Here is a 56155-nt window from a genome sequence, read left to right as displayed (position 1 = left end):
CGTCGAAGCCGCCCTCCTCGTACAGCTCGTGCGGGGCGCCCTTGCCGTCGTCCTCGACGAGCAGCCCGAGTCCGTCGTCGAAGTAGACCAGGCGCACGCTCGCGCCCGCGTTGGGGCCACCGTGCTTGCGCGTGTTGGTCAGCGCCTCCTGCACGATGCGGTACGCGGTGAGCTCGAGGCCGCTGGGCAGTTGACGCGGAGTGCCCTCGACCTTGAAGTCGACGGGCAGACCGGAGCCGCGGCACTCCTCGACGAGGTCCTCGATCTGCTGGACGTCGGGCTGCGGGACGTACTCGCCGGCCTCCTGGTGCTCTCCGGTGCGCAGCACGCCGAGCAGCCGGCGCATCTCCGCGAGCGCCTGGCGGCCGGTGGAGGAGATGGTCTCCAGGGCGTTCTTCGCCTGGTCGGGAGCGGCGTCCAGGACGTAGGCGGCGCCGTCGGCCTGCACCACCATCACGGAGACGTTGTGCGCGACGACGTCGTGCAGTTCGCGCGCGATCCGGGCCCGCTCGGCGGCGACCGCGACCTTGGCCTGCGCCTCGCGCTCCTTCTCCAGCCGGGCGGCCCGCTCCTCCAGCTGCGCGAAGTAGGCGCGGCGGGTGCGGATGGAGTCGCCGAGCACCCAGGCGAGGGCGAAGGGCACCGCCTGGAAGACCGTTATGGCGATGTTGTTCGCTATCCCGGTGCCTTCCATGGGCCAGCGCAGGCAGGCGACGGGCGCGGCGCACAGCCCCATGGCCAGCGCGGTCCGGGAGGCCCAGCGGGCGCCGGTGGCGGCCACGGTGTAGACGATCACCAGGAGGGCGAAGTCGGCCGGCATGGTCGGCACGTCCAGCACCAGCTGTCCCAGGCCCAGTGCGCCGGCCAGCAGCAGCATCTTCTCCGGCATCAGCCGGCGCAGCGCGATCACCACGCACAGCAGCAGGACGAAGGGAACGATCAGCGCCGTCGTGTCCGTCCCCCGGGCCTCCTGCTGCGGGGCCACGGACATGACGGAGATTCCGAGCAGGACAAGGGCCCAGAAACAGTCGACCCCGGTCGGGTGTCTGCGGAGGAAATCGTAGAGGCGCTGCACGTAACCCAGCGTAGGGAAGGGGGATAGGTGCAGGGGTCAACCGGAGGGCCGATCCGTATCGCCCGCGCATACTCCGCAAGGTGGAGGCTTGGTTCTCCTGTGCCCCTAGCCTGGGCCTGTGACACGAGGGACAGCAGGGACCAGAGGGGCTTCAGAGGCGAGCGGGGTCTGGCGGGGCTGGAGGGAAGCCTGCCAGGAAGCTCTCTACGGACCGGCCGGGTTCTATCGCGGCTCCGGTGCGGGGCCGGCCGCACACTTTCGCACGTCAGTGCACGCGTCGGCGCTGTTCGCCGGGGCCGTGGCGCGGCTGTTGTGCCGGGTCGACGAGGCGCTGGGGCGGCCCGCGGCACTGGACTTCGTCGACATGGCGGCCGGGCGGGGCGAACTGGCCGCCGGAGTGCTGGCCGCGCTGCCCGCCGACGTGGCCGCCCGCACGCGCGCGTACGCCGTCGAGGTCGCCGGCCGCCCGGAGGGACTGGACCACCGGATCGAGTGGCTCACCGAGCCGCCGCACGGGGTGACCGGGCTGCTGTTCGCCAACGAGTGGCTGGACAACGTGCCGCTGGAGGTGGCGGAGGTGGACGCCGCGGGCGTGGCACGGCGGGTGCTCGTCCGGGACGACGGGACCGAGCGGCTCGGGGAGCCGGTGGACGGAGCGGAGGCCGAGTGGCTGGCGCGGTGGTGGCCGCTGCCCGGCGAGGAGGGGCTGCGGGCCGAGATCGGGCTCCCCCGGGACACCGCGTGGGCGTCCGCCGTGGCGGCCCTGGACAGGGGTCTCGCCGTGGCCGCCGACTACGCGCACACCGTGGACGCCCGCCCGCCGTTCGGCACGCTCACCGGCTTCCGGGAGGGGCGGGAGACGCCCCCGGTGCCGGACGGGTCGTGCGACCTCACCGCGCATGTCGCGCTGGACGCGTGCGCGGCGGCCCACAGCGCGAGGTGCGCTCCGGAGCGCACGCCCCCGGGTGCGCTTATGCGCCCCCAGCGGGAGGCTCTGCGCGCCCTCGGTGTCACAGGCGCACGCCCCCCGCTCGCGCTGGCCGCCACCGACCCGGCGGCGTACGTACGCGCGCTGGCGGGCGCCTCGGAGGCCGCCGAGCTGATCGCGCCGGGCGGGCTCGGCGGGCTGGGCGACTTCGTGTGGCTGCTCCAGCCGGTGGGGACCGTCGACGCCGCCGCGCTACTTGTCGATGTCCCCGACCACGAAGAACAGTGACCCCAGGATCGCCACCATGTCCGCGACCAGCGTCCCGGGCAGCAGCTCCGCCAGCGCCTGGATGTTGTTGTACGACGCCGAGCGCAGCTTCAGCCGGTACGGGGTCTTCTCGCCCTTGCTGACCAGGTAGTAGCCGTTGATGCCGAGCGGGTTCTCGGTCCACGCGTACGTGTGGCCCTCGGGTGCCTTCAGCACCTTCGGGAGCCGCTGGTTGATCGGTCCGGGCGGCAGCTCGGCCAGACGGTCCAGACAGGCGTCGGCGAGGTCGAGGGCGTTGTGCGTCTGCTCCAGGAGGCACTCGAAGCGGGCGAGGCAGTCGCCGTCGGTGCGGGTGACGACCTTCAGGGTGTCCTGGAGTTCGCCGTAGGCGAGGTACGGCTCGTCGCGGCGCAGGTCGAAGTCGACGCCAGAGGCACGGGCGATCGGACCGCTGACCCCGTAGGCGTGCACGGCCTCGGGGCTCAGGGCGCCCACCCCGCGCGTGCGCCCGCGGAAGATCTCGTTGCCGAGCACCAGGTCGTCGAAGACGTCCATGCGCGAGCGCACGGCGGCGACGGCACCGCGCGCGCGGGTGGCCCAGCCGGCCGGCACGTCCTCCTTGAGGCCGCCGACGCGGTTGAACATGTAGTGCATACGTCCGCCGGAGACCTCCTCCATGACGTTCTGGAGGACCTCCCGTTCCCGGAAGGCGTAGAAGACCGGGGTGATGCCGCCCAGCTCCAGCGGGTACGACCCCAGGAACATCAAATGGTTCAGCACCCGGTTCAGCTCCGCGAGCAGCGTCCGCGTCCACACCGCGCGCGTGGGGACCTCCATGCCGAGCATCCGCTCCACGGCGAGGACCACACCCAGCTCGTTGGAGAACGCCGACAGCCAGTCGTGGCGGTTGGCGAGCACGATGATCTGACGGTAGTCCCGGGCCTCGAACAGCTTCTCCGCGCCGCGGTGCATGTAGCCGATCACGGGCTCCGCGCTCACGATGCGCTCGCCGTCCAGGACGATCCGCAGCCGCAGTACGCCGTGCGTGGACGGATGCTGGGGCCCGATGTTGAGCACCATGTCGGTGCTCTCCGCGGCGCCGCCGATGCCGACCGTGGTCTCCGTCGTAGGAGTCATGTACACAGTCTCCCCTACGTACGCTGGCCTCATGGAGACGGGGAGCCCTGACGACACGGGCACGGCGGGCGCGGCGGAGGCGGCTCAGCCGTCGCGGGACGAACCGGTGTGGACGGGGCTGCCGCCCGGTCTGCTGCGGATGCGACGGTTGTTGCTGGTGGTGTGGGTGGGCCTGCTCACGCTCGCCGCGGGCGTGCTGCCGGGGCTGTTCCTGGGGCCCTTCTGGGCCGCCCTGGCGCTGTTGCCGCTGGCCCTCATGGCGTGGGGCTGGGGGATGCTGGAGCGCAACTGGCGCTCCTGGCGGTACGCCGAGCGCGCCGACGACCTGCTGATCAGCCGGGGCGTGCTGTGGCGGGAGGCGACCGTCGTCCCGTACGGACGGATGCAACTGGTCGAGGTGACCTCCGGGCCGGTCGAGCGCCACTTCGGCCTGGCCAGCGTGCAGCTGCACACGGCCGCCGCCGCGACCGACGCGACCATCCCGGGCCTCGACCCGTCCGAGGCGGAACGTCTCCGCGACCGGCTCACCGAGCTGGGCGAGGCCCGATCGGCGGGGCTGTGACGACGCCCGGGGCGGAGAACGGGCCGCCGCCGGAACACGGCCCTCAGCGGGCCGTTGAGGGCGCGACCGGAGCCGGGGACTACGTGCCCGTGGCCGAGGCCGAGGACGGTGTGGCTGGGACGGGTGGCGGCGTGGCTGGCACGGGGAGCGGCGCCGCCCGGCCCGGAGACGGCGCTACCCGGCCCGGAGACGGCGCCGCCCGGCCCGGGCCCGGTGTCGTCGAGCGGCGACTGCACCCCGTAACGCCGTTGCGGCGTGCCTGGGCCCCGGTCGCCGTGCTGGTCGGTTGGGCCGTGCACGACCCCGACCAGGCGCAGCGCCAGCTGTCGCGGCTGACCACGACCACGCTGCTGGTCGGGCTCGCCGTACTGATCCCGGCCGCCGCCCTGTACGGCTTCCTGACCTGGTGGTTCACGCACTTCGCGGTGACCGACACGGAACTGCGCATCCGTACCGGACTGCTGTTCCGGCGCACCGCGCACATCCGGCTCGAACGGATCCAGGCCGTCGACGTCACCCAGCCGCTGCTCGCCCGCGTCGCGGGGGTCGCCAAGCTCAAACTCGACGTCATAGGAACCGGGAAGAAGGACGAGCTGGCCTTCCTGGGCGCGGACGAGGCACGTGCGCTGCGGGCCGAGCTGCTCGCGCGCGCGGCCGGCCTCGCGCCCGAGACGGCGGCCGAGGTCGGCGAGGCACCCTCCCGGCAGCTGCTGCGCGTGCCGCCCGGCGTACTCGCCGTCTCGCTGCTGCTGACCGGCGCGACCTGGGGCACGCTGATCGCCGCCGTCGTCGTACCGACGCTGCTGTGGCTGGCCACCCACAACCTGTGGACGGTGCTGGCGACCGCGCTGCCCCTGCTGGGCGCCGCGGGCGCGAGCGGCGCGGGCCGGTTCGTCGGGGAGTACGACTGGACGGTGGCCGAGTCCCCGGACGGGCTGCGCCTCGACCACGGGCTGCTGGACCGCGCGCACGAGACGGTGCCGCCGGGCCGGGTGCAGACGGTGCGGATCGTGGAGCCGCTGCTGTGGCGGCGATGGGGGTCCCCCCGCTCGAGCGGAGCCGAGAGTGGGGGAGGCTGGGTGCGGGTGGAGCTGGACGTGGCGGGGTCGTCGAACTCCGTGCTGCTGCCGGTCGCCCCGCGTGAGATCGCCGAGTCGGTCGTCGCGCGCGTGCTGCCCGGAGTGACGGTGCCGACGGCCGCGGCGCTGTCCCGCCCGCCACGACGGGCCGCGCGCTGCCGGCCGCTGTGGTGGCGCGGCTACGGTCTCGCCGTCACCGACACGGTCTTCGCCGCCCGGTACGGGCTGCTCCGCCGCAACCTGGCGCTGGTGCCGCACGCCAAGGTGCAGAGCGTCCGCCGCACGCAGGGCCCTTGGCAGCGGGCGCTGCGGCTGGCCGACGTACGGGTGGACACGGGGGCGAACAAGACCGTGACCGCGCGGCTGCGCGACGCCGACGAGGCGGCCGAGCTGCTCCGGGCGCAGGCGGAACGGTCCCGGACCGGACGGCGCGACGCACTGCCGGACCGGTGGATGGCCTGAGGCCCTGCCGGCCGCCGACGCCTGCCGCCACGTAGCGGCAGGCGTCAGGACACCGCGCTGCGCAGGCCCTGCACGTCGATCTGCTCCGTCTCGTCGTGGGCCGTCAGGTCGATCACCTGGCCCACTTTCCGGGGCTCCTCGCCGGCCGGCTCGAAGGCGGCCTCCGCCTCGGCCTTGTGCACCGCGAGGGCCTCCTGGCCGACCACGTCGGCGAGGTCCTCGTTCTGCACGGCCTCCAGGGCGTCGGGCGAAGACGTCCCGTCCTCCGCGTTCTTCGTGCCGAAGAAGTCGAAGGCGCCCTCGACCACCGGACGCCGCGCCGAAGCCGTCGGTACGACGGCCACCGCGGTCGGCACCGTGAAGTGGCCGGTGGCCTGCCGGGTGGGCTGGTCGGGGCGGCCGGACTGTTCGGACTGGCTGGACTGTTCGGACTGGCTGGACTGTTCGGACTGGTCCGGCTGCGAGGGCCGCTCGCCGGACTGCTCGGTCCGGTCGGTGCCGTCGCTCCGATCAGTCCCGCCCGACTGCTCGGACTGGGTCGTCGGAGAGGCGGCGGCGGTGCGCTCGTGTCCATCGGCCGCCTCGGGCTGCCCCTGCTCCTGTCCCTGCGCCTCGTCCTCCCGCGCGGCCTCGGGCGCCCCAGCGCTTTCACCGCCGCCGTCGCCACCACCGTCGCCGTCGCCGCCGTCTCCGTCGCCGCCCCCGTCGGAGTCGCCGGAATTGTCGGATCCGTCCGAGTCGCCGGAGTTGTCGGGACCGTCCGAGTCACTGCCGTCCGGGCCGGCGGGCGCGCCCTCGTCGAACCGCGCCAGTGCCGCGTTCGCCCGCAGGAACAGCCGGGAGCCCGCGGGAGAGAAGACGGCGGGAGCCGCCTCGGCACTCTCCGCGCTCTCAGTGGTCCCCTCGGCAGTGGCCGAAGGGCCCTCCGCCCGGGTCTCCTCCGCCGGTGCCGGTCGCGCCGCCGGCAGCGCGGGCGCCTGCGGCACGGCCTCGATCTCCAGCAGGCGGCGGCCCTCCAGCGCGCTGGCACGCTCGGTCTCCGCCGTGGCGTAGCGCCGCAACAGGGCGGCGTGCTCGTTGCGCAGTCCCGCCAGCTCCGTGCGCTTCGCCCGCAGCCGGTGCTCCAGCTTCACGCGCAGCTCGCGCGACTCCTCGAGGTCGGACTCCAGTTCGGCGACCCGCTCCTCGTAACGCCACTCGTCGCTCGCACGCGCGCGCGTGAGGTCGGCGACGCGCCTGCCGGCCTGCGTGTCCCAGTGACGCATGACGACCGCGCCGACGACGGCCGTCAACGCGGCGGCGGCAGCCAGGGAGCGCAGGATCATCGCTTCGCTGAACACCCAGGGGCCGAGGGCGCAGACGACGGAGACGCCTGCGATCGCCGACGGAGGAAGCAGCCTGTGCAGGGGCGGGGAATGGCGGTGACGTCCACGTGGCATGGCCAGAAACTTACCGCGCGTAGGCGAATCTTGGCGCCCCGCCCCGCGAAAACACATCCGTCTCCGATGTGTTCACACGGCATCAGGAATCCACATACCCGTCGTCACGGGAATTACTTCAAGATCATTTCGGCGGTCACCCGCCTTCCCTCGCCGATCCGTTCGCCGATCCACCCGCCGGACCGCCTTCCGAACCGCCTGCGCGGCCATCCGCCCGGCCATCCGCCCGGCCTCCCGCCTGGCCGCCCCTCGCACCTTCGAGCCGTTCACCCAGCCACCGCAACGTCGCGGGAATCTCGCGGCGCCAGGTATTGAAGTTGTGCCCGCCGCTTTCCAGGATGATCGACGAGATGCGCGTCGGCTTCCTGTCCTTCACACGCTCAATGAACTTCAACGTGTCCTTGTAGTTCGTCTCACCGGACTTGCTGCTGGTGACGAGCAACGAAGTGTCGGGCGCGGGCATGTTCTCGAGATACCACCACAGGTCGGCCCTGTTCTTCCGTTCCTCGTCGCCCTGGAAGAGGTCGCCCGTGGTGGGGTCGCTGGGCGCGTCGTAGTACGCGGAGAGGCCGGCTCCGGCGGCGTACACGTCGGGGTGGTGCAGGGCGAGCTTCAGGGCGCAGTAACCGCCGGTCGAGTTGCCGACGATGCCCCAGCTTCCCGGCCCCCGGTGCACGCGGTAATGAGCGCTCACGGCCTGCGGGAGGTCCTTCGCGAAGAACGTCTCCGTCTGCGGGCCGCCCGGCACGTCCACGCACTCCGTGTCGCGCGGCGGCGCCACCGTGGGCCTCAGCATCACCAGGATCATCGGCCGCATCCGGCCGGCCCTGGCCAGGTCGAGCGCCGTGCGCGGATAGCGGAGCTTGTCCACCAGCGCCTCGGCCGTCCCCGGGTAACCGGTCAGGACGACGGCCGCGGGGAACGTACGGCCGCGGTGCCGCTCCTGGAAGTACTCCGGCGGCAGGTAGACGTACGCGGGCGTCGCGATGCGCGTCGTACGGCCGACGATCCGTATCTCCTGGACCCGGCCGGTGGCCTCCGGTCGCGTCCCGCCCGCCTGGGTGACCCGCCGGTCGCCGACGACCCGGAGGACGCCGTCGGCGTCGTCGGCCGGGTCGTCGGCCGAGTGGTCGACGACCACGCCCTGGCCGTTCTCCCGGCCGAACAGGTCGGCCCAGCTGCCGTAGAACCCGAAGGACTGGTTGGCGACCAGTCCCACCGCGGCGAAGACCGCCAACTGGGTGGCGAACAGCAGGCCCACCCGTCCGAGGACGGCCCGCCAGGTCCGCCGGGCCAGCCGTGGCCACAGCCACACCGTGCCGGCGAACAGCAGCACACCGGACAGGACCGCCAGTGCCAGCACCTTGTCACTCGTGAGACCCATGCGTCGCTACCTGCCTGCGCTTTCCACGCGTCCGTTCGGGCCATCCGCCCGGACCACCCCTTCGCGCCCCCGCGGGCTTTCCGATCGAGGGAGTGAACCTCTCCCGCCAACACACCGTCCTAGAGGGCGCAATGTCGCCGGATGCCCGAAACGGGCCCGGATCCACGGTCTCTCGCAGAACTACGGGTGCGATGTCTGTCAGGACAGATGAGGAAATGTCGGGTCGGGTTCCGGCGAAGCCCACCAGCGGACGTCGAGTACCACGCGGCCCTCGTCCGGAGGCCGTACCCCTCCTCGTCGGCCGCGCCTGCGCGCTCGTCGGCCTGCTGGACATCGCCGCCGGCGTCTTCCCCCGGTTCCGGCACAGCCGTATGCACGCCCTCGCCGAGGTACTGCCCGGCGCGTTCGGCCCGTTCGCCGCGGCGCTCTCGCTCAGCGCCGGGGTGCTGTTGCTGCTGCTCGCCCACGGGCTGAAGCGCCGCAAGCGGCGGGCGTGGCGGGCGGCGGTGGCGCTGCTGCCGTTGGGTGCCGTCGCGCAGTTCACCTACCGGCACTCGCTCGCCGGGGTGCTGATCTCGCTCGCGCTGCTCCTGCCCCTGCTGCGGCACCGGGACCAGTTCGCGGCCCTGCCCGACCCGCGCAGCCGGTGGCGTGCGCTCGCCAACGTCGTACTGATGGGCGCCGGTTCCCTCGCCCTCGGGCTGGTCGTCGTCAACGCCCACCCACGCCACATGGTCGGCGAGCCGAGCCTGGCCGACCGCCTCACCCATGTCCTGTACGGCCTGTTCGGAGTCGAGGGCCCGGTCGACTACCGGGGCACCACCTCCTGGACGGTGGCCTTCTCCCTCGGCGCCCTCGGCCTGCTCACCGCCGTCACCACCATCTACCTGGCCTTCCGCCCCGAACATCCCGCCGCGCGTCTCACCGAGGACGACGAGGCCCGGCTGCGCGCCCTGCTGGCCAAGCAGGGCGGCCGGGACTCCCTCGGGCACTTCGCGCTGCGCCGCGACAAGGCCGTCGTCTTCTCCCCCAGCGGCAAGGCCGCGGTCACCTACCGCGTCGTCTCCGGCGTCATGCTCGCCAGCGGCGACCCGATCGGCGACGTCGAGGCCTGGCCGGGCGCCATCGAACGCTTCATGGACGAGGCCCGCGCCCACTCCTGGACGCCCGCCGTCATGGGCTGCTCGGAGACCGGTGGCGAGGTGTGGACCCGCGAGACCGGGCTCGACGCCCTCGAACTGGGCGACGAGGCGGTGGTGGACGTCGCGGATTTCTCCCTGGCCGGCCGCTCGATGCGCAATGTGCGTCAGATGGTCAAGCGCATCGAGCGCGCCGGTTACGAGACCCGGGTACGGCGCGTGGCTGACCTCTCCGGCGCCGAACTGGACCGCGTCCGCCGCGCCGCCGACGCCTGGCGCGGCACGGACACCGAGCGCGGCTTCTCCATGGCGCTGGGCCGCATCGGTGATCCCGCCGACGGGGACTGCCTGATCGCCACCGCGCACCGGGCGGACGAGCGACCGGGTGAGTACGGCGATCTGAAGGCGATCCTGCACTTCGTCCCGTGGGGCACCGACGGCGTGTCCCTGGACCTGATGCGCCGCGACCGCTCGGCCGACCCCGGCATGAACGAGCTGCTGATCGTGGCCGCGCTCCAGGCCGCGCCGAAGCTGGGCATCGCGCGCGTCTCGCTGAACTTCGCCATGTTCCGCGCGGCGCTCGCGCGCGGCGAGAAGATCGGCGCGGGCCCGGTGCTGCGGGCCTGGCGCGGACTGCTGGTGTTCCTCTCCCGGTGGTTCCAGATCGAGTCCCTGTACAAGTTCAACGCCAAGTTCCGCCCCCGCTGGGAACCGCGCTTCGTCGTCTACCGAGCCTCCGCCGACCTGCCCCGCATCGGTTTCGCCGCCATGCAGGCCGAGGGCTTCGTCACCCTCGCGCTGCCGCTGCCGCGGTTCCTGCGACGCCGGGCGCCCGTACGCCGGCCCTGCGCGCACCGGGTGGCCGAGCGGGGGGTGCGGGCGGCGTGACCGCGGCGCCGCGCGGCCACGGCGTCGACGAGCTCTCCGCGTGGGTGGCAGCGGGGACGGGTGCCGCGGCCCGGCGGCGGCGCGGACGCCCCCAGGCCGCCGCGGGCACCCCGCCCCCTGGGCCTAGGCTGAACACATGAGCAAGCAGACCGGCCGCCGCCACCTCGCGGGATTGACCGTATGGGACCGTTGCGCGGTCATGGGGGTCGTCAACGTCACCCCCGACTCCTTCTCCGACGGCGGCCGCTTCTTCGACACCACGGCCGCCATCAAGCACGGCCTCGACCTGGTCGCCCAGGGCGCCGACCTGGTGGACGTCGGTGGCGAGTCCACCCGTCCCGGCGCGACCCGCGTCGACGAGGACGAGGAGCTCAGGCGGGTGGTCCCGGTCGTGCGCGGTCTGGCCTCCGAAGGCGTCACCATCTCCGTCGACACGATGCGCGCCTCGGTCGCCGAGCAGGCCCTCGCGGCCGGCGCCGCCCTGGTCAACGACGTCAGCGGCGGCCTCGCCGACCCCCGGATGATCCCGGTCGTCGCCGACGCCGACGCCCCCTTCGTCGTCATGCACTGGCGCGGCCTCCTGGCGGGCGGCAACGTCAGGGGCACCTACGACGACGTCGTCGCCGAGGTCATGGACGAGCTCCACGCGCGCGTGGAGGCGGTTGTCGAGGGCGGCGTCGCGCCCGACCGCGTGGTCGTCGACCCCGGTCTCGGCTTCTCCAAGGACGCCGAGCACGACCTCGTCCTCCTGGCCCACCTCGACCGCCTGCTCGGCCTCGGCCACCCGCTGCTCGTCGCCGCCTCCCGCAAGCGGTTCCTCGGCCGGGTACTCGCCGGGCCGGGCGCCGCCCCGCCCCCCGCGCGCGAGCGCGACGCGGCCACCGCCGCCGTCTCCGCGCTCGCGGCGCACGCCGGCGCGTGGGCCGTACGCGTGCACGAGGTACGCGCCACGGCCGACGCCGTACGGGTCGCGCGCGCCGTCGAGGGAGCACGCACAACGGACCAGGGCACGGGCACCGGACAGGGCACGGGCACGGGCACGGGCACCAGCCAGGACACCGGCACCGGCACCGGCACGGAAGGCCCCCGGTGAACGCCCCCCACATCGACGTCGAACAGGTCGAGGCCGCCAACACCGCCTTCTACGAGGCACTGGAGCAGGGCGACTTCGAGACGGTGTCCGAGTTCTGGCTCACCCCGTCCGACCTGGGCGTCGACGAGTCGTACCACGACCCGGCGGACGCCGGCGTGGTCTCCTGCGTGCATCCCGGCTGGCCGGTGCTCACCGGCCGCGGCGAGGTCCTCCGCTCCTACGCGCTGATCATGGCGAACACCGACTACATCCAGTTCTTCCTCACCGACGTGCACGTCTCCGTGACCGGCGACACCGCCCTGGTGACCTGCACCGAGAACATCCTCAGCGGCGGCCCCGCCCCCGAGGGCGGCGACGAGCTGGGCCCCCTCGTCGGCCAGCTCGTGGTCGCCACCAACGCGTTCCGGCGCACGCCCTCCGGCTGGAAGCTGTGGTCGCACCACGCCTCCCCCGTGCTGGCCGAGACCGACGACGAGGACGGCGAGGACACCCCTCCCTGACCCCACAGGACCCTGAAGTGGTTGGAATCACGGACCGGCGGGTATGGGCGGCTACCAACCCGTGATCCACCAGGGCCGCCAGAGCGAACACAGGATGAATCCTCCTGGCGTACGCCCGCCCCCACACCCCCCGTGGCCCGGCGCTGTCGGTGCTCGCGGGTAGATTCGACTGAAGCCGGTGTACCGCCCGCACGCGGTACGGACCGGCCGAGACCGACGACTGCAGGAGTGATTCGCGTGGATCGTGTCGCGCTGCGCGGCCTGAAGGCCCGAGGGCATCACGGTGTGTTCCCCAAGGAACGCGAGGACGGCCAGACCTTCCTCGTGGACATCGTCCTGGGCCTGGACACCCGACCGGCCGCGGCCGACGACGACCTGGCGAAGACCGTGCACTACGGCATCGTGGCCGAGGAGGTCGTGGCCGTGGTCGAGGGCGAGCCCGTCAACCTGGTCGAGACGCTCGCCGAGCGCATCGCCCAGGTCTGTCTGAAACACGAAGGGGTCGAGGAGGTCGAGGTCTGCGTCCACAAGCCGGACGCGCCGATCACCGTCCCCTTCGACGACGTGACCGTCACCATCATCCGGAGCCGTGTATGAGCGCCCCCTTCACCAAAGGTCCGAGCGACCCGACCGTACAACCGGTGCCCGCCTCCGTCATCGAGCAGGTCGACGCGGCCGACACCACGCTGTCCAACCCCAAGCGCGCGGTGATCGCCCTCGGCGCCAACCTCGGCAACCGCCTGGAGACCCTCCAGGGCGCCATCGACGCCCTGGAGGACACCCCGGGCGTGCGCGTCAAAGGGGTCTCGCCGGTGTACGAGACGGAGCCGTGGGGCGTCGACCCCGACAGCCAGCCCTCGTACTTCAACGCGGTCGTGATCCTCAAGACCACCCTGCCCCCGTCCTCCCTGCTGGAGCGGGCGCACGCCGTCGAGGAGGCCTTCCACCGCGTCCGCGACGAGCGCTGGGGCCCGCGCACCCTCGACGTCGACATCGTCGCCTACGCCGAGGTCGTCTCCGACGACCCGCAGCTCACCCTCCCCCACCCGCGCGCCCACGAACGCGCCTTCGTGCTCGCCCCCTGGCACGACGTGGACCCCGGTGCCCAGCTGCCGGGACACGGTCCGGTGGCCGACCTCCTGGCCTCCGTCACCCGGGAGGGCATCGCGCCCCGCGCCGACCTGGAACTCCGGCTGCCCGAGTAGTCGTTAAGGTCGACAAGGTCAGGACGACCACGCAGGGGAACCGAAGGGACACCGGGACACCGTGGAAGAGTTGCGCATCAGGGTGCTGGCCGGCGTGTTCGTCGTCGCGGGGATCCTGTCCTGGGCGGGCGCCCGCCTGTGGAACTCGATCGGGAGCCTCCCCAGCGTCCCCCTGGCCGCCCCCGTCGTGCTCGCCCTGATCGCCGTGATCCTGCTGGCCACGGCGCTCTCGCTCCGCACCCGCCTGAAGGCCCAGCGGGAGCGCGTCCAGGGCGCCAAGGGCGTCGACCCGATGATGGCGGCCCGCGCGGTCGTCTTCGGCCAGGCCAGCGCGCTGGTGGCCGCCCTCGTCGCCGGGATGTACGGCGGCATGGGCGTCTTCCTCCTGGAGTACCTCGACGTCCCGGCCCGCCGCGACCAGGCGTTCTACGCCGGTTTCTCGGTCGTGGCGGGCATCGCCGTCATAGCGGCCGCGATCTTCCTGGAGCGCGTCTGCAAGCTCCCGGAGGACGACGACGAGGACACCCCGGGCGCTGCCCCAGCGGTCTGACCCGTCACCGCCGTCACCGCCCCGGCGCCCACCGCGCCACCGGACCAGGGCGACACCGGATCAGGGCGACACCGGACCAGGGCGACACCGGACCGGGACGACACCGGATCAGGGCTCCACCTGTCGGCAGGGCTCCACCCGTAGGCACAGTGACGCCCGCCGACACCGCGCCCCTCGGACTCCACCCGGCGTCAGCGCGCCATGATCAGGCTCATCGCCTCGTTGCGCGTGGCGACATCGCGCAGCTGGCCGCGCACCGCCGAGGTGATGGTCTTCGCGCCGGGCTTGCGGATGCCGCGCATCGACATGCACATGTGCTCGCACTCCACGACGACGATCACGCCGCGCGGCTCGAGGATCTCCATCAGGGAGTCCGCGACCTGCGTGGTGAGACGTTCCTGCACCTGCGGACGGCGGGCGTAGACGTCCACGAGCCGGGCCAGCTTGGACAGGCCGGTGATCTTGCCACTGGTGGACGGGATGTAGCCGACGTGCGCCACGCCGCGGAACGGCACCAGGTGGTGCTCACAGGTCGAGAACACCTCGATGTCCTTCACCAGGACCATCTCGTCGTGCCCGAGGTCGAACGTCGTCGTCAGCACATCCCCGGGCTCCTGCCACAGACCCGCGAATATCTCCTTGTACGCCCGCGCCACCCGCCCGGGCGTCTCCCTCAGACCCTCGCGGTCCGGGTCCTCGCCGACCGCGATGAGCAGCTCGCGTACGGCGTTCTCGGCCCGCTTCTCGTCGAACTCGCCGATCTGGCCCTCGCCGTCCAGCGTCACGGGGTCGGTCATCTGCTGCCTCGTTCCTGTCCTGTCCTGCGGTCGGCATACATTCCGGGCCTGGTGGGGCCGCCGGGAGTGGCTGGGTCAGCTCTCCGGGCGGTCCTCCGGGGCTCGTTCCGGAGCCGGGGCCGGAGCCGGCTCCGGCGTGGTGCTCTTGGCGGTGGAGATCGCCGCCGGCGCGCCGTTCGCTCCGTTCGTCAGGGCGAGCTCCTTCGGGGAGAGCACCGGCGGACGGGTCGAGGGCGTACGGCGGGAGGAGCCGGTCCAGGCGGGCCGGGCCGGACGCTTGACGATCTGGGCGAAGACCTCGGCGATCTCCTCCTTGCCGAGCGTCTCCTTCTCCAGCAGGGCGAGGACGAGGTTGTCGAGGACGTCGCGGTTCTCGACCAGGATCTCCCAGGCCTCGTTGTGCGCCGTCTCGATGAGCTTCTTGACCTCTTCGTCGACCAGCGCGGCGACCTCTTCCGAGTAGTCGCGCTGGTGAGCCATCTCGCGCCCGAGGAACGGCTCGCTGTTGTCGCCGCCGAACTTGATCGCACCGAGCCGCTCGGTCATGCCGTACTGAGTGACCATCGCGCGGGCCACGCTGGTGGCCTTCTCGATGTCGTTGGCGGCACCGGTCGTCGGGTCGTGGAAGACCAGTTCCTCGGCCGCGCGGCCGCCCAGCATGTAAGCGAGCTGGTCGAGCATCTCGTTGCGCGTGGTCGAGTACTTGTCCTCGTCCGGGAGCACCATCGTGTAACCGAGGGCCCGGCCTCTGGACAGGATCGTGATCTTGTGGACCGGGTCGGAGTTCGGTGAGGCCGCCGCGACCAGGGCGTGTCCGCCCTCGTGGTACGCGGTGATCTTCTTCTCCTTGTCCGACATGATCCGGGTCCGCTTCTGCGGGCCCGCGACCACACGGTCGATCGCCTCGTCCAGCATGTGGTTGTCGACCAGCTTCTGGTTGCTGCGGGCCGTCAGCAGGGCGGCCTCGTTCAGCACGTTGGCCAGGTCGGCACCGGTCATGCCGGGGGTGCGGCGGGCGACGGCCGACAGGTCGACGTCGGGTGCGACCGGCTTGCCCTTCTGGTGGACCTTGAGGATCTCCAGACGGCCCTGCATGTCCGGACGGTCGACGGCGATCTGCCGGTCGAAGCGGCCGGGGCGCAGCAGCGCCGGGTCGAGGATGTCCGGACGGTTCGTCGCGGCGATCAGGATCACGCCGCCCTTCACGTCGAAGCCGTCCATCTCGACGAGCAGCTGGTTCAGGGTCTGCTCGCGCTCGTCGTGGCCGCCGCCGAGGCCGGCGCCGCGATGGCGGCCGACCGCGTCGATCTCGTCGACGAAGACGATGGCCGGCGCGTTCGCCTTGGCCTGCTCGAACAGGTCACGGACCCGGGAGGCACCGACACCGACGAACATCTCGACGAAGTCGGAACCGGAGATCGAGTAGAACGGCACGCCCGCCTCGCCCGCGACGGCACGCGCGAGCAGGGTCTTGCCGGTGCCGGGCGGGCCGTACAGCAGCACACCCTTGGGGATCTTGGCGCCGACGGCCTGGAACTTGGCCGGCTCCTGCAGGAACTCCTTGATCTCGTGGAGCTCCTCGACGGCCTCGTCCGAACCGGCGACGTCCGAGAACGTCGTCTTCGGGGTGTCCTTGGTGATGAGCTTCGCCTTGGACTTGCCGAAGTTCATGACGCGGGAGCCGCCGCCCTGCATCTGGTTCATCAGGAACAGGAAGATGACCACGATGAGGACGAAGGGGAGCAGGGTGATCAGGAGCCCGACGAACGGGTTCTGCTTCGACGGCGACACCGTGTAGCCGTCGGGGATCTGCTTGTCCTGGTACTTGTTCTGCAGTGTGCTGGCGAGGGTCACGCCCTGGTCGCCGATGTAGCTCGCCTGGATCTTCGAGCTGCCCTTGACCTTCTCGCCGTCCTTGAGCTGAACCTTGATGTTCTGCTCGTCGCCGGTGGTCAGCTTGGCCGACTCGACCCTGTTGTCGTTGATCGCCTGGACGACCTGGCCGGTGTCCACCGTCTTGTAGCCGCCGGACGAGCCGACGACCTGCATCAACACGACCACGGCAAGGACGGCCAGCACGATCCACATGATTGGCCCACGGAAGTATCGCTTCACGTCCATCCACACGGAGCGGTGGCGCCCCGTCCCTCCTGCCATAGTGAGTTTGATAAGACAGTTCTTCTGACGGTACCCCAGCCCGGCGGCCCTCAGCCGCACGGGACGGCCGGCGTCCCGTCTGCATGCTCAACGGCGCGGGGGCCCCAGGGGTTCCCGGCCGCCCCCGAAACGCCGTGGAGCAGGCTACGAGGCCGTGTCAGCCGCCGTAGACGTGGGGCGCGAGCGTACCGACGAACGGCAGGTTGCGGTACTTCTCGGCGTAGTCGAGGCCGTAGCCGACGACGAACTCGTTGGGGATGTCGAAACCGACCCACTCCACGTCGATGGCGACCTTCGCGGCGTCGGGCTTGCGCAGCAGCGTGCACACCTTGAGGGAGGCGGGCTCGCGCGAGCCGAGGTTGGAGATCAGCCAGGACAGGGTCAGGCCGGAGTCGATGATGTCCTCGACGATCAGGACGTGCCTGCCCTTGATGTCGGTGTCGAGGTCCTTGAGGATCCGCACCACGCCGGAGGACTGGGTGCCCGCGCCGTACGAGGACACCGCCATCCAGTCCATCGTGACGGGGGTGGACAGCGTGCGCGCCAGGTCGGCCATGACCATCACGGCGCCCTTGAGGACGCCGACGATGAGCAGGTCCTTGCCCGCGTACTCCGCGTCGATCTTCGCGGCCAGCTCGGCCAGCTTCGCGTCGATCTCTTCCTTGGTGATGAGTACCTTCTCGAGGTCGGCACCCATGTCGTTCGCGTCCACCCGCATCACTTTCGGTCGTCCCACCGGCCACTCCGGAGTGCCCCGGCGATCCGTACGCGGATCGGTGGGTGGGTCCGGATTCAGCCTTGCCGAATCACCAGTCTGCCACCCTGCCGCTGAGCGACGACTCTGCCGGGGAGGTTGATGGCCCCCTGACCGCGCCAGCCGGTGATCAGCCGGTCGACTTCCTCGATGTGGCGGGCGAACAGCGCACCGGCCGGAGCGCCCGCGTCGATGGCGGCGCGGCGCAGGATCCGGCGGCGTACGGCGGGCGGGAGGGCGTAGAGCTTGGCGCACTCCAGTACGCCCGTGGCGTCGCGGACGCCGGCCTCGGCCTGGCGGGCCCAGGTGTCGAGGGCGTCGGCGTCGTCCCGGGAGAGTTGGGCCGTACGGGCGAGGGCCTCGACGACGCCCTTGCCGAGCGCCTTCTCCAGGGCGGGCAGACCCTCGTGGCGCAGCCGGGAACGCGTGTACGCCGGGTCGGCGTTGTGCGGATCGTCCCAGACGGGCAGGGACTGGACCATGCAGGCCTTGCGGGCGGTCTGCCGGTCGACCTGGAGGAAGGGGCGGCGGTAACGGCCGCCGGCCCCCGAGACCGCGGCCATGCCCGACAGGGAACGGATGCCGGAGCCGCGGGCGAGGCCCAGCAGGACGGTCTCGGCCTGGTCGTCACGGGTGTGGCCGAGCAGGACGGCGGCGGCGCCGTGGCGGGCGGCGGCGGCGTCCAGGGCGGCGTAGCGGGCGTCGCGGGCGGCGGCCTCGGGCCCTCCCCCGCGGCCGACGGTGACGGCGGTGGCCTCGACGGGGTCCAGGCCGAGCTCGCGCAGGCGCAGGACGACCTCTTCGGCGCGCAGGTCGGAGCCGTTCTGCAGGCCGTGGTCGACGGTGACGCCGCCGGCGCGGATGCCGAGCCGGGGAGCCTCGAAGGCGAGGGCGGAGGCGAGCGCCATGGAGTCCGCGCCGCCGGAGCAGGCCACGAGCACGAGCGGGGACGCCGGAAGCCCGGCAGCTCGGTCGGCGGCACGGTCGGGCGCGCGATCGGCGGCACGGTCGGGCGCGCGATCGGCGGCCGTCGCGGCGGGAACGCCGGCCGTGGTGTTCGGTTCGGTGAGGATGTCGTGGAGGACGCGGCGGACCGCCAGGCGTATCGCCGCGACCGCAGGATGGGGACCCATGTCCGGTGCCCTTCATGAAGTTGTCGGGGGGTGAGCCCGAGATTCGGTCACGCAGAGTACGTAGATGGTGACAGAAACGGGCCGTTCCCTGAGCATCGCACGCCTGCCGAGGCCTCACGGTCCCTCGGACGGGTGATTGGAGGGGCGTTCGACTGCCGTCGGCCGGATTCGTTTCACGCCCTGCCCGCGGAGCTCACGACTCCGGTTTGCGGTGCACCCGTGCGATCCAGTCCGCCGGTTTGGCGATCTCCGACTTGGTGGGGAGGGTGTTGGGCGAGGTCCAGACCCGGTTGAAGCCGTCCATGCCGCACTCGTCGACGACGGCCCGTACGAAGCGTTCGCCGTCCCGGTACTGGCGGAGCTTGGCGTCCAGGCCGAGCAGCTTGCGCAGTGCCAGGTCGAGGCGGGAAGCGCCCTTGGCGCGGCGCTGCTGGAACTTCTCGCGGATCTCCCCGACGCTCGGCACGATCGCCGGGCCGACCCCGTCCATCACGAAGTCGGCGTGGCCCTCCAGCAGGGACATCACGGCGGTGAGACGGCCGAGGACCTCCCGCTGGGCCGGCGTCTGCACCAGCTCGACCAGGGACCGGCCGCCGTCGTCCTCCTCCGCCTCGGGCCGGCCGCCGGCCAGCGTCTGGGCGGCCTCGCGGACTCGCTCCAGCACGGTCATGGGGTCGACGTCGGTCTCCGCGAGGAACGACTGGATCTCGCCCTCCAGGTGGTCGCGCAGCCAGGGCACCGCGGTGAACTGCGTGCGGTGCGTCTCCTCGTGCAGACACACCCACAGCCGGAAGTCGTGGGGGTCGACGTCGAGTTCGCGCTCCACGTGCACGATGTTCGGCGCGACCAGCAGCAGCCGGCCGCCGCCGTTCGCACCGGCGGGGAGTTCCCGGGTGGCCGGGGCGAAGGTCTCGTACTGGCCGAGGACGCGGGAGGACATGAACGACAGCAGCATGCCCAGCTCCACGCCGGTGACCTTGCCGCCGACGGCGCCGAGGACCGCGTTGCCCGCGCCGTTGCCGCGCCGCTCCTGCATCTTCTCCAGCAGGGGGCCCAGGATCTCCCGGAACCCGGCGACGTTCGCCCGGACCCAGCCGGGGCGGTCGACGACGAGGACGGGGGTGTCGTGGACCTCCTCGGTGGCCATACGAGTGAAGCCCCGGACGTGTTCCTCCGAGGCTTTGGCATGGCGGCGCAGTTCCGCGACGATGGCCCTGGCCTCGTCGCGGCTCACTTCGGGGCCCGGCCGTACGAGCCGGGTCGCGGTCGCCACCGCGAGATTCCAGTCGACCATGCCGGAAGATGCGCCGATGCTCGTCATGCGTCAACGGTACGTGAGCGCTGCCGCTGGGGGCAGGCTGTGGCGGGCGGTGGGGTGGACTGCGCCGTGTGGGTGACCGGTGTCGGTGCTGGGCGGGGGCGGGTGCGCGGCCGGGCCTCGCGGGGGGCCTCCGACGGTAGGGGAGCGCTCGGCCCAGGCGCCGCGGGGCGCCTCCGACGAGGGGAGCCCTCAGCGGTGGCGCCCGCACGACTGCCCGTGGCTACGACGCCAGGGTCGTAGCCAACCGGTCCAAGGCCGTCTGGGCCGCCCACGCGTCCGTGGTGTCGCCGGCCAGGAAGGCGAAGGCCAGGAGGCGGCCGTCGGCGGAGACCGTGGTGCCGGCGAGGGTGTTGACGCCCGTCAGGGTGCCGGTCTTGGCGCGTACGAGGCCGGCCGCGCCGTCCGTGTAGCGGCTGGACAGCGTGCCGGTGAAGCCGGCGACGGGGAGGCCCGTGAGAACCGGACGGAGCTCGGGACGAGCCGGGTCGGCCGCCTCGGCCAGCATCGCGGTGAGCAGGTCGGCGGTGATCCGGTCGGTGCGGTCCAGGCCGCTGCCGTCGTGGAACCGCGAGCCGCGCACGGGCAGGCCGAGCTGGGCCAGGCGGGCCGGGATGGCGGCGGAGACCCCGTCGAAGTCGGCGGGTTCGCCGGCCGCCAGAGCGGTGTGGCGGGCCAGGGCCTCGGCGAGGTCGTTGTCGCTGTTGGTCATCATGCGCTCGACCAGGGCCGACAGCGGGGGCGAGGAGACCGTGGCGAGGGTGTCGGCGCGGTCGGTCGCCTTGGACGGGCCGGGAGCCGACGCGGTGACGCCGTGCTTCTCCAGGAAGCCGGCGAAGCTGCGGGCGGCGTCGGCGGCCGGGTCGGGCACGCGCGGGACGGGGCCGCTGGTGGAGTCGTCCGTGCGGGCCTCGTCGGCCATCAGGGCGGTGATGGAGGCGAGGTTCTCGTTCACCCCTATCGGGTGCGCCTCCGCACCCGCGTAGAGCGTCGTGTCGTACGACAGCGTCACCTTGCGCACGTCCCGCTTCTTCAGAGCGGTGGCGGTCTTCTCGGCGAGGACGCTCAGACTGGCGAGGCCCCGGGCGTCCTCGCGGGCGGTGAGGGTGGGGTCGCCGCCGCCGACCAGGACGAGTTCGCCGGTGCCGGCCTCCAGGGCGGTGCGGGTGGTGAGGCGGTGGTCGGGACCGAGGGCGGTGAGGGCGGCGACGCCGGTGGCGATCTTGGTGGTGGAGGCGGGGGTGAGCGGGGCGTCGGCGCGGAGGCCGTAGAGGCGCTTGCCGGTGGTGAGGTCGACGACGGCCGCCGCGGGGCGGGTGCCGAGCGCCGGGTCGCCCATCAGGGGCCCGAGGACGTCGGAGAGGTCCGTGCCGTCCGGGGCCGCCTCGGCTCCGCCCGGCACCTCGCCGGCGGCGCCGCCGAGGCCGGCCAGGACGGAGGCGGCGCTCGGCGCGGGGCGGGGCGACCCGGACGCCGTACCAGAGCCCGCGGATCCGCGACCGTGATCTACGCCACCCGTGTGCTCCAGTGCGACGGCCCGGTCCCGCTCGGCCGTACGCTGACCCGTGGAGTCCCAGGGGCCGGCGGCGGTCACCACACCGGCGGCCAGTGCCAGCCCGGCGGTGGCGGCACCGGCGGTGTACTGCCAGGTCTTCGGCCTCGTCACTCGCGCGAGCTGCGGCGCCGTGGCCCGCGCGAACCTCGCGAGGTGCGGTTCGGCGGCCCGCGCGGCGCGTGCGAGACGCGGTCGTACGGCGCCCGCGGCCCGCACCACGTGCGGTCTCGCGGCCCGCCAAGGCCTCAGCTCCGGCACTACCACCAGCCCCTTTCGCGATCACCCACCTGCGTGAGGGACACTTAACCACCAGAACTATGTGCTGATCATGGAGGAGCGTCCGGTGGAGTTCGACGTCACGATCGAGATCCCGAAGGGTTCGCGGAACAAGTACGAGGTGGACCACGAGACCGGTCGTATCCGCCTGGACCGCCGCCTGTTCACCTCGACCGCCTACCCGACCGACTACGGCTTCGTCGAGAGCACCCTCGGCGAGGACGGTGACCCGCTGGACGCGCTGGTCATCCTGGACGAGCCGACCTTCCCGGGCTGCCTCATCCGCTGCCGCGCGATCGGCATGTTCCGGATGACGGACGAGGCCGGCGGCGACGACAAGCTGCTGTGCGTGCCGTCGACCGACCCGCGTGTGGAGCACCTGCGTGACATCCACCACGTGTCGGAGTTCGACCGCCTGGAGATCCAGCACTTCTTCGAGGTCTACAAGGACCTGGAGCCCGGCAAGTCCGTCGAGGGCGCCGACTGGGTCGGCCGCACCGACGCCGAGGCCGAGATCGAGCGGTCCTACAAGCGCTTCAAGGACCAGGGCGGCCACTGATCACTGATCAGGAACCCCACCCGTAACGGGCCGCACGCGTGAGGCGTGCGGCCCGTTCACGTTTGGGTACGCATACTGAGGGCTACAGGCAGGAGGGTGTTCGGACCAGGGAGCGTTGCGCAGGTGACGGAGGCGGAGGACCGCAAGCCGCAGTCGGACGAGGCCCACAGTGCCTTCCGGCCGCCCGGCTCAGTGGGGACGTCGATCGACGGCGAGTCGTCGACGACGTCCGAGTTCGAGATCCCGCAGGGGCTGGCCGTCCCGCGGCCCGCCGGCACGGAGGCCGAGACGACCTCGGAGTTCTCGCTGCCCGAAGGGCTGGACGTGACCCCGGCCGCGCCCGCGGAGGGCGAGGGGTCGGCGTTCACCCTGCCGAGCACGTACCACGCCTGGACCGCGGCCTCGTTCACCCCGGCGAGCGGCTTCCCCGCGGTGAAGCTCACGGACGTGCCCTGGCAGGACCGGATGCGCGCGATGCTGCGCATGCCGGTGGCCGAGCGGCCCGCGCCCGAGACGGCGCAGCGGCACGACGACGAGACCGGCCCCGCCGTGCCGCGCGTGCTCGACCTGACCCTGCGTATCGGGGAGCTGCTGCTGGCCGGCGGTGAGGGCGCCGAGGACGTGGAGGCGGCGATGTTCGCCGTGTGCCGCTCCTACGGCCTGGACCGCTGCGAGCCGAACGTCACCTTCACCCTGCTGTCGATCTCCCATCAGCCGTCCCTGGTCGAGGACCCGGTCACGGCGTCGCGGACGGTACGCCGCCGGGGCACCGACTACACGCGGCTCGCGGCCGTCTTCCACCTGGTGGACGACCTCAGCGACCCGGACACGAACATCTCCCTGGAGGAGGCCTACCGGCGCCTCGCCGAGATGCGCCGCAACCGGCACCCGTACCCCACCTGGGTGCTGACCACGGCGAGCGGGCTGCTCGCGGGCGCGGCGTCGGTGCTGGTGGGCGGTGGGCTGACCGTGTTCGTCGCGGCCATGCTCGGTTCGATGCTCGGTGACCGGCTGGCCTGGCTGTGCGCCGGGCGCGGGCTGCCGGAGTTCTACCAGTTCGCGGTGGCCGCGATGCCGCCGGCCGCGATGGGGATCATGCTGACGCTGGTCCACGTCGACGTGAAGGCGTCCGCGGTGATCACCGGTGGCCTGTTCGCGCTGCTGCCGGGGCGGGCTCTGGTGGCGGGGGTGCAGGACGGGCTGACCGGTTTCTACATCACCGCGTCCGCGCGCCTGCTCGAGGTCATGTACTTCTTCGTCAGCATCGTCGCCGGGGTGCTGATCGTGCTGTACTTCGGCGTCCAGCTGGGCGCCGAGCTCAATCCGGACGACGCGCTGGGCACGGGCGACGAGCCCCTCGTCCAGATCGGCGCGGCGATGCTGCTGTCGCTGGCCTTCGCGATCCTGCTCCAGCAGGAACGTTCAACCGTGCTCGCGGTGACCCTGAACGGCGGCGTCGCCTGGGTCGTGTACGGCGCGATGCACATCGCCGGCGGCATCTCGCCGGTGGCGTCCACGGCCGCCGCGGCGGGGCTGGTGGGTCTGTTCGGACAGCTCATGTCCCGGTACCGGTTCGCGTCGGCGCTGCCGTACACGACCGCGGCGATCGGCCCGCTGCTGCCCGGTTCCGCGACGTACTTCGGGCTGCTGGCGATCGCGCAGAGCGAGGTCGACAAGGGGCTGGTGTCCCTGTCGACGGCCGTGGCGCTCGCCATGGCCATCGCCATCGGGGTGAACCTCGGTGGGGAGATCTCGCGGCTGTTCCTGAGGGTGCCGGGCGCGGCGAGTGCCGCCGGCAGGCGGGCGGCCAAGCGGACCCGCGGCTTCTAGCCGGCCTCGACGCGGGGCGCCCGAGGGGGCGGGCGGGCGGCGCGGTACGACGGCGAGTGCGGGAGCGTCGCGGTGTCGTGGCTGATCACCGCCCACGTGGCGGGGCCGCACGTCGGTACGGCCCCGCGAACGCGGGTGGGTTCAGCGGCCCTGGTTGTACGGGTGCTGGTCGCCGTACTGCTGGGGCTGGTCGCCGTACGGCTGCTGACCGTAGTTCTGCGGGTACTGCTGGGTGTACGGCCGCTGCTGGGCGGGCGGCGGAGGCTGCTGGCCGTAGGCCTGGTTGCCGTAGCCCTGGCCGTACGACTGCTGGGGCTGGTGCGGCGGCTGCTGGTGCTGCGGCTGCGGCTGCTGGGCCGCCGGGTACGGGTCCACGCGGCGGAGCTGGGTCGTGGCGTCGTCCATGACCGGGTACTGCTGCTGGAACGGCGAGGGCGACGGCGACGGCATCGACTGCGGTTCGGTCGGCCCGGCCACGGCGGCGCGCTTCTTCTTGCCCCGCTCACGCAGGTACTCGATGGCGATCGGGACGACCGAGAGCACGACGATCAGGACGAGGATCGGCTCGACGTTGGTCCGGATGAACTCGATCTGACCGAGCCAGTAGCCCGCGAGGGTGACACCCGAGCCCCAGGCCACGCCACCGATGATGTTGTACGTGAGGAAGGTGCGGTACCGCATGCGGCCGGCGCCCGCCACGATGGGGGCGAAGGTGCGCACGATCGGCACGAAGCGGGCCAGGACGATCGCCTTGGGCCCGTACTTCTCCATGAACTCGTGGGCCTTGTCCAGGTTCTCCCGTTTGAAGAGCTTGGAGTTGGGACGGCTGAAGAGCTTGGGACCGAGGAACTTGCCGATCATGTAGCCCACTTGGTCGCCGATGACGGCGGCCAGCACGATCAGGGTGCACACCAGCCACAGCGGCTGCGTGATGTAACTGCCCTCGGCCACGAAGAGACCCGCCGTGAACAGCAGCGAGTCACCGGGCAGGAAGGCGAAGAGTCCGGACTCGGCGAAGACGATGAGCAGGATGCCCGGTAGAGCGAAGGTCTCGATCAGATAGTCCGGGCTGAGCCACTCGGGGCCGAGCGCAAGCGTGGTCACGGGATTGTGGCTCCTGCTGCTGGGGAGAAGGGCTGGACCTGGCTGCCCAAACGTACAACGCGGCCGTGGCGGTCCAGGTTCCACGGGGGTCCTCGGGGTGCACTGTGCCCATCCCCGGGGAAACCTGAGAACCATGGGTATTGAAGAATACGGCGGCGGCCAGGGCCCGCAGCCCGAAGTGCTCGTGGTGACCACGAACGACCTGCCGGGCCACCGCGTGCAGGAGGTGCTGGGCGAGGTCTTCGGGCTGACCGTGCGCTCCCGGCACCTGGGGAGCCAGATCGGTGCCGGGCTGAAGTCACTGGTCGGCGGTGAGCTGCGCGGTCTCACCAAGACGCTGGTCGAGACCCGTAACCAGGCCATGGACCGGCTCGTCGAGCAGGCACGCGCACGGGGTGCCAACGCGGTGCTGGCGTTCCGCTTCGACGTGACCGAGGCGGCGGACGTGGGCACCGAGGTGTGCGCGTACGGGACGGCGGTGGTCGTGGCCCGGGAGTGAGCCGGAGTGGTCCGGGCCACGACCACCGGGGTCAGGAGGTGTGCCGGGCGGCGTTGGCGAGGATCGCGTCACGCAGGTAGACGGCGAAGCCCGGCCGGGCCGCGTCGAGGTTCTGCTTGAAACGCTCGTCCGACACGTACATCTCGCCCAGGCAGGTGTGCATCTCGTACCCGCAGTCGTAGTGGTTGCGGACGATCCCCTGCCGGTGGTCCTCGGCGGCGTCCATGGCCGCCTCGGAGCCGGCGGGCTCACCCGCCTCCATCAGGGCGACGAAGCGCCGGGTGAGTTCGTCGGTCTCGTTCTGGATGCGCTGCCAGTCCTCTTTGGTGTACGAGGCGGTCTTCTGCTGGGACTGGCGGTACGCGTCGGTGTCGCCCCAGCGTTCGCGCACCTCCTCCTGGTGCTCGTCGGGGTCGAAGTCGCCGAAGACCTCGAACTTCTCCTCGGGCGTGAGGTTGATGCCCATGCTGTGTGCCTCCATGGCGTGCTCAACGGCCGCCGCCATCTTCTCCAGTTTCTCGATCCGGGCGGTCAGCAGCTCGTGCTGGCGGCGCAGGTGCGCGCGCGGGTCCGCGGCCGGATCGTCGAGCAGGGCGGCGACCTCGTCGAGCGGGAAGCCGAGCTCCCGGTAGAACAGGATCTGCTGCAGCCGGTCGAGGTCGGCGTCGCTGTAGCGCCGGTGGCCCGCGTGGCTGCGCTCGCTGGGTACGAGCAGGCCGATGTCGTCGTAGTGGTGCAGGGTGCGCACCGTCACTCCGGCGAAGCCGGCGACCTGTCCCACGGAGTAGCTCACTTCCGCTCCTTTCTCTGACGCCCTCCACGCTGCCGCCTCACGTGACGTGAGGTGCAAGTCCGGTGCGGTCCCGGATGCCGGACCGTGAACGCCCCCACCCGTCGCGGCGCCCTGTGTCACCCCTGTCCCCCGTGGGAGCTACTCGGAGCTGTCCACTCAGGGGTGATTCGCAGACGTCGGCGTTCTCGTAGCGTTCTTGGCAGGTCGCGGTAGGCACGCTGCCGATGCCATACGGAGGTCATCATGAGTATGACGCGCACCGCGTCCCCCCAGCCCACACGCCAAAAGGCCGGCCGCTTCTTCCAGTCCCCCCTCGGCTGGATGCTGACCGGGATAGTGGGTGTGGGCCTGGCGTCCAGCCTGGTCGCGGCGGGTGGAGTGGTCGCCATCGTGGGTGCGGTCGTGGCGGTTGTCATCTACTGGGCGGTCATGCGCCACCTTGCCCGGCGGGACGTACCGGAGATCGCCAGGTCGGGGGCCGTGACCCAGACGTTGTTCGGTGTCGCGATCGGCTTCGCTCTCATCACCGTGTCGATACTCACGCTCCTCACCGAGTTCTCCTTCGACGAACGGCCCGGTGACGGCCTGTCGATCGTGGCGAGCATGGCCGCGGTACAGGTCGGCGCCGCCGTGACCGAGGAACTGCTCTTCCGCGGCCTCGCCCTCCAGGCACTGGAGAAGCTGTGCGGCAGCTGGGCGGCTCTGGCGATCACCGCGGCCCTGTTCGGCGGACTGCACGCGGCCAACCCGGGCGCCACGCTGTGGAGTTCGGCCGCGATCGCCATCGAGGCCGGCATCCTCCTCGGTGCCGCGTTCTTGTGGACGCGCAACATCTGGTTCGTCGTGGGCCTGCACTTCGCCTGGAACACCGGCTTGGGCCTGATCGGCATCCCCGTCTCCGGCCATGCCTCGGAGGGCCTGATGGTCACCACCCCGACCGGCCCCGACCTGGTGACCGGCGGAGACTTCGGCCTCGAGGCGTCGATCGTGCCCGTCATCATCAGCGTGCTGATCGCGATCCCCATGCTCATCGCCGCCCACCGGCGCGGCAACCTGATACCCATGCGCCGCAGCCACCGCTGAACATCCGACGCCCGATGCCCGCCGACCACGAGATCTCGCCCCCGTTCGCCGTACGAGCGGTGGCGAGAACCCCGACGCCGCTCCGCGCCGGCCACAGCGCGACGTCATGCGGTGAACCCTCCCGTCAAGCGGAGGGAAGGCGGCGGGCAGGGACTTCGAAGACGAGTTCACGACCGTCCTCCTCGTCCCACTGCTCTCCGACCTCGACGAAGCCGAAGCCCGCGATCGTGGCCAGGGACGCCACGTTGTCGGGGCTGATCGTCGCCCGTACGGTCGTGACCGCGCTGTCGGCCGCTGCCCGGCGGAGCAACTCGATCAGCACCGACCGGGCGTATCCCTGGCGACGGAAGTCGGGAGCGATGGAGTAGCCGATCTCGACCATGCCGGCCTCGTCGGGCGGTCCGTGGAACCCGGCATGTCCGACGACGAGGCCCTCGTCGCCGACGACCGCCTGTCGCACCATCCACCGCGCCTGGCCGGGATCGGCGGCCATCTGGTCGAGCCGGAACCGCCACAGCCACCGTGCTCTGTCGGTCAGGAAGTACTCGGTCAGCGAAACCCCGGCCACCCTGCCGGCTTCGGACAGGTCGCCATCGAGCAGAGCGGACATCGCCCCGCCGGACAGCTCGACACAACGTACGCGCTTCGGACTCCGGGTGGAGGGTCCCCGGTGATCAGCTACATCTGTCATCCGCGGATGCTCGCCGACTCACCCGAAGGTGTCCAACGAATTCGGAGCGGCCCCACAGCCACCCCACGACGTCTTCCACCACCACGGCTTCACCCGGTGACCTCCCCGGTCACAGCACCTGGCCAGTGAGAATCCGACTCACCGGGGGCGGCGCCCGCCTCGTACGGGTTCTCCGGCCCGCCCGCCGGCACGCCGACGCTCAGCGGCTGAGCCGACCGAACCTCGCCACCGCCAGGGGGAAGAACACCATGAGCAGGGCCAGCGGCCATCCGACCGCCGCCCACACGTGGCCGGACTCGCCGCCGGGGCCGCCGAACAGGTCGCGTACGGCCGTGGCGGTCTGGGACATCGGGTTCCACTGGACGATCGTGCCCAGCCAGCCCGGCATGGCCTCCGGTGCGGCGAAGGCGTTGGAGAAGAAGCCGACCGGCCAGACCAGGATCTGCACCGCCTGCACCAGCTCCGGCTTCCCCGCCACCAGCGCCAGGTGGATGCCCACCCACAGCATCGCGAAGCGGAAGAGCAGGAGCAGGCCCACCGCGCCCAGGAAGGCACCGGCGCCGCCATGGGCGCGCCAGCCGAGGGCGTACCCGACGGCGATCAGCAGCGTGAGACCCACCGCCGACTGGATCATGTCAGCGGCGGAACGACCCACCAGTACCGCGCCGTTGGCCATCGGCAGGGACCGGAAACGGTCGATGACGCCCTTGTTGAGGTCCTGGGTGACGGCGATCATGGTGCCTTCCAGGCCGAAGGCCATGGTGAGGGCCAGCATCCCGGGGATCAGATAGTCGACGTAGTCGCCGCTCACGCCCCGGCCGCCGCCGACCAGGTAGCCGAACATGAGCAGCAGCATGACGGGGAAGACCAGGTTGACGACCACCCTGACCGGCTGCCGGGCCCAGCGGTCCAGCTCGCGGCGGGTCATGGTCCAGGAGTCGGTCAGCGCGTACATCGCGGTGTTCGTGGCGGGGCTCCTGACGGTACGGGGTGCGGTGTTCGTGGCGGTACCCGGTGCGGTGTTCGTGGCGGTACGGGGTTCCGTGTTCGTGGCAGTACGGGCTTCCGTGTTCGTGGCGGTACCGGATTCGGTGTTCGTGCTCACGCGGCCTCCTCGGTGCGGTCGGTGAGGTGCAGGAACACCTCGTCCAGGGTCGGGCGGCGCAGGGCCACGTCCTCCGCCTCCAGGCCGGCCTCCTCCAGCGCCCGTACGACGCCGGAGAGTGCCGCCATGCGGTCGGTGACCGGTGCGCTGAGCAGTCGGCGGTGGGCGTCGACGCGGACGCCGGTGAGTGGCAGCAGGGCGGCCGCGGTGCCCAGTTGACCGGCGTCGCGCAGGACGACGTCGACGCGGTCGCCGCCGGTGGCGGCCTTCAGTTCGTTCGCCGTGCCGTCGGCGACCACCCGGCCGGCGTCGACGACCGAGATGCGGTCGGCGAGCTGGTCGGCCTCCTCCAGGTACTGGGTGGTGAGCAGGACCGTCGTACCGCCGTCGACCAGGGAACGGACGGAGTCCCACACCTCGGCGCGACCCCGGGGGTCCAGGCCGGTGGTCGGTTCGTCCAGGAAGAGCACCTCCGGCTCGGTGATCAGGGACGCGGCCAGGTCCAGGCGGCGCCGCATCCCGCCGCTGTAGGCGCTGACCGGCTTGCGTCCGGTTTCCGTGAGGTCGAAGCGCGCCAGGAGTTCGTCAGCACGCGCGCGTGCCCGCCGGGCGCCCAGGTGGTGGAGGCGGCCGAACATCTCCAGGTTCTGCCGGCCGCCCAGTTCCTCGTCGAGCGCCGCGTGCTGGCCGAGCAGGCCGATGCGCAGCCGTACGGCGTACGCGTCGGTGGCGACGTCGTGTCCGGCCACCTCGGCCCGGCCGGAGTCCGGGCGCAGCAGGGTCGACAGGATCCGGACCAACGTCGTCTTGCCCGCGCCGTTCGGACCCAGCACGCCGTGCACGGTGCCGCGCGCGACCGTCAGGTCGAGCCCGTCCAGCGCGCTCTTGCCGCCGTACTTCTTGCGTGCTCCTTCGACGATGATCGCCGCGTCGGTCACTTGGCCCCCTAGTTAGTCAAAGTTGACTACTCGTTCCACTCGGGACCGTATCCTCCTCGCACGCATTAATCAAACTTGATTAGCTGATCGGGTTCGATGAGTCGCCGCGCACACTGAGCGGCCGGGCGTGCTGAGCTGCCGGACCCGGCCGGTCGGCAGGCCCGGGATCAGCCGCGGTCCCCCGGATGCGGCTCCTCCGTCGCGTACGGGTTCCGCTCGCCCTCCGCCAGGACGCCGACGAACGGCTCGCCCTCACCCGCGAAGGTGTAGGCGCCGCCACGGATGCGCTCGATGAGCGCGCGGGTCCACTCGGCGCCGGTGTCGGCCGAGTGGACCCAGAGGTTCATGATCTCGCCGATGTGACCGAGCTGCCCGGGTCCGTCCTCGGGCGTGTAGTACTCGGTGACGGACCTGCGCCACTCCCGGATGGCCCGGACCCGCTCCTCCAGGAGGGCGAGCACCTCCTCGCGTTCCAGGTCGACCATCAGACCGAGGCCCGCGGAGAGCACGTCCGGTTTCTGGTCGTAGGCCGTGAGGGACGCGCGCAGGCTGCTGAAGTACTCCTCGGTGCCCGTCTCCGTGATCTCGTACTCCGTGCGCGGCGGGCCGCCGGCGGTCGACGGGGCGATCTCGTGCGCGTGCAGCAGCCCCTGCTTGGCCATCTGCTTCAGGGCGTGGTAGATCGAGCCGGGCTTGGCGTTGGACCACTCGTGCGCGCCCCAGTACTCCAGGTCGTTGCGCACCTGGTAGCCGTGGGCCCGCCCGTGCTGACGGACCGCGCCGAGCACCAGGAGACGGATCACTGACATGGGTCCAGACTAGGCCGGAGTGTCCTGTTCCCTGGCCACCAGGTCCCAGGCCGAGGCGCCGTCCAGCGACTCGCGGATGATGTCGGCGTGGCCGGCGTGCCGGGCCGTCTCGCGGATCAGGTGCAGACAGAGCCAGCGCATCGAGACTCGCTCGTCCGGCGGGAACCAGGGGTCGTTCGGCAGCGGGAAGGTGTCGTCGAGGCTGGGCACCGAGCGGACGAACGCCTCCGTCTCGGCGGCGACCTTCTCCCAGTACGCCAGCTGGGAGGCGACCGTCTCGTCGCCGACCAGGGCGAAGCACTCGTGCCAGTTCGACTCGTCCCGCGCGACCGCCGGCGCCTCCTGCCTGGCGCGGGCGACCCAGCCCTGCTCGACCTCGGCGACGTGCTTGAGCAGTCCGGCCAGGGACAGCTCGCTGGCGCTGGGCCGGGACGACGCCTGCTCGTCCGTCAGGCCCAGCACGGCCCGGCGGATGCCGCCGCGCTGCTCCGCCAGGAAGGACAGCAGCGCTCCGCGCTCGTCGCCCTGCTCTTCGGATCGCACGTGGGTGACCATGGCCGGCCGCCTTTCGTCGAGGCCGGGGGCGTTTCCCCCTGACACCGACCAAGCTACGGACCCTTGCGGTCAACCTCTGTCCGCAAGGGTCCGTCCGGAGAAACCGAGGAAAAAGCCTCAGGGGGCGGTTCAGAAGGGGAAGGCGCTCCGGCCGTGCTGCACCGAGATCCACTTCTGTGTGGTGAAGGCGTCCAGCATGGTGTCGCCGTTGAGGCGGCCGATACCGGAGTGCTTCTCGCCGCCGAAGGGCACGATCGGCTCGTCGTGCACGGTCCCGTCGTTCACGTGGAACATCCCGGTGTCGATCTGCTTGGCGAAGTCGACGCCGCGCTCGATGTTCCCGGTGTGCACGGCGCCGCTCAGGCCGTACGGGGTGTCGTTGACGAGGCGTACGGCCTCCTCCTCGCCGTCGAACGGGACGAGGAAGGCGACCGGGCCGAAGACCTCCTGCCGCAGCAGGGCGGAGTCGGCGGGCAGGCCGGTCAGGACCGACGGCTCGACCAGGTTGTCCGTGGTCGTGCCGCGCACCAGCGCGGTCGCGCCCTCGGCGAGCGCCTGCTCGACGACGCCCGAGATCGCGTCCGCCTGGGAGGAGTTGATCACCGGGCCGATGACGGTCGACGGGTCGCGCGGGTCGCCGGCCTTGAGGGTCTTCACCTTGGCGACGAACTTCTCGGTGAACTCGTCGGCCACCGAGCGGTCGACCAGCACACGGTTGGCGGCCATGCAGACCTGGCCCTGGTGAACGTACCGGCTGAAGACGGCGGCGTCGACCGCGTAGTCGACGTCGGCGTCGTCGAGGACCACCAGGGCGCTGTTGCCGCCGAGTTCGAGGACCGAGCGCTTGAAGTTCGCGGCGCAGACGGTGGCCACGTGGCGGCCGACGGCGTCGGAGCCGGTGAAGGAGATCACCTTCGGGACCGGGTGCTCCAGGAAGGCGTCGCCTATCTCCGCGATGTCGGTGACCACGACGTTCAGCAGGCCGCCCGGCAGACCGGCGTCCTCGAAGAGCTTCGCGACCAGGGTGCCGCCGACCACCGGCGTGTTCTGGTGCGGCTTGAGGACGACGCCGTTGCCGAGGGCGAGGGCCGGGGCGACCGACTTCAGGGAGAGGAGGAAGGGGAAGTTGAAGGGGCTGATGACGCCCACGACGCCGACCGGCACCCGGTAGACGCGGTTCTCCTTGCCGTCGACCGGGGACGGGATGATCCTGCCCTCGGGCGCCAGCGACAGGTGCACCGCCTCGCGCAGGAACTCCTTGGCGAGGTGCAGTTCGAAGGCGGCCTTCAGACGTGTGCCGCCCAGCTCGGCGATGATCGCCTCGCTGATCTCCGCCTCGCGGTCCTCCACGAGCCGCAGCACCTTCTCGAACACCGCGCGGCGGGCGTACGGGTTCGTCGCCGCCCACCGCTTCTGCCCGCGCTCGGCCGCCCGGTAGGCGGCGTCGACCTCGTCGACCGTGGCTATCGTGATCGAGGCCAGCTTCTCGTTGTCGTACGGGTTGAAGTCGATGATGTCCCAGGAGCCGGTGCCCGGGCGCCACTCGCCGTCGATGTACTGCTGGGCGAGGTCGGTGAAGTACGACGACATGTGTTCCCTCAATCCCCATAGCTGCCGCAGCCGCCGCGAGCGAGCCGCCTGATTGCGCGTCATCGTACTGGTGTGTCAGGGGAGTTGAAGAGAGACACAGCTTCGGGAGAGCTGGAGAGGAGCCGGGCCCGGGAGAGTCGGAGAGGAGCCGAGTCCCGGGGGAGTCGGAGAGGAGCCGGCTCTCAGGACAGTTGGATGAGCCCGCGCAGCAGGTCCCGGCTCTCGTCCGGTCCGGGGCTGTCCTGCTGGAGTTCCTTCAGCGCCGTCTCGTACTGGGTGACGTCCTCGTGCTTGTCCAGGTAGAGCGCGCTGGTGAGCTGCTCCAGGTAGACGACGTCCGACAGGTCGGACTCGGGGAAGCTGAGGATCGTGAACGCGCCACTCTCGCCGGAGTGCCCGCCGAAGCCGAACGGCATTATCTGCAGGCGCACGTTGGGCCGCTCGGACATCTCGATGAGGTGCTGGAGCTGGCCGCGCATCACCGCGCGGTCACCGTAGGGGCGGCGCAGTGCGGCCTCGTCCAGGACGATGTGGAACTCGGGAGCGTTCTCGGCGACGAGGTGCTTCTGCCGTTCCAGGCGCAGCGCCACCCGCCGCTCGATGTCCGCCTCGCCGGCGCCCTTCATGCCGCGCCGGACGACCGCGCGGGCGTAGTCCTCGGTCTGCAGCAGGCCGTGCACGAACTGCACCTCGTACACGCGGATGAGTGAGGCGGCGCCCTCCAGGCCCACATAGGTGGGGAACCAGCTGGGCAGTACGTCGGAGTAACTGTGCCACCACCCGGCGACGTTGGCCTCCTTGGCCAGGGACAGCAGGGAGGTGCGCTCCTGCCCGTCCGTGATGCCGTACAGGGTCAGCAGGTCCTCCACGTCCCTGGTCTTGAAGCTCACCCGGCCCAGCTCCATCCGGCTGATCTTCGACTCCGAGGCGCGGATCGAGTAGCCCGCCGCCTCCCGCGTGATCCCCCGCGTCTCACGCAGCCGCCTGAGTTGTGATCCGAGCAGCATGCGCCGCACCACCGATCCGGGCTCTCCCGCGCTCACGTTCGCCAGCCTCCCCAACCGTCTTCAAGGGCCGAAGTCTGCCACTAAAACACTCCGAGCAGTACTCGTCCGGTTACGGAAACGGAATCGAGCCAGAGGAAATGCACAGGATCATGCACGGAGGGGGCGGAAAGCGGTCGCCACGTGAGGTGACGGAGGGGCGAAGATGACGGAAAATTTGGCCAACAAGCGGTACGGGCAGGTCCATTTCGGTCACGTGCACGTGCATCTGCCCTTGCATCTGCGGAACGCATCCGAAACCATGGTCCCGCACCACCGCGCCGCATCGCTACGACCGCGAATTCCCGGGAGTGCCTCGCATGGGGACGAATGGATCGACCATGCTCGAGCCGTTACGGCAGGGCCTTCCGCCACTCGACCCCGCGGCCGTGTCCAACGCCGCCTCCTGCGCCCTGCCGCCTCGCTACGAAGCGGTGCGCGAGGCCCGGGGGTTCACCCGCAGAACGCTCGACGGCTGGGACACGGGCGACCGTTTCGACGACGTCTGCCTGGTGGTCTCCGAACTCGTCACCAACGCCCTGCGGCACGCGCTGCCGGCCGACACCCCGAGGCGCGGGGAGCAGAACGGCCCCGTCCGGCTGCATCTGATGCGTTGGACCGAGCGGCTGGTGTGCGCGGTGCGCGACCCCAGTCACGACAGTCCGGTGGCCCGTGAGACGGACGACTTCTCGGCGGAGTCGGGCCGCGGCCTGTTCCTCGTCGACTCCTTCAGCGACAGCTGGGGCTGGCACCCGCTCGCCGGGACGCTCAACGGCAAGGTGGTCTGGGCCCTGTTCCGGCTCCAGAAGCCCGATGGGATGATGGAGCGGCCTCGTTACGAGTGACGGCGGCCCGCGATCGGCTCGCCCATCGGCTCCGCGATCGGTTCCACGGTCAGCTCGCCATCAGCTCGCGATCAGGTGGTCGAACTCGCCGTCCTTGACGCCCAGCAGCATGGCCTCGATCTCGGCGCGCGTGTAGACGAGCGCGGGACCGTCGGGGAAGCGGGAGTTCCGCACCGCCACGGCACCGTCGGGCAGTCGCGCGAACTCCACGCAGGAGCCCTGCGAGTTGCTGTGCCGGCTCTTCTGCCAGGCCGCGTCGTGCAGCTGCGTGGCGGCCATGCCGTTGTACACGTCGTGGTCCACAGGTCGCTCCCCGGTGGTGCACTGGCTGATGTGGCCATTGATGCAGTGGTCAACTGATCCGGATCATAACCCTGTTCTCCGTGCAGATGCATGAGCAAATGCACGTGCACGCGCGGTGTTCTCGCGGTTACAGCCGTGCCGGTCGCTCTGCCCGAAAGCCCTTGCCCTCTCTGACGCCCGCTCCCGGGAAGTCGTTCCCGCGTATGCCCCCGGATTCCAAGAACATGCAACAACATGCAACAAAACCGGGGGCCCGCTCCCAAGAGCGGGCCCCCGGTGCGAAACCGACGGACGAGATGCGACGCGCAGGTCAGCGCACGGCGTACGGCAGCAGCCCCATCTCGCGCGCGTTCTTGATCGCCCGGGCCAGCTGCCGCTGCTGCCGGGACGTCACGCGGGTGACGCGGCGGTTGCGGATCTTGCCACGGTCGGAGACGAACTTCCGCAACAGGTCGGTGTCCTTGTAGTCGACGTACGTCACTCCGGCCTGGTCCAGGGGATTGGGCCGCTGCCTGACGGACCCGCTGCCGCCCCTGCCCTCGCCCCTGCCCTCGCTCTTGTGACCTCTTGTGTGATCTCCCTTGTGATCTCCCTCGCGGGGCATGGGTCAGACCTCCAGGAGGGTGTCGAAGGCGGGCGGCAGCTGCTGCCAGGCGGCCTGTCCGGCGGCGTACTCGGCATCGGTCAGCAGGCAGGACTCCAGGAGCCGCTCCAGGCCGTCGCGGTCGAGGCCGGGGGACGTGAAGACCAGGTGCTGGCAGCGGTCGCCGTGCTCGGGGTCCCAGTCCAGCGCGGCGGCGGCTCGACGCACGGGCGGGACCAGCTCCCAGGCGGCGTCGGGCAGCGACGCGAGCCAGGGCCCCGCGCTCTCCACGCACAGGGCCCCGCCCGCGGCGTCCCAGTGGAGCAACGCGTCCCCCTTGCCGGCGAGCCAGAACCGGCCCCGGCTGCGGGCGGCGGCGCAGGTCAGGTCCTCCAGCGCCGCGTACAGCCGCTCGGGGTGGAAGGGGCGCCGCCGGTGCCAGACGAGGGTGGCGACACCGTGTGCGTCGGCCTCCGCGGGCAGCAGGGCACAGGCCGGGTGCTGCGCGGCGGCCGCGGCCTCCACGTCGAAGCCGGCGAGGGCGGCCCGCGCCAGCTCGGAGCACGCGGGAGAGGTCGCGGGTGGCGTGCCCGCCGGGTCGACGTGGCCGACCGGGACCCGGCGGGCCGTCGGATGCAGCTGGGCCAGCAGCTCGCGGTCCTCGTCGTCGGCCTCCGGGGAGCCGGGGAGGGAGTCGGCGAGGGCGAGGACGGGGGCGTACTCCAGCTGGCGCGCGAAGGTGTCGGCGACGGTGCGCCGGTCGGTGGCCGCGGCGGCGAGGCCACCCTCGGCGAGGTCGTCGCCGTTGCCCAGGTACGGCAGTACCAGCGCCGGGTCGACGGCGGTGATCACGCCCGTGACGGTGAAGCCGCCGGCCGTCACCACCTCCGCCATCGCCTTCGGCTCGACGGAGTCCCACAGCTCGACGACCGCCAGGGGGGTGCCTCCGGCGTCCGCGAGCCGCTCCAGCTCGGGGACGAGGTCCTCGCGCAGGGCGCAGCAGGCACAGTCGTTGACCAGGGGCGCCTCGCCGGCGGACAGGATGCCGGTGGCGTCCCGGACGGTCCGTACGACCGTGCCCGCGGCGGCCGTCGCCAGGTCGTGGTGGAGGACGACACTGCCGGGTACGTCGGCCAGCAGCCGGGTCACGGCCGCCCTGCGGGCGTCGGCGTGCAGCCCGCCGACGATCACCACCGGGAGTTCCGGGCGGCGGCCTGGGCGGTCCGAGTGGCCGTCCGAGCGGTCCGAGCGGCCGTCCGGGCGGTCCGGCCCGCTCATGCCCCGCCCCGCTTCCCGTACCGCCGCTCGAAGCGCTCCACACGGCCGGCGGTGTCCAGGACGCGGGCGGTGCCGGTGTAGAAGGGGTGGCTGACGTTCGAGATCTCGACGTCGACGACCGGGTAGGTCTGGCCGTCCTCCCATTCGATCGTGCGCTCGCTGGTCATGGTCGAGCGGGTGAGGAAGGCGTAGTCCGCGGCGCGGTCGCGGAAGACGACCGGGCGGTACTCGGGGTGGATTCCCTCGCGCATGACGGGTCAGCGCTCCTCTCGGAAGTCGACGTGGCGACCGGCGACCGGGTCGTACTTGCGCAGGGTCAGCCGGTCCGGGTCGTTGCGGCGGTTCTTGCGGGTGACGTAGGTGAAACCGGTCCCGGCGGTGGACCGGAGTTTGATGACCGGGCGGAGTTCGTTGCGTGCCATGCTGGTATCTTACTGAAAATGAATTCCATTAACAGCTACGACCGTCCGGTCTGAAGGAGAGGTACGTCACCGTGTCCGCCCACTGCATGCTGACCGGCACCCGCCCCGGTTTCGGCAATCGCATCTCCCACTCCCACCGGCGGACCTCCCGCCGCTTCGACCCCAACATCCAGACCAGGCGCTACTGGCTGCCGAGCGAGAACCGGCACGTACGGCTGCGGCTGAGCACGAAGGCGATCAGGACGGTGGACGCGATCGGCGTCGAGGCGGCCGTGGCGCGCATCCGTGCCCGAGGAGTGAAGGTCTGATGGCGAAGAAGAGCAAGATCGCGAAGAACGAGCAGCGGCAGAAGACCGTCGCGCGGTACGCGGCGCGCCGGGCCGAGCTGAAGGAGACCATCCGCAGGCCGTCCTCGACGGAGGCCGAACGGCTCGCCGCCCAGCGGGAACTGCGCAGGCAGCCCCGCGACGCGAGCCCCACGCGCGTGCGCAACCGCGACCAGGTCGACGGGCGCCCGCGCGGCTACCTCGGTACGTTCGGGCTGTCCCGGATCAACCTGCGTCAGCAGGCACACGCCGGACATCTGCCGGGAGTTCGCAAGTCGTCCTGGTAGGTCGCCCTGGCGTGACTTGCTGGTAACTTGCGGCTGTCCTGGGGCCGTCCCGGCCGTCCGGCTACAGCTTGGAGCTTGCGGTGACGTTGGTGACTGCGGAAAGTACGGCGAGCACGGCGAACGAGACGAGTACGGCGAGCACCACGAGTACGTCCACAGGTGCGCGGGAACCGCGTCGGCGGACGGCCCGTCGGTCCGTGCGGACCGCTGCCGTGGTGGTCGGGCTGATGGGCGCACTGACGCTGACCGCCTGCAGCGACGGAGGTGACTCCGACGACGGCGGCACGGGCGGAGGGTCCGGCGGCAGCACGGGCGGGGGTGACAAGTCCTCGGCCGCGCCCAGTACGACCGCGAGCGGCGCCGAAACGGGCGGTGGCAGCGGCAGCGACAGCGGTGGCAGCGGCGGGTCGCCGTCCGCGGCCGCGGGTGAACTGGAGGGCAGCTGGCTGGCCACAACCGGCGGCCAGGCCGTCGCGCTGATGGTCACCGGCGACAAGGCCGCCCTCTTCGCCACCGGCGGGACCGTGTGCAGTGGCACCACCGGCGAGGAATCCGGCACCCGGACGATCCGCCTGAAGTGCACCGACGGCAGTGACGACCGGGCCACGGGTACCGTCGAGTCGGTCGACGGGACATCCCTCGAGGTGGCGTGGCAGGGCGGCCTCGGCGAGGAGACGTACACCAAGTCGGAGGGCGGCTCGCTGCCGCCCGGACTGCCGACCACCGGTCTCGGCTCCTGACGGAACACGGACGGCCATCGACGACGCACGCACGGCCGTGGACGCACGCACCATGGGCGCCACGTCGACGCACCATGGGCGCCCGCGCCAGGATGACACGCCAATGACGTCTGGTGACGTCTGGTGACGCCTGGTGGTGCCTGGTGGTGCCTGGTGGTGCCTGGTGGTGCCTACGGCAGTGGTCGCCGGCGGTCGACCCGGGCGTGGTCGGCCGCTCGGGTCCCCTCCGTCCAGCCCGCCACGTCACCGGCGCCGCGCAGGCGGGTCGTCGTCGTCTCCGGGAACATGCGCTCCAGCCGATCCGTGACCGCGACCTGACGGGAGGCGAGGACCGGCAGGAGGTCCACGTCAGTCGCCGTGCCGGACTCGGCGGTGGCCGCCTCCGTCGCCGCCCGTAGCCGGGTGCCCGCACGGTGGGCGTAGGCGGCGAGGAACGACTGACGGAAGGTCTTGGTCCGCTTGCGCCCGACCGCGCGCTGCGCGGCCTCCGCCTTGGTCATCGCCGCCTCGGCCTGCACCAGGAGCGAGGTGTAGAGGAGTTCGACCGCCTCCAAGTCCGCCTCGAAACCGACGACGGTGGAGAAGCCGAGGGGTTCGTTCCACACGGCCCGGCAGTGGTTCGCGTCGGCCACCGCGTCCAGCAGCACTGCCTTGGCCTGCTCGTACGGTGGCTCCACCCCGATCCGGCAGGCACCGGGGGCGTCGGGCGAGGGAGCGTGGGCCGACAGCAGCGCCTCGTCGATGCTGTGCCTGGCCATCAGCTCCTGCGCCTTGGCGCTGAGCGCCTCCGCCTCCTCCGGATACCCGGTCGCCTCCGCCTTGGCGAGCAGGGCGCGGATGCGGGCGAGGGCGCGGGACTCCGGCCTGCTCTCCCGACGGGTGTCCCCCGCCGTTCCCGCCGTTCCCGCGACCCCCGGCTCCAGGCGCTCCAGCGTGGGCAGGCGCAGCAGCAGGCGGTACAGCTCCAGTACGGCGGTGGCGTGGGAGAAGCGGTCGGTGCGGGGCGGCGCCAGGTCCGGTACGTCGTCGAGCTGCGCGGTCCAGCGGGGGCCGCGGGGGCGGTCGTGGGGCGCCTGTGCGCGGATCAACACCGCCACCAGCCGTACGTGGACGTCGTCCAGCTCGCGCCGCACGATCCGTACGAGGTCGGCGGGCTGCCAGCCGCGCCGCCAGGCGGTCGCCACGAACTCCTCGCCTCGCCCGGCGAGTTCCGCGTCGGCCGCCGGGTCGGCCGCGAGGAGCGAGGCGGCGCTGTCGAGGGCGTCGTCGGCGGCGTCGTACAGGGCGGTCTCGAAGGCACGGTCGACGGTGCGGGGCGTACTCACCCGGCGATGGTGCCACGACAGCCCGCCCCGGTCGCACGACCGGTGATCGACTGTCAACCGTCGGTTGACAGTCCCGGAGAGGCAACCTACGGTTGACACATGACGACGAACCCGAGCACCACGTCATCCGTACGTCTCGACGAACTCATCACCGCGATCAAGAAGGTGCACGCGGAGCCGCTCGAACAGCTCCAGGACGCCGTCATCGCCGGCGAGCACCTCGGTGAGGTGGCCGATCACCTCATCGGACACTTCGTGGACCAGGCCCGGCGTTCGGGCGCGTCCTGGACGGACATCGGCAAGAGCATGGGCGTCACCCGGCAGGCGGCGCAGAAGCGCTTCGTGCCCAAGGAGTCGGCCGACCTCGACGCGAGCCAGGGCTTCAGCCGCTACACGCCCCGCGCGCGCGAAGCCGTGATGGCCGCCCACAACGCGGCCAAGACCGCCGGCTCCACCGAAAGCCTGCCCGAGCACCTCGTCCTCGGCCTGCTCACCCAGCGCGAGAGCCTCGCCGCCAAGGCGATCGCCGCGCAGGGCGTGACCCTCGACGCGGTCCGCGGGTCGGCGACCGCGGCGCTCCCGCCCGCCGCCGCGGAGGTCCCGGAGCTGGTCCCCTACGGCCCTGCGGCCAAGAAGGTCCTCGAACTCACCTTCCGCGAGGCCCTGCGCCTCGGCCACAACTACATCGGCACCGAGCACATCCTGCTCGCCCTGCTGGAGCACGAGCACGGCGAGGGCGTACTCAGCGGGCTCGGCCTCGACAAGGAGGCCACCGAGCGCTACGTCACCGAGGCGCTGGCGGAGTTCATCGAGGTGACCGAGGAGAAGGGGCCCGGGCAGGGAGAAGGCTGAGAGCCCGGGCAGGCAGAGGGCTGATACCCCGCGGAGAAGGCCGGGGCCCGGGCAGGCGAGAACCGGGCCCCGGCCACGGCGAGGACTGAGACCCCAGCAGGAGGTGCACGCCCCCGGCCACGGCAAGCACGGAGACTGAGACTCCGGCAACGGCGAGGGCCGTTGTCAGACCCTCCTGCGAGACTCGCGGCATGGCCGACCGGTGGGTGCTCGCCGTGGCCGAGGACGGTGGCGTGGAAGTCGCCCCCCTCGGCCTCGACGGGCTGCCCGCCGGCCCGGTGCGGCGGGAGGCCGATCCCGCTCAGGCCGTGCGGAGCAGGCCGGACGTCGCACGCTGGGTGTGGCGGTCCACCGCCGAGGTGGCTCCGCGTCTGCTCGCCGCGGGGGTGCGAGTGGAGCGGTGCTACGACGTGGAGGCCGCCGAGACCCTCCTGCTCGGCCACGAGGGGCGGTACGGGGAGCCGCGCTCGGCCGCCGCCGCCCTGGCCCGGCTGCACCGCGGTCCCGTGCCGCCCGATCCGCCGCAGCGCTCCGCCGAGCCGGGCGCGCAGTCCCCGCTGTTCGAGCCCCAGGCCGTCCACCTGCCGCTGGACGACCTGCTCGCCGTCTATGCCGAGCAGCAGCGCCGCCACGACCGGTCCGCGCACCCCGAACGGATGCGGCTGCTGACGGCGGCCGAGTCGGCGGGGATGCTGGTGGCCGCCGAGATGAACCGCGCCGGACTGCCCTGGCGGGCCGACGTGCACCGCGAGGTACTGCACTCCCTGCTCGGCGAGCGGTACGCGGGCGGGGGCGAGCCGCGCCGCCTGGCCGAGCTGGCGGAGGAGGTGTCCGCGGCGTTCGGACGCCGGGTGCGGCCCGACCTGCCCGCGGACGTGGTCAAGGCGTTCGCGCAGGCCGGCATCAGGGTCGGCTCCACCCGCCGGTGGGAGATCGAGTCCGTCGACCATCCGGCCGTGAAGCCGCTGATCGAGTACAAGAAGCTGTACCGGATCTGGGTCGCCCACGGTTGGTCCTGGCTGCAGGACTGGGTGCGCGACGGACGGTTCCGCCCCGAGTTCCTGGCCGGCGGCACCGTCACCGGACGCTGGGTGACCAACGGCGGGGGCGGCCTGCAGATACCCAAGGTGATCCGGCGGGCCGTCGTCGCCGACCCGGGCTGGCGGCTGGTCGTCGCCGACGCCGACCAGATGGAACCGCGTGTGCTGGCCGCGATCTCCCGCGACCCGGGGCTGATGGAGGTGGCCGGCCGGGAGAGCGACCTCTACCAGTCGGTGTCCGACCGCGCCTTCTCCGGCGACCGCGCCCAGGCCAAACTCGCCGTTCTCGGCGCGGTCTACGGCCAGACCTCCGGCGACGGCCTGAAGAACCTCGCCGCGCTCAGACGCCGCTTCCCCAGGGCGGTGGCGTACGTCGACGACGCGGCCCGTGCGGGCGAGGAGGGGCGGCTCGTGCGGACCTGGCTGGGGCGCACCTGCCCACCGGCGGCCGGCGCGGCCGACGGTGCCGAGGAGGCGGGCATGCCGCAGGACGCCCCCTCGGACCCGTCGGACCGGGCGCAGGAGTGGGTGCCCGGCTACGCCTCCACCAACGCCCGCGCGCGGGGCCGCTTCGCGCGTAACTTCGTCGTCCAGGGCAGCGCCGCCGACTGGGCCCTGCTGCTGCTCGCCGCGCTACGGCAGGCCCTCGCGGACAAGGCGGCGGAGCTGGTCTTCTTCCAGCACGACGAGGTGATCGTGCACTGTCCGCGGGAGGAGGCCGACACCGTCGCCGCGGCGATCCGGGAGGCGGCGGAACTGGCGGGCCGGCTGACGTTCGGCCGGACGCCGGTGCGGTTCCCGTTCACGACGGCGGTGGTGGAGTGTTACGCCGATGCCAAGTAGCCGCTCCCCACACCGCGAGCAGCGCCGCCGGCACCAAGAACAAGAAGACCGCGACGAACCGGATCTGCAACGCGGTCCGGTACGGACCCAGGTACCGGCCGGCATCGCCACCGTCCGGGTCACCGATCTCACCGAGCACCCCCGTACCGAAACGGACCGAGCCCGGAGGTTCGTAGGACCAGGGAAGAAGCCAACGCCGCGAACGCGGAAACCCCAGGCCATGGACGTGGGCCTGGGGTTCCAATGGAGCCGCCTTCGGGATTCGAACCCGAGACCTACGCATTACGAGACCGCGAGCGATCATGCCGGGGAATGCCCTGCCGTACCGTCTCGTGACATTCTTCCTGTTCAGAGCATCCGCAGCAGCTTGGCCCGTGCCACCTCGTGCCGCACCGTCCAAAGGCGTCTGTCCACCGTACGTCCACCGGCGAAGTCGATCGGCCGCTCGTCCCCGTCCGACCTCTCGGCTCTCACCGAGGACCGCGCACACCGGCCGGAGGCACTACGGCAACTGTGCCTTTCCCACAACGCACGGCCACCTGGCACCTCCATAGGACCCGCCATTCGAAACGCACCGGAGCCCTGGCACCAGTGGCGCCACGCCTCCGGTGCGCTGCTACACCATTCACCGGCCCTGATCCCGCGTCGGCAGGGCGTACTGCTGACACTGCGAACCAATGGCGAGCTCTCATAGCTTCACTACGGCAGTCAGCCCCGTGGCCCGTCCTGCGTCTGCTCCAGCTTGCGGAGCCCACTGCCGCATCTCTCGGTCAGGCGCGCCGCAACTGGCGCCGTTCACCGAGGGAGGACTGGTACTGCGGACTGCCCCACTACTCGCAAACCGGCATCGACGGGTACGCCGGAAGGTGTCAACAGCGGACGGGGTGCCGACGGCCCGGGTCCGGAGGTCAATCCGCGCGGCAGGACGTGTCCTTCGTGGGCATCTCGCCCTCGACGAGGTAGCGCGTGGTGGTGTTCAACGCGCAGGAGTTCCGGCCCAGGACGTAGACACCGTGCCCGCTGTCGTCGACGCTGATCAGCCGGGCGCGGTCCCCGAACTTCTCCCGCAGCATCTTCCCGCCCAAGTGCGGGGTCGACGCGTCCCGCCGGTTCTGTAGGAGCAGCACGTTGCGCGGGCCTTCGGCGTCGACCTCCACGGGCGGTTCAGCGGGGGTGTACGGCCAGAAGGCGCAAGGGTTGATGTTGGCGGTCGCGGCGCCAAACAGCGGGTAGCGTTCGCGGTCCTCGGCGACGCCTCGCCGGTAGGTGTTGATGTCCGCGGGCCACTCGGCGTCGTTACAGGTGACGGCGAGGAACACGGTCAGTGCGTTGTCGGTCGGCGACAGCGCGCCGTCCGCCGTTTCCCCGGTGGCGGCCGTCAGACCGCGGGCCGCGGCCTCGTCGCCTTCGCGCAGCGTCTGCCAGGTCTGCGCCAGCGTGGGGTACTGCGCCTGCTTGAACAAGTGGCCGAACGTCAGGAGACGGAAGAGGCTGCCGTCGATCCCCGCGACCGGAGCCTTGTCGAGCCTGCCGGCGATGGCGAGGTAGGACGCCCGTACCTGCCCAGGTGTGCGGCCCAGGCCATAGCTGTCGTGCCGACTGGCGGCCCACTTCGCGAAGTCCGGCAGGGTCTGCTCCATGCCGAGCGCGTAGCGGCGCATGCCGTCGCGGTCGAGGTGAGCGTCTCCGATGTTGCTGTCGAGCACGATCCGGTCGGAACGCTCGGGGAACATCGACGCGTAGGCGGCGCCGAGGGCCGTGCCGTACGAGTAGCCCAGGTAGCTGGTTTTCTCCTCGCCGAGCGCGGCCCGGATCCGGTCCAGGTCGCGGGCGGTGTTCGCGGTGGTCAGGTGGCGCAGCCTGCCATCGTCGTCGTTGTCCGCGCACTGCTCGGCCGCCTTCTCAGCGACCTTCGCCTGCGCGGTGACCGCAGCGTCATCGACCGCGTAGGGCGGGATATTGGAGTAGTAGGGGCTGTCTGTGGTGAAACCGCAACTGACCGGTGTGGAATGACCGATCCCGCGGGTGTCCATGCCGATCAAGTCGTAGCGGTCGGTGACGCTGCTGGGCAGGCCCTGGGCCACCAGCAGCGCGGACAGCGCCAGCCCGGATCCGCCGGGACCGCCCGGGTTGAGCATGAGGACGCCGCGCCTCTTGTCCGGGTCGGCGGCGGCCAGCCGCGAAACGGTGAGGTCGATCTGCTCGCCTTCCGGCTCGGCATAGTCCAACGGCACGCGCACGGTGGCGCACTGCAGCACGGTCGGAGCGGCTTCCGCCCCGACGTCGTCGGGGCACTGGCCCCACTCCGCCTGAGGCGTTTTCGTCTCCTCGGCGGCGGCGGGCACAGTGATCAGTGACGCGCCCAGGCCGATGACCGCCAGAAGGGCCAGGTTTCGGCCGACACCGCTTTGTCGTTTCATGTCCAGTCTCCGCATATCGGTGCGTGGGGCGTGGTCGCGTCCATCACACTCCCTGCCCCTGGGGCACGGTCAACCGCTGGCGAGCCGGAACCGAAGGGAGTTGACCGTGCCCCAGGGGCAGGGTTTTCAATGACCACCGGCACGATCCTGGAGAGGGGCTCCTGATGGCGTGGAGTACCCGTCGGCTGGCGGAACTCGCGGGGACGACCGCCAAGGCCGTCCGGCACTACCACGAGATCGGCCTCCTGGACGAGCCGGAACGGGCGTCCAACGGCTACAAGCGCTATGGCGTCAACCATCTGGTGCGCCTGATGCGTATCCGCAGACTGACCGACCTCGGTGTGGCTCTCGCAGATGTCCCCGCGGTCGAGAGCGGTGATGAGAGGGCACGGCAGATCCTTCGGGACCTCGACGCCGAACTCGCGGCGGACATCGAACGCCGACAGCGGATGCGGCGGGACCTGGCGGCCATCATGGACAATCGGGCCGCGCTCGACATGCCCCCGGACTTCAAGACGCTTGCCGACGACCTGCCCGAAACCCAGCGATCCCTGCTGGTGGCCTACTCCAGCATCCTCACACCCGAAGCGATTGCCGCCCTCAAGGAACAGCTTTCGGGACCCCGTGGCGACCTCGAAGCGGAGTTCGCGGCGCTCGAGGAGGCCGCACCCGAGGACGTACGGCAGCGGCTGGCCGAGCAGATGGCGCCCGAAGCCCGCGAGCAGCACCGGGCCCACCCTGCTCTGGCCGACCTCGGGCGGGCCTCGCACCGGGAAAGGGCGCTCGCGGACTCGGTCACCGTGCACGCCTTGACCGAGTTCTACAACCGCGCGCACCTCGACGTGCTGCGACGCGTTCACAGCATCCTCGTCGAGAACGGCACCGCAGGGAGCGAGAGCGACGACGCCCAGCAGTGAGGGCAGCGCCGGGTAGGCGCACACCGCATCTGTGCCGCCCGCGCAGCGTCGGGCCGGCCTACCGCAACGACGCACGTGCGTCAGCGGACCACACCGACCACGGTTCGCTGATGTCCAGGTGGTGGTGGCAGTGACGACGACTCCTGCATGCACTCGTCACACCATCAGGCGCGCACTGGGCCACACTCACCGAGTCACGAAGCGGCGCTCTGAGTACGGTCACCGAGGGGCATCGTCATCGGACAGGAGCCCGTCGAGCCGCTTCATGACATCCACCTGGGCTGGATTGTAGAGATCGCTGATGGCTTTGCCGATGGTGCGGGCGGTGTGCTGTCGGCCGCGCGGGGCGTCTGAAGCGAGATCGCTGAGCCCGGGATGGCGGACCCGGAGGCCTCGAACGTACGGCACGAGACGCTCGGCGAGACTCTGGCGGGTCACCTCGTCGGCATCGGCCGGAAGCTCGTTGAGTTCCAGTGCCACCGGCTGCGGCTCCTGATGGAGCAAGTCGGCATAGGCGTCCATCCCACTGGGTCCGAGGACCGTACCGAGGACGGTGACGAAAGAGCGGTCCGGGGCAGGAAGTTCGGCGGTCTTGTCCACGGAGACGAAGCGGAGGGGAAGATCGCTCGCAGCGCGCCCGCGCAGGAGGGCGCCCACCTCCGCGCGGGCGTGTTGCAGGCGTTCGATGGTGGCGGCCAGCTCCGTGTCGAGAGCCCGCAGATCTCGCGGGTCGGGGCCCGAATCCGGGTCGTCGTCCATGCCCGCAATCTGGGACAGGGAGAAGCCCAGAGCCGTGAGGCGCTTTGTCCGGAGGAGCCGGACGAGGTGGCTGACGCCGTACTGCTTGTATCCGTTGGACCGACGCTCCGGCTCTTCAAGCAATCCGATGTCGTGGTAATGCCGTACGGCCCTGAGACTGACGCCGGCCAGCTCCGCCATCTCCCGAGTGCTCCACGCCATGATCGAGATCTCCCTCGCCGTCTGGTGCCGTGTCTTTGCGTTTCTTTGCGGTCGCCGTGGAGAATTCGAGTCCGGCAACTGCCCGGCGGGCGGATAGCGGCCGACCATGCCGGTCTGTCCACGCCGATGCCCGTCGCGCCGTGGTCTCGCGCCTCGACGCGAAGGGGTGGCTGGTCCGGTTCACGGCCGGGGGGGTCCGGCGGATGGTGCGGGGCCGGTGGAGAGGACGTGGTCGACGGCGGCGTTGAGGGTCTCGGTCTCGGCGATGAGGACGGATTCGCGGGTGGGCAGTGCGCGTTCGACCGAGAGTCCGTTGAGGACGGTGAGAAGGAACCTGACGTTGCGGGTGTGGTCTCCTGGGGGCAATGCGCCCTCCTCGGCGAGCACGGTCAGCCAGTGTTCGACCCGGCGCTCCGCCTCCCGCTCGTGGGCGAGGTAGGCGGTGCGTACCGGTTCGGTCGGTTCGGGTTCGATGAAGCTCCGATAGACCGTGCCCCATGCGGTTCGCGCGTCCTCGTTGGTGCCGAGCGGTGCGAGAACCTGCCGCAGGCAGTTCAGCAGCCGTTCGCGGGGCGACAGTGTCCGGTCCCGGATCGGGTCGCCGGGCAGCAGGTGTTCGTAGATCCGCTTGAGCAAGCTGTCCTGCAGCGCGCGCTGGGTGGGGAAGTGGAACCTCAGCGAGCCGATGCTCACCCCCGCACGCGCGGCGACCGCGCGCACGCTCAGCTTCGCCGCTACGTCCTCGGCGATCATCTCCGCAGCGGCCTGGAGGATCTTCTCGCGTGTTTCCATGTCCTGCTCTCCTTAGCTTCTCCCAGCACCCTTCACTGTACTAGCACGCCGTACTAGTACAGCATGCTAGTGCTCCGACCGGGAAGTTCGCCGGGGCGGTCGTCCGGGCGCCATCGACGTGCTCACCACGACCCCCGGCATCGACCCGCGGCGCATCGGCGTCCTCGGCGTCTGCGCCGGTGGCGGCTACGCCGTGCACACCGCCCGCACGGACCACCGCATCAAGGCGGTCGGCACGGTAGTCCCCGTCAACATCGGCGCCGCGTTCCGCAGCTTCTCCCCCGACGGTCCGGCCGCAGCACTCGACGCCCTCGCGGACGCACGGACCGAAGAGACCCGCTCCGGCGAGACGACCCGCGTGAACTGGCTGCCCGACACCCTGGAGGACGCCACAACAGCGGGCCTGACCGACATCGACACCACTCAGGCCGTCACCTACTACCGCACCGAGCGCGGCGGTAACGAACATTCCACGAACCGGCGCCTCTTGCGCAGCGACTCCCTCCTGCTGGGCTACGACGCGTTCCACCTGGCCGATCAGCTCATGACCCAGCCACTCCAGGTCATCCTCGCCGGACGCATCGGCAACACCGGCTCCTACGACACCGGCATGCAGCTGTGGAAGCTGGCCCCCAACCCCGTCGACCTCATGGTGATCGACGGCGCCGGCCACTACGAGATGTACGACGAACCCGAATACGTCGACGCTGCCGTCGAACGACTCACCAGCTTCTATGCGAACAACCTGTAAGGCATCCGAACCGGCGAACCTATGCGGTCCCAGCACTAGCGCCCTTCCTGACACGCTGCACTAGTGGCGGTGCCGGCCGATGCACACAGGAAGGGCGGAGCACGACGTGTAAGCAGCGGGCGGCATCAAGGCGCCTGGAGCCGGGCGACGGCAGGGAACTGCAGCGGTTCCGCGCTGTACGAGGACGACGACGGGAGCGGTCAGGAGTGACGGGCAGGGCCTGGCCGGTGGCGCGCGCCCCCGGCTCAGGGTGACTGCGGGGCGCCGTGTCGCAGGCCGTCGAAGAGGAGGGCGGTGATCTGCCGGGCCTCGACCAGCCAGCCCTCCGTGGCGCGCATTCCGCAGATGCCGCCCAGGGCACGCAACAGAGTTGGCCCTGTGATGTCGTCGCGGACAGTGCCGGCCGCACTGCCTGCTTCAAGCAGCAGGGAGAGGGCACCGGCCATACGCGTACGGGCGTCGCCGAAGACCGGTGAGTCCGTCGCCATGATGCTTTCCAGCACACCGGACATCCCCTTGCCCACCGCCGCGTGGTCCACAAGCAGCAGCAGGAAGCGCCGCAGCGCCTCCTCCGGGGCGTGCTGGTCCAGCAGGACGCCGGGCGTGGCGCACAGGTCGTCGACCTCTTTGCGGTAGACCTCCTCGATCAGCGCGTCGCGGGTTTCGAAGTGACGGTAGAGCGTTCCGACGGCGACGCCGGCGCTGCGGGCGATGTCCTCGACGTGCGCGTCGGCGTCGCCGCCGAGGAACGCCTGGCGGGCCGCGGACAGCAAGGCCTCGCGGTTGCGTCGCGCGTCGGCACGCAACGGCGGTCGGAACCTCTACCGAGCGGCGTCCGCTGATGCGGCCGCCTACACGCGCGGGCGCCGGCCCAAGTCGGCCAAGCTCGCCCAACGGCCGGCTCTGCGCGCCCTGGTGGAGGGCAAACTGGCTCTGTGCTGGTCGCCCGAGCAGATCGCGGGATGGCTGCGACGGCAGTTCCCTGCTGACGCTGTCATGCAGATCTCGCACGAAGCGATCTACCTCTCGCTCTACGACCCACGCCGGCGCCAGGCGATCGACCGCAGCCTCACCCAGCGACTGCGGTCAGGCAGGCCTATGCGCCGCCCGAAGCTCGCCCGGCGGCCCACAGGGCGGGGCATCATCCGCGGCATGGCGTCCATCAGCGCCCGTCCCGCCGAGGTCGAGGACCGCAAGGTCCCGGGCCACTGGGAAGGCGACCTCGTAATGGGCACCCGGCCCTCGGCCGTGGCCACGCTGGTCGAGCGCACCAGCCGCTACACGGCCGTCGTCGCGCTGCCGGACGGCATCAAGGCCGAGCAGGTCACTCCGCACCTCACCAGGAGTCTCCTCGGCATCTCGCCCCAGCTACGACGGACGCTCACCTGGGACCGGGGCCGGGAGATGGCCGAGCACCAGGCCATCACCGCCGAGACCGGGATGCCGATCTACCTTTGCAAGCCACGGAGCCCGTGGCAGCGCGGAACCAACGAGAACACCAACCGGCTGCTACGGCAGTACCTCCCCAAGGGAGCGGACCTCCGCACGTTCAGCCAGGCCGACCTGGACGCCATCGCCTACGAGCTCAATCACCGTCCGCGCAAGACCCACGGATACCGCACTCCGGCGGAGGTCTACGCTGACCTTCTGAACAGCAGTGATGCGCTGACCGCTTGAGCTCGCCATCGTTTGCCTACAGGTATCGCGGGTGAAAGCGCCGCGGTCTTAGGCATTGCGCGGCCGTGTGGAAATTCCGGCTCCGGGTCAGGCCGGCGGGCCGGGGGTGTATCTGGCGAGCATGGTCTGGACGGCCTCTTCGACGGCGCTGTGGATGTCGGAGGCTGCGGGGTTCCAGCCGGTCAGCAGCATGCGGGGCCACAGGACGTAGTTAGCGATCATGCCGAGGAACTGGTTCGCGGCGCTTTCAGCGTTGGGCACATCAGCGTTGCCCGCCTCATGCTCGGATTCCAAGTAGTGCTGGACGGAGGCGAAGTAGGGCAGTTTGCCGAGCTGGAACTGCATCCGTCCCAGCTCGGGGAAACGAGGCAGTTCGGCGATGACGATCCGGAACAAGCCTGTCATGCGGGGCTGGCCGATCAGGTCGGCGTAGCGGTGGCCGATGGCTGTCAGCCCGGAGCGCAGATCTCCCGCCTGTGGCCGCGCGGCGGTATCGCCGGCGTCGCGCTGCCAGGACTCGGTGACGATGGCCTCGAAGAGGGCCGCCTTGGTGGGGAACTGCTTGAACAGGGTGGACTTCGAGACCCCGGCCGCTTCGGCGATCCGTGCGAGGGAGGTGCCGTCGTAGCCGCGGTCCAAGAACAGTTCTGTGGCCGCGGAGGTGATCGCCTCACGCTTCTGCTGGGCGAGCCTGCGGTGATGCGCGGTGAGTTCTGCTGCCATGCGGAGAGTATGCCGCAGCCCCGAGGCGAGTCACTTGACTCGCCTCGGGGCCCCACTTACGGTGCAGCAGTAAGGCGAGTCGAGTGACTCGCATCTGAGGTGTGGCACCTGGGCGCATCCTCGTTGTCGCACGATGGAGGAAGTTCATGACAGTCGACAAGATCGCTTTGGTGACCGGTGCGAATCGCGGCCTCGGGCGCAGCGCGGCCATCGCCCTGGCCACACGCGGGGTGCGGGTCGTGGTCACCCACCGCGGTGACGCGGCCGGGGCTGAGAAGACGGTGGAAGAGGTGCAAGCCGTGGGTGGGACGGCCGCCGCTCTCCGGCTCGACATCAGCGACGTCCCCTCCTTCGCGTCCTTCACCACCGAACTGGGCGCGCAGCTGGAGCGCTGGGGTACTTCGCGGCTCGACATCCTGGTCAACAACGCGGGACTGGGAGTCTTCGGACCGCTGGAGACCGTCACGATCGACGACTTCGACACGGTGATGGGCACCAACGTCCGGGGCACGTTCTTCCTCATCCAGTCGCTCGTGCCGCTGCTGGCCCGGGGCGGCCAGGTCATCAACGTCTCGACGTCACTGACTCGCCACACCAGCCCCGCCACCTCGGTCTACTCCGCCTCGAAGGCCGCCATCGAAGCTCTGAGCCGCACCCTCGCCGCAGAACTCGGACCTCGCGGCATCCGGGTCAACTCCATCGCCCCGGGGCCGACCGCCACCGACTTCAACGGCGGAGCGATGCGGGACGACGCCGGAATGCGCCAGGTTCTGGCCGGACAGACCGCGCTCGGCCGCGTCGGCGAACCTGAGGAGATCGGCGACGCCATCGCCACGCTGGCCTCCGAGGGACTGCGCTGGGTCACCGCCCAGCGCATCGAGGTCTCCGGCGGCGCCCTCCTGTGACGCCGGGCGACGGCGAGACGTCAGCACCGCCTGGTGCCGCTCGTGCCACAACGGGCCGACCTCGGTGACAAGTTCTGCGATCACGTCGGGCGTCAGCCCGGTGATCCGCGGGCTACGGATGGTTGTCGCACGCGTCCGATTCCCCACCACACGGGTCGTGCTCAACGATCAAGGTCTCGCCAACCACGCACGAGCCCGTAAGGACTGTCCCGTAAGTACCGCTTGCCACCGGCGCTCCGCCTCCCGCTCGTGGGCGAGGTAGGCGGTGCGTACCGGTTCGGTCGGTTCGGGTTCGATGAAGCTCCGATAGACCGTGCCCCATGCGGTTCGCGCGTCCTCGTTGGTGCCGAGCGGTGCGAGAACCTGCCACAGGCAGTTCAGCAGCCGTTCGCGGGGCGACAGTGTCCGGTCCCGGATCGGGTCGCCGGGCAGCAGGTGTTCCTTCACTTCTCCCCGCTTCCCCACCCGACTAGCACGCCGTACTAGTACGGCGTGCTAGCGTGTCCCTAGCACGCTGTACTAGTAAGGGTGCGGCCGAGGTGCGAAGGGGTGCGCGGAGCATGGCGTTGAAGCAGTGGGCGGCATCAAGGCGCCTCAAGCCGGGCGACGGCAGGGAACTGCAGCGGTTCCGCTGGTGGCAGCTCCCCGTGCGCTCCCTGTTCTGGCTACGGCTTGCCGGTGACGGCGGGCAGGAACGCCTGTACGCCGTCGACGTACGGCACTGGGCGCGATTGGACAACAGCAGGATCCGGGCGCATCTGTTCCTGGACGGCAGGCATGTGGCCGAGTCGAAGTTGCCCGCGCTCCTCCCGGTCGACGGGGGCGTCATCGAGGTGGCGATGAGCAGCTACGGCATCAAGCGCTGCCACTATCGCCCCTTGGACGGACAACCGTCTCAGCTCACGCCCGACCCCGCCTCCGCGGAGGGACGGAGGGCGCGCTTCGGCACCCGCCACCCGGGACTGAGCCGGGCGGTCGCCGTCGGATCGGTGTTGCTGCTGGTCATCGGTGTGGGCCTGAACCTGCTGCAGCTCGCTGAACCCGTCTCTCACATCCCCCCCGTCACACAGCGGGTCGGAACCTTCGTATCGCCGATACACCTACCGATCTGGCTGAACCTCGCACTGGGAGGCGGGGCCGTTCTGGCGAGCATGGAGCGCGCTCTCCGCCTGCGGTACTCCTCCCTGCTCGACGCGGCCGGTCGCTGACTCATCGGAGCGAGGAAGGCGCGACCACGCCCTCTTCGGCCGGCCTCTCGCGCGACCGGCGCAGCCGGGCTGCAGGGCATGGCACACGTAGGACGAAAGGAAACTGATCATGATCCAGTCGAGGCCACGGACCGCCGCCAAGTACGGGGCCGCGTTCGCCGCGGCCCTCATGGTCCTGACGGGATGCTCGTCCGGCGCCTCGGGGCTGCGCAGCACGTCCGCAACGGGCGCGTCGGCCCCGGCTCCCTCCCCGGACCCGCTCACTTGGAGCACGTGTGGGAAGGACCTGGAATGCGCCACGATCAAGGTGCCGCAGGAATACACCGACCCCGAGGGCGCGCAGATCCCGCTCGCGGTCATGCGGCACCGGGCCACCGATCCCGCCCAGCGCATCGGCAGCCTGATCTTCAACCCCGGCGGACCCGGGGTCGCCGCCACCGAAACACTGCGTAACCTGCCCAAGACAGCCGGTACTCCGGGCGCCTTCTCGCCCGCTGTGCTCGCCAGATTCGACGTCATCGCGATGGACCCGCGCGGCGTCGGCCAATCGCAGGCCGTTCGCTGCCTGACCGACAAGCAGCGAGCCGACGCCGCCGGCACCTCCTTCGACCCGGCGATCCCCGGGGGCAAGCCTCTGCCGCGACTGCTGGCCGATGCCGCCGCGTTCACCGACGGCTGCGCCAAGCACCAGAGCAAGAAGTTCCTGGCCAGCCTTTCCACCGACAACGTGGCTCGCGACATCGATCGAGTCCGCGCCGCGCTCGGCGAGAAAAAGATCACGTACTACGGCTTGTCCTACGGCACCGTGGTCGGCCCGATGTACGCCACCCTCTTCCCTCACCGAGTCCGCCAGATGGTGCTCGACGCGCCCGTCGACACCAACCAGTGGTTCGGCAACTCCCTCCCCTTCCAGAACGACGTCGCTGTGGCAAGCGAACGAACCCTCAACGCCTGGTTCAAGACCTGTCGCACCGAAGGGGCCGCAGTATGCCCGTTCGGGGCAGGTGACCCGGAGGCGGCGTTCGACACACTCATCGACACGTTGGAAGCGAAGCCGCTGAAGATCGCACCCGCCCAGGGGGGCGCCACCCCGGGCGGCGAACTCGACGGTGCCATGGCCCTGGAGACCACCCGAGCCCTGGCCGGCGACCAGAACACCTGGCCCTTCCTGACCTCGGCACTGCTGGCCGCACAGAAGGGCAACGGCGCACCCCTCTACACCCTGTGGAACAGCGTCACGGTATCCCCCTTCCCCGTCCCCACCGCGATGTTCGAAACCCACACCGCGGTACGCTGCGCCGACTGGAAGACCCCGTCCGGCATCGCCGCACACAAGGACGCAGCCGCCAAGGCCACTACCGAGGCGAAGCGGATCGGGACCCGGGCCGCCTACTCCGCTCTCAACTGCGCACGCTGGCCCGCGCCGAACAAGGACCGCGTCACCAAGCCGCTCACCGCCGCCGGTGCGCCCCCGGCACTGGTGGTCGCAGGCCGACTGGACCCCGTCACTCCCCACCACTGGGCCGAGAACATGACCCGGACTCTGGACGCCGCGGTCCTGCTCACACGTGAAGGAGTCGGACACGGCTCCTACGGCATCAACTCGTGTGTTAATAAGGCAGTTGACGCCGCACTCCTCCACGGCACCCGCCCCGCCGACGGCACCGTGTGCAAGACGGACACACCCGCAACCACCCGCCCCCTTGTCCCTGCGAAGCGTTGAGTCACAGCCAGCCGTCACCCGCCCACGCATACGCACGGCACGACCTCAGAACAGCGGAAGGACTTACGCACGGGCTGCCTGATGTTCAAGGCCACAGCTAAGGGCTGGCCCGCATTTCCCGCCGGGTGCCCGACGATAGCCAAGGGCCCTCGTCACGTTGTCGGAGCGTCCCCATACATCCCGTATGTGGACGCTCCTTCGCTTTGTGATGCGCCGCGTCCGGACGCCACGCGCTTGATCCACCGGGAGTTGCGGGGCAGTCCTCACGCACCTCGCTTCAGAATCCCGCCCGTGCGTGATTCTGCGCCGACTTGGTGAACTGACGCACCGCAAAAGCGGACAGAGAATAGGTCCTGCGTTCTCAACCGAGGTGGTCTCGACGATCTAATCCGCGGTTTCTGACGGCGCAGGTCAGACAAGGCAGAAGGAAAACCCGTGCCTTGCCCTCGTCGCCACCCCGCTCACAGCACACCACCTGGCCAGTTCAAGGGGAGACCGCCCCGTCATCGGCGACTCCTATTGCACCAGCGGCCTCTCCCACTGCTGCTACCGCACGTCCAGCACACCTTTCGCCGACGTCGACTCCAGTCTGCGCAACACCGCGATCGCCCGGCCCACCCCGGTTTGAGGGACTGGCCCAGCGGCACGGCCAGGGCCCGCCGGGAGCCCGGCACGAGAGGTCCTGTGCATCCCGCACGCCCTGTCGGGACGCCCCAGGCGCGAGGCGGACGCCGGTTACGCCTCTGTCACGACGGCGGACTCGGTGCGCACCATGCAGCAGATCCAGAAATGTCCATCCTCCAGGTCGCACAGAACTATGCCGTAACGTCACCAGTTTCACGGCTCGGACCGGAGGTAGGAGAACCACTGAAAGGCAAATCAGGGGCGAGGGCCCAGCGGTTAATCCCTGATGGGTGGGCGAACACCCAATTCGTTCC

The 56155-nt window shown here is 71.0% G+C and carries 54 protein-coding genes and 2 pseudogenes (1 of these 56 only partly in view); 25 read left to right on the top strand and 31 right to left on the bottom strand.

Features of this window, described 5'->3' with window-relative positions; all coding sequences use genetic code 11:
* On the bottom strand, positions 1-1075 hold the 5' portion of the coding sequence (locus QC283_RS26960) for a sensor histidine kinase (protein WP_279564280.1). It extends 128 nt beyond the left edge of the window; the window shows 1075 of its 1203 coding nt (coding positions 1-1075); its start codon is at positions 1073-1075; its stop codon lies off the left edge, out of view.
* 118 nt (positions 1076-1193) lie between these two features.
* Between QC283_RS26960 and QC283_RS26955 the strand changes: the two genes are divergently transcribed.
* Entirely contained in the window at positions 1194-2291 is a 1098-nt protein-coding gene (locus QC283_RS26955) for an SAM-dependent methyltransferase (RefSeq protein WP_279564279.1), read from the top strand.
* Here the strand turns inward: QC283_RS26955 and QC283_RS26950 are convergent.
* The gene (locus QC283_RS26950) at positions 2256-3407 is read right to left on the bottom strand and encodes an NADH-quinone oxidoreductase subunit D (protein ID WP_279564278.1); all 1152 of its coding nucleotides are present in this window, start codon (positions 3405-3407) and stop codon (positions 2256-2258) included. The two genes, QC283_RS26955 and QC283_RS26950, sit on opposite strands and share 36 nt — an antisense overlap.
* A gap of 31 nt (positions 3408-3438) precedes the next feature.
* Between QC283_RS26950 and QC283_RS26945 the strand changes: the two genes are divergently transcribed.
* Positions 3439-3969 carry a PH domain-containing protein gene (locus QC283_RS26945; protein ID WP_279564277.1) on the top strand — a complete coding sequence of 177 codons (531 nt, stop codon included), beginning with the start codon at positions 3439-3441 and terminating at the stop codon, positions 3967-3969.
* Positions 3970-4100: 131 nt separating this feature from the next.
* Complete coding sequence (locus tag QC283_RS26940) at positions 4101-5510, top strand: PH domain-containing protein (protein ID WP_443032694.1); 1410 nt, start codon at positions 4101-4103, stop codon at positions 5508-5510.
* 44 nt (positions 5511-5554) lie between these two features.
* Here QC283_RS26940 and QC283_RS26935 read toward each other — a convergent pair whose 3' ends face one another.
* Positions 5555-6949 carry a hypothetical protein gene (locus tag QC283_RS26935; RefSeq protein ID WP_279564276.1) on the bottom strand — a complete coding sequence of 465 codons (1395 nt, stop codon included), beginning with the start codon at positions 6947-6949 and terminating at the stop codon, positions 5555-5557.
* 136 nt (positions 6950-7085) lie between these two features.
* On the bottom strand, positions 7086-8333 hold the full coding sequence (locus tag QC283_RS26930; RefSeq protein ID WP_279564275.1) for an alpha/beta hydrolase: 1248 nt from the start codon (positions 8331-8333) through the stop codon (positions 7086-7088).
* 215 nt (positions 8334-8548) lie between these two features.
* Here QC283_RS26930 and QC283_RS26925 point away from each other — a divergent pair, with 215 nt between their 5' ends.
* From QC283_RS26925 to QC283_RS26900, 6 genes are all read left to right on the top strand, one after another.
* Positions 8549-10360, top strand: coding sequence for a phosphatidylglycerol lysyltransferase domain-containing protein (locus QC283_RS26925; protein WP_279564274.1), 1812 nt, complete (start codon positions 8549-8551; stop codon positions 10358-10360).
* 136 nt (positions 10361-10496) lie between these two features.
* The gene (gene folP / locus QC283_RS26920) at positions 10497-11453 is read left to right on the top strand and encodes a dihydropteroate synthase (RefSeq protein WP_279564273.1); all 957 of its coding nucleotides are present in this window, start codon (positions 10497-10499) and stop codon (positions 11451-11453) included.
* Positions 11450-11953 (top strand): nuclear transport factor 2 family protein, encoded by a 504-nt coding sequence (locus QC283_RS26915; protein WP_279564272.1) that lies wholly within the window; start codon positions 11450-11452, stop codon positions 11951-11953. The genes folP and QC283_RS26915 overlap by 4 nt, the downstream gene beginning before the upstream one ends.
* Positions 11954-12190: 237 nt before the next feature.
* On the top strand, positions 12191-12550 hold the full coding sequence (folB, locus tag QC283_RS26910) for a dihydroneopterin aldolase (RefSeq protein WP_011028954.1): 360 nt from the start codon (positions 12191-12193) through the stop codon (positions 12548-12550).
* Positions 12547-13158, top strand: coding sequence for a 2-amino-4-hydroxy-6-hydroxymethyldihydropteridine diphosphokinase (gene folK / locus QC283_RS26905; RefSeq protein WP_279564271.1), 612 nt, complete (start codon positions 12547-12549; stop codon positions 13156-13158). The genes folB and folK overlap by 4 nt, the downstream gene beginning before the upstream one ends.
* 61 nt (positions 13159-13219) lie before the next feature.
* On the top strand, positions 13220-13708 hold the full coding sequence (locus tag QC283_RS26900) for a DUF3180 domain-containing protein (protein WP_279564270.1): 489 nt from the start codon (positions 13220-13222) through the stop codon (positions 13706-13708).
* 191 nt (positions 13709-13899) lie between these two features.
* Here QC283_RS26900 and folE read toward each other — a convergent pair whose 3' ends face one another.
* The 6 genes from folE to dacB all read right to left on the bottom strand — a co-directional run bounded on the left by folE (position 13900) and on the right by dacB (position 21686).
* Positions 13900-14505: a GTP cyclohydrolase I FolE gene (gene folE / locus QC283_RS26895; RefSeq protein WP_279564269.1), complete on the bottom strand. Its 606-nt coding sequence runs from the start codon at positions 14503-14505 to the stop codon at positions 13900-13902.
* Between the two features lie 75 nt (positions 14506-14580).
* Positions 14581-16626, bottom strand: a complete 2046-nt coding sequence (ftsH, locus tag QC283_RS26890; RefSeq protein ID WP_279564268.1) for an ATP-dependent zinc metalloprotease FtsH — start codon at positions 16624-16626, stop codon at positions 14581-14583.
* A gap of 193 nt (positions 16627-16819) precedes the next feature.
* On the bottom strand, positions 16820-17380 hold the full coding sequence (gene hpt / locus QC283_RS26885) for a hypoxanthine phosphoribosyltransferase (RefSeq protein ID WP_007452004.1): 561 nt from the start codon (positions 17378-17380) through the stop codon (positions 16820-16822).
* A gap of 74 nt (positions 17381-17454) precedes the next feature.
* Positions 17455-18549, bottom strand: coding sequence for a tRNA lysidine(34) synthetase TilS (gene tilS, locus QC283_RS26880; RefSeq protein WP_279564267.1), 1095 nt, complete (start codon positions 18547-18549; stop codon positions 17455-17457).
* Between the two features lie 193 nt (positions 18550-18742).
* Positions 18743-19870, bottom strand: a complete 1128-nt coding sequence (locus tag QC283_RS26875; protein WP_279564266.1) for a zinc-dependent metalloprotease — start codon at positions 19868-19870, stop codon at positions 18743-18745.
* A gap of 220 nt (positions 19871-20090) precedes the next feature.
* Positions 20091-21686 carry a D-alanyl-D-alanine carboxypeptidase/D-alanyl-D-alanine endopeptidase gene (dacB, locus tag QC283_RS26870; RefSeq protein ID WP_279564265.1) on the bottom strand — a complete coding sequence of 532 codons (1596 nt, stop codon included), beginning with the start codon at positions 21684-21686 and terminating at the stop codon, positions 20091-20093.
* Positions 21687-21765: 79 nt separating this feature from the next.
* On the opposite strand from dacB, the gene QC283_RS26865 reads away from it, so the two are divergent.
* Both QC283_RS26865 and QC283_RS26860 read left to right on the top strand, forming a co-directional pair.
* Positions 21766-22257, top strand: coding sequence for an inorganic diphosphatase (locus tag QC283_RS26865; protein WP_279564310.1), 492 nt, complete (start codon positions 21766-21768; stop codon positions 22255-22257).
* 123 nt (positions 22258-22380) lie between these two features.
* Entirely contained in the window at positions 22381-24087 is a 1707-nt protein-coding gene (locus QC283_RS26860) for a threonine/serine ThrE exporter family protein (protein WP_279564264.1), read from the top strand.
* 141 nt (positions 24088-24228) lie between these two features.
* On the opposite strand, the gene QC283_RS26855 is transcribed toward QC283_RS26860, so the two are convergent.
* Positions 24229-25191, bottom strand: coding sequence for a DedA family protein (locus QC283_RS26855; RefSeq protein ID WP_279564263.1), 963 nt, complete (start codon positions 25189-25191; stop codon positions 24229-24231).
* Positions 25192-25324: 133 nt separating this feature from the next.
* Here QC283_RS26855 and QC283_RS26850 point away from each other — a divergent pair, with 133 nt between their 5' ends.
* Entirely contained in the window at positions 25325-25690 is a 366-nt protein-coding gene (locus tag QC283_RS26850) for a YbjQ family protein (protein ID WP_279564262.1), read from the top strand.
* Between the two features lie 31 nt (positions 25691-25721).
* Here QC283_RS26850 and QC283_RS26845 read toward each other — a convergent pair whose 3' ends face one another.
* Entirely contained in the window at positions 25722-26483 is a 762-nt protein-coding gene (locus tag QC283_RS26845; RefSeq protein ID WP_279564261.1) for a MerR family transcriptional regulator, read from the bottom strand.
* A 243-nt stretch (positions 26484-26726) separates the two neighbouring features.
* Here QC283_RS26845 and QC283_RS26840 point away from each other — a divergent pair, with 243 nt between their 5' ends.
* Positions 26727-27566 (top strand): CPBP family intramembrane glutamic endopeptidase, encoded by an 840-nt coding sequence (locus QC283_RS26840; RefSeq protein ID WP_279564260.1) that lies wholly within the window; start codon positions 26727-26729, stop codon positions 27564-27566.
* 124 nt (positions 27567-27690) lie between these two features.
* Here the strand turns inward: QC283_RS26840 and QC283_RS26835 are convergent, their stop codons facing one another.
* From QC283_RS26835 to QC283_RS26805, 7 genes are all read right to left on the bottom strand, one after another.
* On the bottom strand, positions 27691-28176 hold the full coding sequence (locus QC283_RS26835) for a GNAT family N-acetyltransferase (RefSeq protein WP_279564259.1): 486 nt from the start codon (positions 28174-28176) through the stop codon (positions 27691-27693).
* A gap of 280 nt (positions 28177-28456) precedes the next feature.
* Positions 28457-29212, bottom strand: a complete 756-nt coding sequence (locus tag QC283_RS26830; protein WP_279564309.1) for an ABC transporter permease — start codon at positions 29210-29212, stop codon at positions 28457-28459.
* A gap of 146 nt (positions 29213-29358) precedes the next feature.
* Positions 29359-30300 (bottom strand): ATP-binding cassette domain-containing protein, encoded by a 942-nt coding sequence (locus QC283_RS26825; RefSeq protein WP_279564258.1) that lies wholly within the window; start codon positions 30298-30300, stop codon positions 29359-29361.
* A gap of 167 nt (positions 30301-30467) precedes the next feature.
* On the bottom strand, positions 30468-31109 hold the full coding sequence (locus QC283_RS26820; protein ID WP_279564257.1) for a PadR family transcriptional regulator: 642 nt from the start codon (positions 31107-31109) through the stop codon (positions 30468-30470).
* 9 nt (positions 31110-31118) lie between these two features.
* Positions 31119-31664, bottom strand: coding sequence for a DinB family protein (locus QC283_RS26815; RefSeq protein WP_279564256.1), 546 nt, complete (start codon positions 31662-31664; stop codon positions 31119-31121).
* 129 nt (positions 31665-31793) lie between these two features.
* A complete protein-coding gene (locus QC283_RS26810; protein ID WP_279564255.1) occupies positions 31794-33254 on the bottom strand; it encodes an aldehyde dehydrogenase family protein in 1461 nt (486 codons plus the stop codon).
* Between the two features lie 182 nt (positions 33255-33436).
* Positions 33437-34261 carry a helix-turn-helix domain-containing protein gene (locus QC283_RS26805; RefSeq protein WP_279564308.1) on the bottom strand — a complete coding sequence of 275 codons (825 nt, stop codon included), beginning with the start codon at positions 34259-34261 and terminating at the stop codon, positions 33437-33439.
* A gap of 356 nt (positions 34262-34617) precedes the next feature.
* On the opposite strand from QC283_RS26805, the gene QC283_RS26800 reads away from it, so the two are divergent.
* The gene (locus QC283_RS26800) at positions 34618-35142 is read left to right on the top strand and encodes an ATP-binding protein (RefSeq protein WP_398012193.1); all 525 of its coding nucleotides are present in this window, start codon (positions 34618-34620) and stop codon (positions 35140-35142) included.
* 60 nt (positions 35143-35202) lie between these two features.
* Here QC283_RS26800 and QC283_RS26795 read toward each other — a convergent pair whose 3' ends face one another.
* The 5 genes from QC283_RS26795 to rpmG all read right to left on the bottom strand — a co-directional run bounded on the left by QC283_RS26795 (position 35203) and on the right by rpmG (position 37728).
* Positions 35203-35445 (bottom strand): DUF397 domain-containing protein, encoded by a 243-nt coding sequence (locus QC283_RS26795; RefSeq protein WP_279564253.1) that lies wholly within the window; start codon positions 35443-35445, stop codon positions 35203-35205.
* Between the two features lie 310 nt (positions 35446-35755).
* Positions 35756-35941, bottom strand: a complete 186-nt coding sequence (gene rpsR, locus QC283_RS26790) for a 30S ribosomal protein S18 (RefSeq protein WP_279564307.1) — start codon at positions 35939-35941, stop codon at positions 35756-35758.
* 111 nt (positions 35942-36052) lie between these two features.
* Entirely contained in the window at positions 36053-37306 is a 1254-nt protein-coding gene (locus QC283_RS26785; protein WP_279564252.1) for a CobW family GTP-binding protein, read from the bottom strand.
* The gene (locus QC283_RS26780) at positions 37303-37557 is read right to left on the bottom strand and encodes a type B 50S ribosomal protein L31 (protein WP_279564251.1); all 255 of its coding nucleotides are present in this window, start codon (positions 37555-37557) and stop codon (positions 37303-37305) included. The genes QC283_RS26785 and QC283_RS26780 overlap by 4 nt, the downstream gene beginning before the upstream one ends.
* 6 nt (positions 37558-37563) lie before the next feature.
* The gene (gene rpmG / locus QC283_RS26775; protein ID WP_044382365.1) at positions 37564-37728 is read right to left on the bottom strand and encodes a 50S ribosomal protein L33; all 165 of its coding nucleotides are present in this window, start codon (positions 37726-37728) and stop codon (positions 37564-37566) included.
* Positions 37729-37799: 71 nt separating this feature from the next.
* On the opposite strand from rpmG, the gene rpmB reads away from it, so the two are divergent.
* From rpmB to QC283_RS26760, 3 genes are all read left to right on the top strand, one after another.
* Entirely contained in the window at positions 37800-38036 is a 237-nt protein-coding gene (rpmB, locus tag QC283_RS26770) for a 50S ribosomal protein L28 (RefSeq protein WP_279564250.1), read from the top strand.
* Complete coding sequence (gene rpsN, locus QC283_RS26765; RefSeq protein WP_279564249.1) at positions 38036-38341, top strand: 30S ribosomal protein S14; 306 nt, start codon at positions 38036-38038, stop codon at positions 38339-38341. Before rpmB ends, rpsN begins: the two co-directional genes overlap by 1 nt.
* Before the next feature lie 197 nt (positions 38342-38538).
* Complete coding sequence (locus QC283_RS26760; protein ID WP_279564248.1) at positions 38539-39081, top strand: hypothetical protein; 543 nt, start codon at positions 38539-38541, stop codon at positions 39079-39081.
* 170 nt (positions 39082-39251) lie between these two features.
* On the opposite strand, the gene QC283_RS26755 is transcribed toward QC283_RS26760, so the two are convergent.
* Positions 39252-40406: a DUF2786 domain-containing protein gene (locus QC283_RS26755; protein ID WP_279564247.1), complete on the bottom strand. Its 1155-nt coding sequence runs from the start codon at positions 40404-40406 to the stop codon at positions 39252-39254.
* Positions 40407-40505: 99 nt separating this feature from the next.
* Between QC283_RS26755 and QC283_RS26750 the strand changes: the two genes are divergently transcribed.
* Entirely contained in the window at positions 40506-41258 is a 753-nt protein-coding gene (locus QC283_RS26750; RefSeq protein ID WP_279564246.1) for a Clp protease N-terminal domain-containing protein, read from the top strand.
* 191 nt (positions 41259-41449) lie between these two features.
* The gene (locus tag QC283_RS26745; protein ID WP_279564245.1) at positions 41450-43141 is read left to right on the top strand and encodes a bifunctional 3'-5' exonuclease/DNA polymerase; all 1692 of its coding nucleotides are present in this window, start codon (positions 41450-41452) and stop codon (positions 43139-43141) included.
* 908 nt (positions 43142-44049) lie between these two features.
* Here QC283_RS26745 and QC283_RS26740 read toward each other — a convergent pair.
* Positions 44050-45561: an alpha/beta hydrolase gene (locus QC283_RS26740; RefSeq protein WP_279564306.1), complete on the bottom strand. Its 1512-nt coding sequence runs from the start codon at positions 45559-45561 to the stop codon at positions 44050-44052.
* A 164-nt stretch (positions 45562-45725) separates the two neighbouring features.
* Between QC283_RS26740 and QC283_RS26735 the strand changes: the two genes are divergently transcribed.
* Positions 45726-46478 (top strand): helix-turn-helix domain-containing protein, encoded by a 753-nt coding sequence (locus QC283_RS26735; protein ID WP_279564244.1) that lies wholly within the window; start codon positions 45726-45728, stop codon positions 46476-46478.
* 219 nt (positions 46479-46697) lie between these two features.
* On the opposite strand, the gene QC283_RS26730 is transcribed toward QC283_RS26735, so the two are convergent.
* Complete coding sequence (locus QC283_RS26730) at positions 46698-47438, bottom strand: MerR family transcriptional regulator (protein ID WP_279564243.1); 741 nt, start codon at positions 47436-47438, stop codon at positions 46698-46700.
* Between the two features lie 180 nt (positions 47439-47618).
* Positions 47619-48230, bottom strand: coding sequence for a TetR/AcrR family transcriptional regulator (locus tag QC283_RS26725; RefSeq protein WP_279564242.1), 612 nt, complete (start codon positions 48228-48230; stop codon positions 47619-47621).
* 109 nt (positions 48231-48339) lie between these two features.
* Here QC283_RS26725 and QC283_RS26720 point away from each other — a divergent pair.
* Positions 48340-48981 (top strand): annotated as a pseudogene (locus QC283_RS26720) (alpha/beta hydrolase); the annotation flags it as partial.
* 245 nt (positions 48982-49226) lie between these two features.
* Here QC283_RS26720 and QC283_RS26715 read toward each other — a convergent pair.
* A complete protein-coding gene (locus tag QC283_RS26715; protein WP_279564240.1) occupies positions 49227-49787 on the bottom strand; it encodes a TetR/AcrR family transcriptional regulator in 561 nt (186 codons plus the stop codon).
* Between QC283_RS26715 and QC283_RS26710 the strand changes: the two are divergent.
* Positions 49771-50658 (top strand): annotated as a pseudogene (locus QC283_RS26710) (IS30 family transposase); the annotation flags it as partial. The gene QC283_RS26715 and the pseudogene QC283_RS26710 overlap by 17 nt on opposite strands.
* Positions 50659-50745: 87 nt before the next feature.
* Here the strand turns inward: QC283_RS26710 and QC283_RS26705 are convergent.
* Positions 50746-51381: a TetR/AcrR family transcriptional regulator gene (locus tag QC283_RS26705; protein ID WP_164402734.1), complete on the bottom strand. Its 636-nt coding sequence runs from the start codon at positions 51379-51381 to the stop codon at positions 50746-50748.
* A 146-nt stretch (positions 51382-51527) separates the two neighbouring features.
* Here QC283_RS26705 and QC283_RS26700 point away from each other — a divergent pair, with 146 nt between their 5' ends.
* A complete protein-coding gene (locus tag QC283_RS26700; protein ID WP_279564238.1) occupies positions 51528-52286 on the top strand; it encodes an SDR family NAD(P)-dependent oxidoreductase in 759 nt (252 codons plus the stop codon).
* A gap of 168 nt (positions 52287-52454) precedes the next feature.
* Here QC283_RS26700 and QC283_RS26695 read toward each other — a convergent pair whose 3' ends face one another.
* Positions 52455-52733: a hypothetical protein gene (locus QC283_RS26695; RefSeq protein WP_279564237.1), complete on the bottom strand. Its 279-nt coding sequence runs from the start codon at positions 52731-52733 to the stop codon at positions 52455-52457.
* A gap of 113 nt (positions 52734-52846) precedes the next feature.
* Between QC283_RS26695 and QC283_RS26690 the strand changes: the two genes are divergently transcribed.
* Complete coding sequence (locus tag QC283_RS26690) at positions 52847-53494, top strand: hypothetical protein (RefSeq protein ID WP_279564236.1); 648 nt, start codon at positions 52847-52849, stop codon at positions 53492-53494.
* Positions 53495-53603: 109 nt separating this feature from the next.
* Positions 53604-55217 carry an alpha/beta hydrolase gene (locus QC283_RS26685; protein ID WP_279564235.1) on the top strand — a complete coding sequence of 538 codons (1614 nt, stop codon included), beginning with the start codon at positions 53604-53606 and terminating at the stop codon, positions 55215-55217.
* Positions 55218-56155 lie beyond the last annotated feature (938 nt).

Origin of the sequence: Streptomyces sp. DH41, from assembly GCF_029813785.1 — a bacterium.
Lineage (GTDB): Bacteria > Actinomycetota > Actinomycetes > Streptomycetales > Streptomycetaceae > Streptomyces.
This window is presented reverse-complemented; position numbering and strand designations above follow the sequence as displayed.

Excerpts from the sequence above, each read along its gene's own strand:
- QC283_RS26740 (WP_279564306.1), bottom strand. The coding sequence starts at position 45,561 with ATGAAACGACAAAGCGGTGTCGGCCGAAACCTGGCCCTTCTGGCGGTC.
- QC283_RS26750 (WP_279564246.1), top strand. The coding sequence starts at position 40,506 with ATGACGACGAACCCGAGCACCACGTCATCCGTACGTCTCGACGAACTC.
- QC283_RS26840 (WP_279564260.1), top strand. The coding sequence starts at position 26,727 with ATGAGTATGACGCGCACCGCGTCCCCCCAGCCCACACGCCAAAAGGCC.
- QC283_RS26800 (WP_398012193.1), top strand. The coding sequence starts at position 34,618 with ATGGGGACGAATGGATCGACCATGCTCGAGCCGTTACGGCAGGGCCTT.
- QC283_RS26745 (WP_279564245.1), top strand. The coding sequence starts at position 41,450 with ATGGCCGACCGGTGGGTGCTCGCCGTGGCCGAGGACGGTGGCGTGGAA.
- QC283_RS26930 (WP_279564275.1), bottom strand. The coding sequence starts at position 8,333 with ATGGGTCTCACGAGTGACAAGGTGCTGGCACTGGCGGTCCTGTCCGGT.
- QC283_RS26685 (WP_279564235.1), top strand. The coding sequence starts at position 53,604 with ATGATCCAGTCGAGGCCACGGACCGCCGCCAAGTACGGGGCCGCGTTC.
- QC283_RS26700 (WP_279564238.1), top strand. The coding sequence starts at position 51,528 with ATGACAGTCGACAAGATCGCTTTGGTGACCGGTGCGAATCGCGGCCTC.
- QC283_RS26850 (WP_279564262.1), top strand. The coding sequence starts at position 25,325 with ATGGGTATTGAAGAATACGGCGGCGGCCAGGGCCCGCAGCCCGAAGTG.
- folP (WP_279564273.1), top strand. The coding sequence starts at position 10,497 with ATGAGCAAGCAGACCGGCCGCCGCCACCTCGCGGGATTGACCGTATGG.
- QC283_RS26805 (WP_279564308.1), bottom strand. The coding sequence starts at position 34,261 with ATGCTGCTCGGATCACAACTCAGGCGGCTGCGTGAGACGCGGGGGATC.
- QC283_RS26690 (WP_279564236.1), top strand. The coding sequence starts at position 52,847 with ATGGCGTTGAAGCAGTGGGCGGCATCAAGGCGCCTCAAGCCGGGCGAC.
- rpsN (WP_279564249.1), top strand. The coding sequence starts at position 38,036 with ATGGCGAAGAAGAGCAAGATCGCGAAGAACGAGCAGCGGCAGAAGACC.
- QC283_RS26945 (WP_279564277.1), top strand. The coding sequence starts at position 3,439 with ATGGAGACGGGGAGCCCTGACGACACGGGCACGGCGGGCGCGGCGGAG.
- ftsH (WP_279564268.1), bottom strand. The coding sequence starts at position 16,626 with ATGGACGTGAAGCGATACTTCCGTGGGCCAATCATGTGGATCGTGCTG.
- folK (WP_279564271.1), top strand. The coding sequence starts at position 12,547 with ATGAGCGCCCCCTTCACCAAAGGTCCGAGCGACCCGACCGTACAACCG.
- QC283_RS26830 (WP_279564309.1), bottom strand. The coding sequence starts at position 29,212 with ATGTACGCGCTGACCGACTCCTGGACCATGACCCGCCGCGAGCTGGAC.
- folE (WP_279564269.1), bottom strand. The coding sequence starts at position 14,505 with ATGACCGACCCCGTGACGCTGGACGGCGAGGGCCAGATCGGCGAGTTC.
- QC283_RS26725 (WP_279564242.1), bottom strand. The coding sequence starts at position 48,230 with ATGGAAACACGCGAGAAGATCCTCCAGGCCGCTGCGGAGATGATCGCC.
- QC283_RS26780 (WP_279564251.1), bottom strand. The coding sequence starts at position 37,557 with ATGCGCGAGGGAATCCACCCCGAGTACCGCCCGGTCGTCTTCCGCGAC.
- QC283_RS26820 (WP_279564257.1), bottom strand. The coding sequence starts at position 31,109 with ATGTCAGTGATCCGTCTCCTGGTGCTCGGCGCGGTCCGTCAGCACGGG.
- QC283_RS26810 (WP_279564255.1), bottom strand. The coding sequence starts at position 33,254 with ATGTCGTCGTACTTCACCGACCTCGCCCAGCAGTACATCGACGGCGAG.
- QC283_RS26835 (WP_279564259.1), bottom strand. The coding sequence starts at position 28,176 with ATGTCCGCTCTGCTCGATGGCGACCTGTCCGAAGCCGGCAGGGTGGCC.
- QC283_RS26875 (WP_279564266.1), bottom strand. The coding sequence starts at position 19,870 with ATGACGAGCATCGGCGCATCTTCCGGCATGGTCGACTGGAATCTCGCG.
- QC283_RS26815 (WP_279564256.1), bottom strand. The coding sequence starts at position 31,664 with ATGGTCACCCACGTGCGATCCGAAGAGCAGGGCGACGAGCGCGGAGCG.
- hpt (WP_007452004.1), bottom strand. The coding sequence starts at position 17,380 with ATGCGGGTGGACGCGAACGACATGGGTGCCGACCTCGAGAAGGTACTC.
- rpmG (WP_044382365.1), bottom strand. The coding sequence starts at position 37,728 with ATGGCACGCAACGAACTCCGCCCGGTCATCAAACTCCGGTCCACCGCC.
- QC283_RS26735 (WP_279564244.1), top strand. The coding sequence starts at position 45,726 with ATGGCGTGGAGTACCCGTCGGCTGGCGGAACTCGCGGGGACGACCGCC.
- QC283_RS26785 (WP_279564252.1), bottom strand. The coding sequence starts at position 37,306 with ATGAGCGGGCCGGACCGCCCGGACGGCCGCTCGGACCGCTCGGACGGC.
- tilS (WP_279564267.1), bottom strand. The coding sequence starts at position 18,549 with ATGGGTCCCCATCCTGCGGTCGCGGCGATACGCCTGGCGGTCCGCCGC.
- QC283_RS26730 (WP_279564243.1), bottom strand. The coding sequence starts at position 47,438 with ATGGCGTGGAGCACTCGGGAGATGGCGGAGCTGGCCGGCGTCAGTCTC.
- QC283_RS26925 (WP_279564274.1), top strand. The coding sequence starts at position 8,549 with ATGTCGGGTCGGGTTCCGGCGAAGCCCACCAGCGGACGTCGAGTACCA.
- QC283_RS26705 (WP_164402734.1), bottom strand. The coding sequence starts at position 51,381 with ATGGCAGCAGAACTCACCGCGCATCACCGCAGGCTCGCCCAGCAGAAG.
- QC283_RS26935 (WP_279564276.1), bottom strand. The coding sequence starts at position 6,949 with ATGCCACGTGGACGTCACCGCCATTCCCCGCCCCTGCACAGGCTGCTT.
- QC283_RS26950 (WP_279564278.1), bottom strand. The coding sequence starts at position 3,407 with ATGACTCCTACGACGGAGACCACGGTCGGCATCGGCGGCGCCGCGGAG.